The following is a 57,671-nucleotide window of genomic DNA, read 5'->3' on the forward strand; positions in this document are numbered from 1 at the left end:
TTGCTAATGCACTATATAGTACTGGAGCTGCATGACCTTTTGATAAAACAAATCTATCCCTATTTTCATCCTTTGGATTTTCAGGATTAATATTTAATTCATTAAAAAATAGTGTAGTAACTATGTCTGCCGCTGAAAGTGATCCACCTGGATGACCTGATGCTGATTCTGTTAACATTTCTACTATGTCTTTTCTAATTTGTTTAGAAATTTGGGTTAATTCATCTTTATTTTTTTTCATGATACACCTCTATTTATTTAATTGCTTTTGTACATAAATAACACACTTTCAACTGCGTTATCCCAACCTTTGCATAACTCTTTTCTATTTACTTCATCTATTTTAGGAAGGAATTCATCTTCCCCTCTATCTAAATTTATTATTTCATCTATAGACTCCCAAAAGCATGTTCCTAATCCACCTAAGTAAACTGCGCCCATAGCTGATAGTTCTTCAACTGAAGATCTTATAACCTTTATATCTAATAAATCGCATAAAAATTGCATTAAAAACTTATTAGTTGTAGCGCCACCATCAGCCTTTAGCTCTTTTATTTCAATCTGGCTTTCTTTGCTCATTTCTCTTACTACAGCATTAATTTGATAGGCTATACTTTCTAATGCTGCCCTCATTATATGTCTCTTATCTGAACTTCTTGATAATCCTACAATTGAAGCTTTTGCATTGTGACTCCAGTATGGGTATCCCAAACCTAAAAAGGCTGGTACTAGGTATACTCCTTCATTGCTATCTAAAGATTCTATCCCTTCTTGAAATTCATCAAAATTAGAAAACATATTTAAATTATCCTTAAGCCAATTTAAAGTATCTCCATTGCTATGAATTATTCCCTCTAAAGCATAGTTTGCTCCATCCTTTGTTTTCCATCCCAAAGCAGAAACCAATCCATTTTCAGATTTCATTAACTGACTTCCAGTATTCATAAGCACAGAACATCCTGTTCCAAAAGTTGCCTTAACCATTCCTTTTTCAAAGGCTCTTTGCCCAAATAATGCCCCTTGAGAATCCCCTATAACACCACATATAGGAATTTCTATATCAACTAATCCCTCAATATTTGTATACCCAAAAATATCATCACAATTTTTAAGTTTAGGCAACATTTCCTGGGTAATACCAAATATTTTAATAAGTTCTTTATCCCAAGATAAGTTATTTATATTTAACAACATTGTCCTACTTGCGTTAGTGTAATCTGACACATGAGCTTTTCCATAAGTAAGCTTCCATATTAACCAGCTTTCAATTGTTCCAAGTAATAGTTCTCCTTTTTCAGCCTTTTCTTTTGCACATTCAACATTATCAAGAATCCATTTAACTTTTGTTGCTGAAAAGTAAGGATCTAATACAAGTCCTGTTTTTTCCTTTATCTTCTCTTCTAACCCTAAATTCTTTATCTCCTCACAAATCTTAGTAGTTCTTCTACACTGCCATACTATAGCATTATGAACTGGTTCCCCAGTTACTTTGTCCCATACAACTACCGTTTCTCTTTGATTTGTAATAGATAGGGAAGATATCTCTTCACCCCTTAAACTGTTTTTCTCTATTAACTCCTTTAGTAAAGAAATTACATTTTCATATATCTCAATAGGATTGTGTTCAACATAATCTCTCTTAGGATATATTTGGTTGTGTTTTTTACTATTTTTATAAATAATTTTTCCTTCCTTATTTACTAAAAGAGCTTTAGAACCTGCTGTACTTTGATCTATTGCAATAATATACTTCTTCATAGCCTTGTACCTATCTAGTTTTTTCAATTAATTCTTTAGCCAACTTCACTAAGTTTTCTTTACTTAAGCCATAGTAATTAAATATTTCTTTACTTGTTCCTGTAATTGCTGCTTCGTCCTTAATACCAACAATTTTCATTGGAACTGGTGCATTTTGTACAACTACTTCTGATACAGCAGCTCCAAGTCCACCATAAATGCTATGTTCTTCCACAGTAATAATGTGCCCTGTTTCCTTAGCTGCTTTTATAATAGCTTCTTTATCAAGAGGCTTAATAGTATGCATATTTAACACTCTACATTTAATTCCTAATTCTTTAAGTTCATCTGATGCTTCAATTGCTGGTTTTACTGTTTCTCCTGTTGCAATAATTGTTATATCTTTTCCTTCTCTCATAACATTAGCTTTACCAATTTGAAAGTCAAAATCAGTTGATTCATAAACATCATCTACAGGATTTCTTCCTATTCTTATATAAGCTGGTTTATCATATTTAGCTAATTCTCTTACAAGTTTTTCTGTTTCAAACCTATCTGCTGGTAAAAATATATCCATATTAGGAATAGCTCTCATTACAGCAATATCTTGAAGTGAATGATGGGACATTCCTAATGCACCATAGCTTACTCCTCCACTTATTCCTATTAACTTTACATTAGTATTTGAATATGCAACATCTACCTTAACTTGTTCTATACTTCTCATTGTTAAGAAACAAGCAGGTGATGCTGCAAAGCACTTCTTTCCTGTAGTTGCAAGTCCTGCTGCTATTCCAACTAGGTTTTGTTCTGCTATTCCAACTTCAACAAATTGCTTAGGATATTCATTTGCAAAGTTTGTCATTGATGCAGAACCTCTAGAGTCACTTGTTAAAACATATATATCTTTATCATCCTTTGCTAGTTCCATTAATGTATCACAAATTACTTGACGATTAGCTATCTTATTCATTATTAATCCCTCCTATAAACTATTAAGTTCTTTCATTGCAATCTTATATTCTTCTTCAGTAGGTACTCCATGATGCCACTTTGCAACATTTTCCATGTATGATACACCTTTTCCCTTTACTGTATTAGCTATTATCATAGTAGGCTTGTCCTTTTGAATTGAATCTTTTGAAAATGCTTTTAATAATGCTTCTATATCATGACCATTTAAAACAATTACATTCCAACCAAAACTTCTCCATTTATCTTCAAGAGAATTTAAAGCCATAACATCTTCTGTACTTCCTGATATTTGAAGTCCATTTCTATCTATAATTGCAGTTAAGTTATCTAGCTTATAGTGAGCTGCTGCCATAGCTGCTTCCCATACAGAACCTTCTGCTAGTTCTCCATCTCCTAATAATGTAAACACTCTATAATCTTTTTCATCTCTTTTGGCACCAAGTGCCATTCCTACAGATGCTGAAAGTCCATGACCTAATGCCCCTGTATTAATTTCAACTCCTGCATTTTTGTTATTTGGATGTCCAATTAAAGTTGAACCAAACTTACTATAACTCTCCAATTTCTCTTTTGAAAAATATCCTTTATCAGCAAGAACACAATATAATAACTCTGCTGCATGACCTTTGCTCATTATAAATCTATCTCTATCTTCATTTTTAGGATCTTTTGGATTAACATTCATAACTGAATAATAAAGTGTAGTTACTATATCTGCACTAGAAAGTGAACCTCCTACATGTCCAGCTTTTGCGCTGTAAACTAAATTAACTACATCTTTTCTAATTTCTCTAGCTTTTTCATTTAACTCTAATACTAAATTATTCATTACTTTCCCTCCCATATTTTATCCTTTACCCTTATTATAAATATTTAGTACATATTTTTCAATAAATTTAGTAAATATTTTAGTATTTTTAAATAAATTTTTAGTTCAGGCAAACAAAAAAGAGCTGACTTTATTAAATCAGCTCTTAAAACCTTTTATATAACACTTTTTCTTTCAACAATATCAGTAGATATTTGTACTTTTAGTTTTCCTTCATCCTCTTCTTCTATCTTTTCTATTAGTCTATTAATAGAAACCTTGCCTAATCTTTCAACATCTACTCTTACAGTAGTCATTGGAGGATTTATCATATCACTAAATGGAATATCATCAAATCCAACTATGGACACATCTTCAGGAATTTTAATTCCTTTTTCATTCATAGCTTTTATTGCACCTAATGCAATAATATCATTAAATGCAAACAATGCTTTTGGAAGTTTTATATTTTCATTTGATAATATCTCTTTAAAATCTCTATAGGCTCCATCTGTAGTTGGTTCTACCTTATACATATTCTCTTCATGAACCTCTAGGTTATGCTCTTTCATTGACTGAAAGAATCCTTCTTTACGACACTTAAAGTTGCTAATATCTACAGTACTACCTATATAACCAATATCCTTAATACCTCTATCAATTATATATTTAGTAGCTAAATATGCTCCTCTATCGTTATTAATAAGAACAAAATCACAATCCTTAGCTTTAAAATAAGTATCTACAACTACCATTGGAATATTTAGATTTTCAAACTCACTAAAATCTTCTTCTTCCATCTCAGTTCCTAAAAGCAATATTCCATCTACTCTCTTTTGAGTAAATATTTTTTGTATATCTTCCTTAGTATCTTTTCCAGCTTCAACTTGAGTAATTAAAAGTTCATACCCACTATTTCTGCAAGTTCTTTCACAAGATTCAATTAACTTTGAAAAGAATGGAGTATCTGATAATATATATCCATGTTTTTTGAATTTTATCATTCTAATTATTTTATCTTCACTCTTTTTTTGAGTTTTGAAGTATCCTAATTCTTCTGCTATCTTCACTATTCTCTCCTTCGTTTCTTTCCCTACTCCTTTTCTGTTATTAAGGGCATTAGAAACTGTTCCAGGAGATACTTGTGCTAATTTTGCAATATCTTGCATTATTGTCTTCATCTTTTTCTCCTTACCTTCTTATGCTAATTTCTTTTTATTCACTATTATAAGTATATCCTATTTTTAAATAAAAACAAACATATTTACTAAATATTTATCACTTTCATGTATATTTTTAGAGAAATAAAGAGATTTAACAAATGTTAAATCTCCTTTTCTAATATTATTAATCCATCCTGTTCAAAATTATGCATGTGAATAGTTGTTTTTCCATCTACAACTTCATAGTTAGGTATACAAATATTCTTATCTTCTAAATCCATAATTTTAATGTTATAATCCGATAAGTCTAAATCAACTTTAACAGTTGTATTAACTGGAACATAGATAAATATTTTATCTTTTTCTAATGTACCAGCCATTCTAATATCTTTAACTTCGTTTAATATTTTATCCATAGGAACAAGCTCTCCTATATTATACATTTCAAAAATATACTTTATATAGCCATAATCCCAAGCTCCTGGATACTTAACTGCATCGTTCCAAGGATTAGGGGCATCAAAACCTTCACCTATTCCAAGTCCAAAATTTTTATTTATTTTATGCCAGCTATAAATACCATGAGCTCCATAAGTCACCCCTGCTGATGCACCAGAAAGTATGCTCATCCAAGCTGCTCTTCTAACATCGTATCTATAAAATCTTCCGTACATTCTTCTACTAAATCCCATTTGTTCATAACATGGTTCAGAATTTAGTAAAGGCTTTGCTGGATACTTTTTGTATAGAGTTTCTGCTAATAAATATGGCATAGCTAAGTTTTGCGCATTATGACCAGATTGGTACATATAAAAATCTATTTTATCAATAAACTCTTCTGGAATTTCATCTAACCTTCCTTTTATATGAAGTGTTTGCAACAAGTTTGGTACAAGCTCTCTTAATAAATTTGATGCCTTCATATAATACTTTTTAGTATCCTCTGTATCAAAATCAGTATCTCCACTAATTACATACATAGGTTCTAAATCTGAGAAAGTACCATGTACCACTTCTACATATTTATCAATAAAATCATATGGCATTATATTTGAACTATTCATATTGCTTGCCCATGTTCCAGGGACATAATTGCACCATAAAACTACTAATGCTAATTCAAACCCTTTATCTTTAGCCATTTTGCACATAGTTTTTGCACGTTCAAAATATTCCATATTAAAATCAGTAAATTCAAAAGTCTTTTTATCCTTTGTAGGAAGAGGATAGTAATTAAGATCTGTACCACTAGCATCCCACTGTGGCATAATATTTATTTGTAAAACGTTAAACCCTTGCATCTTTCTTAGGTTTAAATAATATTCCCACTCTTCAATTGTTATATTTGTAAATGCACTCCAACATGTATCTGCTAAATAAAAAAACTTCTTTCCATCCTTTATAAAGGTTCTTTGGTTGTCACTTACCTTTACAGCCATATTTTATTCACCTCTTAATTGCTCTTTTACTTTTTCTTCTATATTATCATAAAAATCAGGAGTTAAATATCCTAGATACTTACATGCTTCGTATATTTGAGGAAGTATATCTGCATGAATTCCCACACAATGATGGACATATGGACCACAAACCAACTTTTCTTCTAATCTCTTTAAGTTTTCCACTTCAATCCATACATAAGTTCCTTGATTAAATGGTCCTTCTATACCTTTAGCATGTCCCATTAATAATGAATATTCTCCATTATCACCATCAAATCTAATTATAGACATATCTCCACCAATAAGCTCTCCATGTAACGCTCCTGGATGAGAGTGATTAAATGCAAATGGTGCTCCAAAGCTTGGTTTTCCCTTCATTAATGAAACAGGCCATGGGCCACAATGTTGTAAAAGTTCTCCATTTGGATTTGTTGGATGAGGAACTGTCCAATCTGCAAAGAAAGGTTTAACTTTTCCCATAGTAGCTGCTTGAGCTATTACTGATGTAATAGCACCATGAATATCTGTTTCACAAGCTACAGGAATTCCCTCATCACTTAATAGTGAGTTTGCAACGCAAGGGAATATTCCTAATGCATCTTGCATTGAGTTCCAGCATTGAATTGCAACAGCTTTACATCCATACTTGTTAGCAAAGTTTTTCATAGCTATTTTTAAAGCAGCTGTTTTTCTTACTCCATCCTCACTTACATTAATTATCATTTTTTCTTTCATATAATTAACTACATCTTGTAATTCTTGTCCATTTTCTTCTACTAATCTGTTCATTTCTTTTTGAACATCCACCATAGTTACAGGATGAACCTTAATATTAAACTTTTCTAACAACTCTCCCTCATTAACCATCATTGTCCAGAATCCAGCTGGTCTAGTTGAAATTTGTAATACTGTTAAGTTTCTAATTTCCTTTACAATATTACTAGTTGCAATAAATCTATTAATTCCATCTTCAAATTGCTTATCTTCTACATCACACATTGTTAAATAAGAAAACTTAACTCTAAATCTTCTTAATATCTTTCCTGTTGCAAAAAGACCACATTGAGAATCTCTAAGTCTTGCTCCATTTTCTAAAGGGCTTTCATCCTTAGGTCCCCATAAAAGAACTGGAAGATTAAAGTTTTTAGCTACCTTCGCTACTAAATCTTCTGTTCCAAAGTTACAATGTGGAAAAAATAAAGCATCAACCTTTTCACTTGTTAGTTTATCAACTATAGGTTGAACATGACTTTCATCAAATAATAACCCCTCTTCATTTATATCTTTAATATCTACAATATCAATATTCATAGATTTTAATTTATCCAATATAATATCATTGTATTTTATAGCATCTTCTCTACTAAAAATATTTCTTCTTGTTCCTACAACACCTAATCTAATTTTACACTCCATAAATTACCTCTCCTCTATAATTAATAAGAGTTTTCAGCTAATGACAGCCTCAAACTCTTATTGTCTATTATTTTATATTTTGAACACTATTGTGCTAATGTTTCTTCTGATAAAACTTCTTCACTCTTTAAAGCTTGTTTATCTAACACTTTGAAGAATGGGAAGTATACTAACATACCTATAGCTATTAAGACAACTTGAAGAACCGCTACTTTCCACCCACCTGCAAGTACACCATTTACTAATATAGGCATACCAAAAGGAACTTGAACTCCATTCAATCTTGGCACTATATTAGCTGCAATTGCTAAGTAAGCTACTAAAGTTTGAATTAACGGAACAGTTATAAATGGTATTGCCATAATTGGGTTTAATATTAAAGGCAACCCAAATACTATAGGCTCATTAATTGTAAAACATCCAGGTCCAACAGTTAATTTTGCAATTGCCTTATGTTGCTTAGCTTTTGAAAATATAAGCATTACTAATATAAGAGATAAAGTACCACCAGCTCCTCCTATTCCTGCAAATAATCCATAGAAAGTTTTACCCATTATATTAGGTAAATCAGAATTTGCAACTCCTGCCATAACAGCTTCCATATTCATTGTATCCATTGGTAAGTATAAAGCACTTATAAAACTTCCTACAACTAAAGAACCATGTAGACCAAATACCCAAAGTATCATTTGAATTAATATAATAAATAATAATGACCATATTGATCCAGATAGATTTTGTAGTGGTGCTGCGATTATACCATATACAAAATCCGCAAAAGAACCATACTTAGTTAAAGAGAATCCAAAAGCAACAAATACAAATAAGAACCCTACTATAATCGCCGGAAACAGACCTGCAAAAGTATTTGACACTACAGGTGGTACACTCTCTGGCATTTTAATTATTATTTTCTTATCAAGGAATAAGCAATATAATCTACCTGCAATTAAAGCTACTATCATAGCTCCAAATAATCCCTTAGCACCAAGCCAACCAATATCTAAATAGCTACCAGTTTCAAAGTTAGCTAATGGAGTAATAATTAAGAAACAGAATGCTGATATACATCCAGCACCTATAGCTTTTTGCCCTAAGTTTTCAGCTAAACAGTAAGCTACAGTAAAAGATGCATATAAAGCAATAAGACTAGTTGTTAGTGTTGACGCCGCCATTAAATACGTTCTTATACCTGCATCAGTTAAAAATTGTTTCCATGCATCGATAGGTAATACAGCTAATAATAAAGCTATTGATCCAATCATTAATAAAGGCATCAACATCATTAACCCATTTGATATTGCAGAAAGGTAATTGTTAGTTTTCACCTTTTCAGCAAATAGCATAACCTTGTCCATAATTTGTTCTTTGTCTTTCATCTTAACCCCTCCAAATTTATAAATTAGTTCTTCTAATTTTTTAATTGATCAATTATTACAATACTAATTATAAATGGTATTTCTAAATTTGTAAACCTTTTTACAAATAAATATTTACTAAATTTAAACTAAATTTTATTAAATTTGTGCTATTTTCTTTTATTATCCCCTTTCAACTGAAAAAAAACTACATTTTAGTGCTAACACAACCATTTCTATCAACTTAATATTTAGTAAATACTGTATAAACTTCCCTTATCTGTATTTGTATAAAAAAAAGAGTGCTATTCCCTTATGTAATAACACTCTTTTTCTATAAAATATTTATTAATCTATATAATCTGAAAGCCACTCCATACACAAATCAAACCAACGTATTACATGATTATTAAAATGACTTTCCTTTCTAGCTGTTGTTCTATCACACAAAGCAAGTCCATGCTCACCCTTCTCAAAAATATGAAGTTCAAAAGGAACATTGTTTTCTCTTAAAGCTAGTGAATACTTAATTATTCCAGATACATCAACCAACACATCTTCAAATGTATGCCACATAAAAGTTGGTGGTACATCTTTACTTACTTTGTTTACTAAATTAAATTTAATCAAATCCTCTTCAGTTGGGTTATCAACCCCAAAAAATCTTTCATTTTGGCTATATCTTAAGTCAAATATTTTGCTACCAAAACCCTTCTCCCCTGGTTCTGCAGGATTTGCTTCCATTGCTGTGTAACATAAAATAGATGCACATAACTTTAAATCCTCTAGGGTAACATCCGCTTTATCTGCAAGTTCTTGATTTACCATATTTACACTTAAATTTGCAGCTAAATGCCCACCTGCAGAGAAACCACATACTATAACTTTTTCAGTATCTACTAGCCACTTGTCTGCATTTTCCTTTACTATCTTCATACATTTTGCAAGCTCTATTAAAGCATGTTCTGGTGTATTTTTATTTACATCTCCAGTAGTATACCAAAGTACAACACTATGCAATCCAACGCTATTAAATTTTAATGCTATTGGCTCTGCTTCTCTATCACTTGTAAATGCGTATCCTCCACCAGGACAAACAACCACTAATGGTCTTTTCTTACCAACATTATATTCTTGTGATTTATGAAGAATATATGTGTCTAAATAGGCAGTTTCATTAATTTTAATTCTCTCATTATTCATTTTATACTCCTCCTAGCATAACGTATATTAATATATTATCACTATTACAATCGCAAAGACAATATATATTTACTAAATATTTTCTAAATATAACTAAATTTTGTGCGAATTTATATATATATTTATTTACTTATTTTTTATTTTATGGTAATATTTAAAATGTAATCGATTATAAAGAATTCCTATATAGGAAACTAATTTATTTTAGAGTTTTAGGAGGGTAATTTATGAAAAAAAAATTATTTGTATGTATTTTTTCTATCCTTTTAGTTTTTTCATCCCTATCTCACGTTAGTGCTAAAGATAGTATTCAGGCATCCGGCACTTATAGTATGACAGTAGATGTATTTGATTGGGGTCCAAATGTTACTAAAATAATAGTATCTCTGGATACTCCTATTAATGAGATAGATAAATCAAAACTTAATATAAAAGAAAGTAAACAGGCAATGGATTCTACAACGATGACAGAGGGTGTATACGAATTTGATCGTAAAATTTCCGATGCATACTTAAGTGATGAAAAAGGAAATATGGTAGAGACTTCATCAAAATACTTTACTATAGAAATGGACCTACATCCTTCAAATGGCAGTATATTATACTATGATAAATCTACTGGACATAATATTTGGGCAGATCCATACGACTTTATTATAGATCTTAAAGAAGGTGAAGTATTAGAAAGTGGGAAAAATATTGTAGATAAACTTAATATTAATAAAACTGCAGTTAAAAAAATTTTTCCAAAAGCAAGCTTATTTAAAGAAAGTGCCTTTACTTATGGTGATGTAGAGCTAAAATATGGGGCTTATTCACCTCAAGACGATTCCAATAAAAATCCATTAATAATATGGTTACATGGAGCTGGAGAAGGAGGAACTGATACAACAGTAAATACATTAGGAAATAATGTTCCATCTTTAGCTGGGAATAAAATACAAAATTTCTTTAATGGTGCTTATATACTAGCGCCTCAAACTTCAACAATGTGGATGGATGATGGAACAGGAAACTATACAAAAGATGGGACAAGCATGTATACAGAACCATTAATGAAATTGATAGAAAACTATGTTAATAATAACCCAGATATAGATACTAACAGAATATACATCGGCGGATGTTCTAATGGCGGTTATATGACAATGGATATTATTTTTAATTATCCAACTTATTTTGCGGGTGCATTCCCAATTTGTGAAGCTTATAGTAATGAATGGATTACTGATGATATGTTAAACTCAATAAAGAACATTCCAATTTGGTTTACACATGCTGCTAACGACCCAATAGTAAATCCAGAAACAACTACACTTCCTACTTACGATAGACTAATTCAATTCGGAGCAAAAAACGTACACTTATCATACTTTGATGATGTTCACGATACAAGTGGTTTATATAAAGGGGAAGACGAATTACCATATCAGTATAACGGACATTTTACTTGGATATATGCATTAAATAACGAATGTATCGATAACAATGTATCAATATTTGAATGGCTTTCAAAACAAACTAAAGAAGTGCCCCAAGTAACTCCCAGCACCCCGGACTTAGAAACTCCTGGCGAATCTCAAGAAAATAATAATACAATTCCTAAAACAGGAGATAAAAGTAACTTAATCATTTTATTCTCATTAATAATTATATCTAGCCTATATATATACTCTTATTTAAATGAAAATTCAGATAGAAATAAAATTTAAACCAAATCTTTAATCAAGGTGTCGATATATTCGACACCTTTTACTATTTATAATTTGCACATAATGTATTTAAAATATATAACAAGGAATACATCCCTTCCCCATAGAAGGAATTCTCCCCACATAGAAGTATTAAATCAAAATACTTAGTAAATTCATTTTCCGTATTTTCTGTAATAAGAATAGTTTTACCCTTCATTTCAGATACCATTTTCAGATTTTCTTCAATTGTAAAATAATTTCCCTTGAATGAAATAAAAATAGCTAAATCATTGTTAGTTAAAGTTTTCGCTTCCTTTTCAACAGAACTTGTAGGAAAAACTTCAACATATTTTCCTTTCATCATCATTCTACATTGAAATTCTAATGTTATAGCTAGGTTATTTTCAAAACCAAAAATAATAACTCTTTTAGCATCCTTTATAAGCTTAATTGATTTCTCTATAATATCATTAGATAAATTATTCCTTGTAACCATTAGTCCATTTATTATCTTTTCATAATAACCTTCCTGACTAAAAGCCTCATATTTGTAAACTTCATTAGGCATTTCTAGAATTGCCTTTACATTTGTGAAATTCTTTAACCCAATTTCTCTAAAAAATCTTGTTGCTGTTGAAGGTGAACAAGCACATAATTCCGAAAACTTCTCTAAATTCATATCCTTTACTTTATCTATATTATTAATAAGTTTCTTTGCAATAATGATATTAGTATCATTATCTGAATGTTCCCTAATATATTGAAATAATACCATTAAAATATATTCCATAAAAAATAATCCTCCAATAAATTCTTTTGACATTATATCATCTAAACATCAAAAAAACAATTGAAGGACTATTGCAATATATCTTCTAATCTAAATCTGTTCCATTAGATGCGATTACTTTCTTATACCAGTTAAAGGACTTCTTTTCCTTTCTGCTGTAATCACCAGTACCATCATCATATTTATCAACATAAATAAAACCATAACGCTTTGCCATTTCTCCAGTTGATGCACTAACTAAATCTATACATCCCCATGGTGTATATCCCATTAAATCAACTCCATCAATGTTTATAGCATCATCCATAGCCTTTATATGTTTTCTTAAATAATCTATTCTATAATCATCGTTTATACTTCCATCTTCTTCAACCTTATCAAATGCACCAAGTCCATTTTCTACTATAAATAATGGAATTTGATACCTATCATATAGATAATTTAAAGCAACTCTCATTCCTGTTGGATCTATTGCCCATCCCCAATCAGACTCTTCTAAATAAGGATTCTTAAGACCACCCATTAAGTTACCAGATGATTTTTTAGTTCCATCCTCTGGGTTAGCTGATACAGTTAAGGACATATAATAACTAAAGGCTAAGTAGTCAACCTTTCCTTCCTTTAATATTTCCTTATCTCCATCTTCCATTTTTATATTTATACCTTCTCTTTCAAACTCTTTTAGCTTATAAGAAGGATAATATCCTCTACATTGAACATCTGTGTAGAAATAGTTACTACTTGATTTTTGCCAAGCTAATAAAACATCATCTGGATTACAGCTATATGGATAATTTAACATATATGCAAGCATACAGCCTATTTTAAATTCAGGATTAATTTTATGTCCAAGAATTACGGCTTTTGCACTTGCAACAAATTGATGGTGAGCAGCTTGCATAGTAGTTTGCTTATCTCTAGCAATAACACCACCTGCCATATAACTTCCAAGTTCTATACAGTTTATTTCATTAAATGTCATCCAATACTTAACCTTATCTTTATATCTATTAAAAATAGTTTCACAGTATCTTACATAACAATCTACAGTTCTTCTATCTGCCCATGAATTCCACTTCTTAGTTAATCCAAGTGGTGTTTCATAGTGAGATATTGTTACCACAGGTTCTATTCCATATTTTAATAATTCATCAAATACATCATCATAGAATTTTAGTCCCTCTTCATTTGGTGTTTCTTCATATCCAAGTGGGAATATTCTTGACCATGCTATTGATAATCTAAAACATTTAAATCCCATCTTTGCAAATAAAGCTATATCTTCTTTATAATTACTATAGAAATCTATTCCATCATGATTTGGATATAACTTATCATCAAGACAACAAAGTTCTGCACCTTCTGGAATATCTTTTATGTTAAACATAGGCACTCCGCCTGTTGTTCCATCTTGTAATTTATAAGTTACTAATCTAGGTAATGTATGTGTTCCATTTGTAATAACATCATCAGTAGATAATCCTTTACCACCTTTGTTCCATCCACCTTCAAATTGGTTTGCTGCTGTAGCTCCCCCCCATAAAAAGTCTTTTGAAAAAGCCATAATATCTCCTCCTTTTATTTTATATTTTTAGTCTATCACTAAAAGGTAGAAATTTTACCGTCAAAAAATGACGTGTACTTTTTATATTGGAGAATTACAGTATTCACATCTTCCTACACTACCCTTAACTATATTTCTAGCACCACAACACTTACAAATATTGAATTTATTCTATAACTATCTTTATACATATTCATTCTATCATGCCCTTTTTCAATATAATCACTTAATCTTTCTTCTATTGTATATATACTACATAACCAATAATGATATACTTAATATATACAGCTTTTTTAATAAGGGGGACTTTATGACACATGTATTTATTGTAAATCCATTTGCTGGTGGAGGAAAAAGTTTAAAAATACTAAATAAAATAAAAGAAGTATGCAATAAAGAAAATATAGACTACATTGTAAGGTTTACCAAAGCTCCTAATGATGCCACAAAAATAGCAAGAGAATATGAAAACTTAGGAGGTATAATCTATAGTGTTGGTGGAGATGGTACTATGAATGAAGTATTAAATGGTATTGTTGGCTCTAAGAATCTTTTTGGGATTCTTCCAGCTGGTAGTGGAAATGATTTTCATAGAGTACTTATGGCTATGGATGAGATTTCTCCAACTATTGATATAGGAAAAATTAATGATAGATATTTTATAAATATAGCTTGTATTGGAATTGATGCTGATGTTGCTAACAATGTAACCTTAATGAAAAAGACTAAAATTCCACCATCTCAAATTTATAACATTAGTATTCTTTATACTTTCTTTAAGTATAAATATAAGAATCTTGAGTTTAACTTAAATAACTCTCAAATAAAGGACAAGTTCACCTTGCTAGCCATATGTAATGGAAAATATTATGGTGGAGGTTACAAGATTGCCCCAAATGCAGAACTTAGTGATGGTCTTTTTGATATTTATTTTGCTAAAAAAATATCAAAATTAAGAATTCCTAGTCTTTTCTTAAAACTAATTAAAGGTAGCCATGAAAAATCACCAATTATACATAAAGGAAAAAGTGATTCATTAATAATAAAAACTAATGAAGATATTGTATGTAATGTTGATGGAGAACAATTAATAGATAGAAAATTTAATGTTCAAATTATACAAAATGCAATAACACTTTACAATAATAAGGAACTTACAGAACAATTTTTACAGGTAAATTAAAAATGTAGAATAGATACTTACTTTTCTCGTTCCGTCGCAGGCTCCAAGTCACAGAAAAATAAATATCTATTCCCTTTGTACTAAAGGTAAAAAAGATAGAGAAATTGCTTTGCAATTTCTCTATCTTTAAACCTTATTACCCTAATTAATATCCTAAAGTATCCTCATATTCTCTTAATATAGTAGCTTGATCCTTTAACCCTTCATCTGCTACTCCTTGACTTTGTAGCTCTTCCTTTACTTCACCATTTAATACTTGTTCATTTAACTTTTCATTTTTCTTCATATTATGTCCCTCCCATATTTATGATAACGTTTTCTCTTGCCCTCAACTTAATTTTATCATCATTTTAAAAACCTAGCAACAAGAGAATTTTTTTCTTAATTATTTATTAATAGGATTAACCAATGAAGAAAAAATTATTAATTATTATTACTTAACTAAATGAAAAAATACTAGCCACATCAGTTTGAGATAAAGGGATAATTAAATATAATTTGATAACTCTTAAGGTGTTATTTTTTCAAAAGTATTAGAATCAACCTTATATCTAGAGTAAAGTGTAGCATTATCCATAGGACCTATAATTTTATCATTACATATAACCCAATAGTTTGTTTTAGTGCCATCTCTAGGTGTTTGTTTTAAATAGATATTATATCCACTTATTTTATATGAATTAATATATTCAGAAATAACTACTTCTGAAGTTTCCTTTGTAATTACTTTATATTCTTTTGCAGAGGTATTAGTTAGTACATAATAAGAATTTAGTGTAATTGACTTGTCAAAGTTAGCTACTCTATTCAGAGTAACTGATATCATATATTTAACCGCTAAAAATCCTAATATAAAAATGAAGCTTATTATGAAAAATAAGTATTTTCTATTAAAGTGTTTCATATTTATCCTCCTATATATCTATCTCATTAAGATTTTTAGCAACATATATGTAAGATAAAATTCCTATGATAAATACAATAATTGGAAAAATAGTATTTAAAGTGCTTCTTGTTCCAAGCCTATCAGCATAACTTTTTCCAGATACTAAAAGAATAACTAATACAGTTAACAATGTGGACTTGCTCTTATATAATATAAATGTAGCTAAAAGCACAAAGCCTATAGCTGATATTATCCCCATAAAGCAAATAATTGGCCTGCTTATAATATAATTGTATCCTAAGCCTACATAAAAACTAAACACCTTATTACTTACTAAGAATAAAATTAGTTGCAATCCTAAGGTAAATATTATACTTAAAACAACAAAAGCTATAACAGTACAAACCTTAGCTAATAATATTCTTCCTCTAGCTTGAGGATATAAAAATAGAGTTTTTACTGTGCCATCATTAAATTCATCCCCTACTAAGTTACCCACTAGTATTGCACCATAAACAGAAAATATAACTACTGTTACCTGTACAATTTGTTCTATATGATAATAGATCACATTTTCCTGGGAAACATCCTTAAAACCAACTAATATAGCAGTAATTGTTGATGCAATAAATATAGCAATATTGGCTAAAACCACTCCAAAAATATCACTCTTCATTTTGTTCTTCTTAAATTCTATCTTCATTAAATTAAACATTTAAATCCCCCTTACCTTCCTTATGAAATATTCCTCTAGGGAGATTTGAACCATATTAAAGGATAATACCTCTACATCACTTTTTACCAAAGTACTTAATATCTTTTTTCTTTCCTCTAAAGCTTCATAAACTCTAATAGTCCCCTTATTTATAAGCTTCATATTTCTTATATTTAATTCTTTTTCCAAAATAGCTAAAGCCTTTGAAGAATCCTCAACTTCAATTTCAATATAAACTGAACACTTTTCCTTTATCTCTTCTAGTAATCCATCTTCAACTATTTCTCCATTCTTTAAAAACATTACCTTATTTACTAGTGTTTCAAGTTCATTAATAGCATGACTTGATATTATTATTGTAGTATTAAACTCTCTATTAAGTTTTAATAAAATCTCTCTTAGTTCAACTATTGCAATAGGATCTAGTCCGTTGGTTGGCTCATCTAAGATTAAAAGCTCTGGTTCTGTGATAAGTGCATAAGCAATAGCTAATCTTTGTTTTTCTCCAAAGGATAATTCTTTAATTTTCCTATCTTTCTTATTATGAAGACCTACCCTTCTTAATACATTTTCTAACTTTTCCTCATCATAAAACCCTAAGTATTCACAATGTACCTTAAAGTTTTCATAAAGAGTTAACTTTTTATAAAATACAGGCTCATCTATTAAAGCTCCAATATTTCTTAAATAATCATAACTATCTTTCTTAATCTCTTTTCCTAGCACTTGTATATTTCCACTTGTTGGCTTTAGCAAATTAACTATAAGCTTTAAAAGAGTGGTTTTACCTGCTCCATTTTCTCCAATTAAACCATAGATATCTCCTGCTTCTATATTAAAAGAAACACCCTTTAATACAGCTTTATTTTTAAATTCCTTTGTAACATTATTAAAAGAAACCCTATCCACAAAACTTCCTCCTTCCTATGGTTTAATTCTAAAATTAACTTTTAACTATTTTATCTCTTATTTCTTACATAGTTCTTAAGTTAAACAGTGAAGTTCTTAAGAGCAACCCTAAATACAGTTTCCTTCCCCTCTTCACTTTCCACTTCTATAGCCCCTTCCATATTTTCAACTAGCTTTTTACTTATAGCAAGACCTAGTCCACTTCCTGAAGCTTCTTTATTTCTTGATGACTCTCCTATATAGCTTCTTTCAAACACTTTCTTCTGCTCTTCCTTTGAAATACCTTTCCCCCTATCAATTACTTCTATAAATGTATTTTCTTCATCATTAATTATGTTGAAACCTAAATACTTACCACTTCCCCCATACTTGTATGCATTGTTGATAAGATTATTAATTACTCTCTCAATCCCTTCTTTATTTCCTAAAACATATGTTGGCTCCTCTGGCATATTAATATTAACCTGAAATTCTTCATTGGATAAAATATCATAATAAGATAATATAATTTCCCTGGAAATCTCTCTTAAATCAATTTTTTCAAGGTCTATTTTCTTATCTCCACTTTCAAGTTTTGCAAGAGTAAAAAATTTATTTACTAATTCTAATACCTCCTTAGAACGAGTATTTATCTTATTTAAAATCTCATTTCTTTCAACTTCTGAAATAGTAGAATCCTTAATTAAAATTTCTATATACCCCATAATTACTGTTAAAGGAGTCTTTAAATCATGAGATACATTAGAAAGCATATTATTTATAGTAGTTTCCTTATTTATTCTTAAGGTCTTTTCCCTCCTATTAAAGTTGATTAAATCATTTATACCAACTAGTAACTTTCTTAGTTCTAATTTATCAGTAGGAAGCAATAAAGTTTTACACATCTCTTCTTCATTGAACTTATTTAGCTCATCTGAAATAAACTTAATATCCTTTGTTATTCTTCTTAACCTATATTTATCATAAGTGATTATAAATAGAAGAATTATTATTACTACCCACAAAACTAAGTTCATTACTCTTTCCTCTCATACTTGTACCCTATTCCCCATAGAGTTTTTATATATTTAGGTTTTGATGGATCTCTCTCTACCTTTTCCCTTAATCTTCTTATATGGACATTTATTATATTGTCATCTCCCATAAAATCATCTTCCCATACTTGTCTATAAATCTGTTCCTTGGTAAAAACTATATTAGGATTAGTTAAGAAAAGCTTAAATATTTCAAACTCCTTATTTGTTAACTTTAAATCCTCATCCCCTCTTTTTACTGAATAATTATTTATATCTATTGTTAAATCATCTACTTTGATTACCTTATTTTGCTTTACTTCTTCATTAGAATACTCAGTAGCTCTTCTTATTGCAGCCTTAACCCTTGCAGATAACTCAACCATTGAAAAAGGCTTAGCTACATAATCATCAGCACCAAAACCTAGCCCTAAAGCCTTATCTATTTCTCCATCCTTTGCTGATAAAATAATTGCTGGCACATTACTCTTTTCTCTTATTCTTTTTATAAGCTCAATACCATCCATCTTTGGCATCATTATATCTAAGATAACTAAGGAATAATCCCTCTGCCTAAATTGAAATAGCCCCTCTTCACCATTAAAAGCAGTATCAACTATATATCCTTCCTTAGTTAAATAATTCTTTACCATTAAAGAAATCTCTTTTTCATCTTCAACTAACAAAATTCTCTTCACAAAATTCACCCCTTCTTTATATATTTTACCAAAAAATGTAGCAATTTCATATTTAAAGTCAAATTAGGGATATAACTAATTCAAAAAAGGTGGGGTATATTTATTTTGATTGTTCCGTCACATAGTCTATAGATGTTTATTTTTCGCGTTCCATCGCAAGCTCCAAGTCACAGAAATAAAACCGTTAGAATCTTTGACTTCCCAAAAATTCCATTTTTCTAAATTATATTTTTTAATTCTAAATTTTAAACTGTGACTATATAAATAATAAACAATTATGGTAAAATAGGTAAAAAGAGTAAAAAGTTTATTTGTTGAATACTTTTATTAATTTTTTATTAAAGGAGGTTATAATGAGAGAATTCGAATCAATGGAAGATTTCCAAACGGAATGTTTAGGAGTTAATGAAAATCAAAAAGGTGCAGTCGCACGGCTTCTAACTGCTGCAACAATTTATAGAGTAATATCTATGATTAATGATGTCAGATATATACTTACTGGTGTTGATGCTAAAGTATGGATCAGAGAAAATGTAGTTGTTCCATTTTATCAAGAAGCAAAAAATATGAAGCTTTATTCTGTAAGTGGTGGTATTAGTAATCCATACCAACCACATTCATATCAATATATACAATTTAATCAAACAAATTACTATTGGGTAGTTCAATAATGAACTTTAAAAAAATATGGGGGATTACAACATATTTCTTAGTACTATTAGCAATTATACAAACATTTTATTCAGCATTTTTAGGAAATACAATGTTTGTAGTTAAAGGTATAATTTATATATTATTTACTACATCATTATTAATTAATAATAAATTAACTAATAAAAATAAAATAGTTGAAATAATATTTTTGATATCTTGTATATTAATTATACTCTTCGATATTCCAAAATTATTTTAAGATAAAAAAGAACGTATAAAAATTAAAGCTATTATCTCGTGTTTATAACGAAATAATAGCTTTTTTTTATTTAATCCAACTTAATGCAAATACAATACTTAAAACTTCTTCAAGGTTTGATTGGTCAACAACATCTACTAAATAATTTTTTTCTGATTCTTGATTTTCTACATCAATTGTTGCTAATACTTGATTGTTTTTAGATATTTTAAAACTTATTCCATTCCAATCCCCAATTATTGAAATGTCATTTCCAGTAATCTCGTAAACTTCTCTTAGTTCTTTTATATCTTTTTTTATAGTAATCTTATCGTTGTTTAATGATATAACAATTTTAGGTGAATTAACCAATCCAAAGTTACTTCTACTTCTTTCTATATTCCCTACCTTTTCCTGCTGTGCATTGATGATAGAATAACACTCTCTTGTTGGTAATGCTTTTGATTTCTCAAAGCTAAGAATTTCTTTACCACTTTCGTCTTTTACCACTGAGTCTTTGAACCCTTTAAAATTAACTTTCATTGTTTAAAACCTCCTTTACTTTATTCTAATAATATCATATTATGGAATTAATAGGATGATGAAGAGTGTGAAAACTTTATAAATTACTTGAGAAAAAGACTGGTTTAAAAATAAATTTATCATATCCTAATAAACTCACTTATATATAGTCATTGAAATAAATAATTATAATAAGCTTTTCTAAAGATACTTTTAACATAGTTAAAGAGCCAATGATAATAAATCATTGGCTTTTTGTATTCATTAAAATTGCTTTTAGTGAAATATATTTTCATTATTCTAAATATGGTACCATCATTGCACAAACTTCCTCAAAACGTTTCTGAGTTGGTGTTCCTTTCACTGCCTCTTTAAATGGAAATAATTTATCAAATTCAGCAACTGCTTTCTCATCAACACCATATATACTATTTTCTATATATCTACCCTTTGCTTCTGATAAAGCATTTTCATATAATTCACATACCTGAAGTGCAGCTGCATACATATTATCCCCTGTTCGTATTCCTAAACTTTCAGCAGGAACAAATCCCATTTTTCCATAAAATTTTGGATCTCCACATAATAATATAGCTGAAAAACCTAATGTTTTTGCAATCTCTCTTGTATAATCTATCAGTTGTCTCCCTATCCCCTGTTTCTGATATTCAGGCAATACAGAAATAGGTCCAAGACTCAACACATCATATTCTTTACCATTATCTCCACTAATAACAGATTTTAGATAAACAACGTTACCAACTATTTTATTATCAACAACTGCTACAACATCAAGTTCCGGAATAAAAGAATCATCATCACGCATAATATGAATTAAATAATGTTCACTACAAGCAGGAGAATAGTAATTCCAAAATGCTTCTCTTGTAACATTTTCTGTTTCATAATAATCTTTTGATTCCTCTTGTCTTAATTCTATATTCATTATATACCTCCATATAAATTTAATACGAACTAATTATAACAGTTACATATTATATAGTCATTTCCTTTCTACCTTTTAGTTAATATGCACCCTAAAGAAATAATCAGACAAAGAGTTTTTAGAATTATATATGGATTCTAATAATGATATTTATATAAAATTAAATATTATATGACTGTAATATGAGTAATTTAAGTAACCTATGGAATTACATTATGATATAGTTGGATTTCCATATGATTTTACTTTGACAGCTTAACGCACCAATATGGTATAATAAGGAAATAGGATATTTATTAAAAAGGAGATGTTTATATGGAAATAGTAAGTCAGTTAGACAAAGATTCAATAATAAAATTTTTTAGTGATAATATTATAGAAACACAACTTTTTAAAAAGGGTAAAAGAACATATATAATATATTCAACTTGTATTATTATTTTGGCATATTTAGCAGTCGATTTTACATTTTTGCGTATTATTCTTATAATTATATATATTTTATTAAATTTATTTTTTAAAGATATTGCAAAATTAGTTTTTAGAAAGGATTTTAATAAAATTTACAGTAAATCAGAGTATAAATATATGTTTGACAAGAGAACTATTGCAGTGGAAGATGAAAAAATTACAATAAAAGATTCTATAGAGGAAAGAATTATTGAATATGAATCAATTAAGAATATTCATGTTCTTCATGAATATATATTTATAATATTAAAAAATAATAAATATATTATTATTCCAGTATGTGATATTGAATTAATAATTACTAAAAGTGAATTTGTTAAATTATTAGAAGAAAAGGTGGGAATAACGGCTTTATATACTTATCCAGATAAATTAGCATATAAATAGTATACCTTCTAAGTTTCTCAGCTTCTCTTATTCCCTATGCTACCCTTTTATTACGTCCTCCTTTGTATTACAATTATAATAGTATAAAACTACTAAGGAGGATTTTATGAAGAACAAAGTGAACTTTCACACACATACTTATAGATGTAAACATGCAGTTGGAAATGAAGAAGATTATGTAATTGAAGCTATAAATCAAAACCTTACCACCCTAGGTATGAGTGACCATGGACCATATCCTGATGATAGACTAGGTTTTAGAATGGAATATAAAGAACTTCCTGAATATATTTCTACAGTAGAAAACCTAAAAGAAAAATATAAAGACAAAATCAAATTATATTGTGGTCTAGAAATTGAATATGACCCAAATTCTTATGATTACTATACATACTTACTAAATGAATTACATCTAGATTACTTAGCTCTAGGACAACATGTATTTACTCATAAGGGGAATTTTTGTAACTCATTTGAATTAACTAGTACTGATGAATACATATCTTATGCTAATAGCATCGTTGAGGCATTTAGCACAGGATTCTTTAAATTTCTTTGCCATCCTGACTTAATATTTCTAAATGACTTTCCTTGGGATGATAATTGTGAAAAGGCTTGTGATATTATAGTTGAAGGTGCAAAGAAATATAACATGATCCTTGAGATTAACGGAAATGGTGTAAGACGTGGAATAAATGAATTCTGCGACGGGAAAAGATATCATTATCCTCATGAAAACTTTTGGAAAAAAGTTAGTAAAAATAATTTAAGAGTAATTATAAATTCTGACTGCCATAATCCTAAAGACTTATGGGATGAAAATATGGATAAAGCATACGAATTTGCAAATAAGTTAGATTTAAATATTGTGTATGATATATTCTAAGTTTATATAAATAAAAAGGAGCTACTTTTAATAGCTCCTTTTCATTTATTTGAACTTCCCACCCCTTACTTTATATTATAAAATAATACTCATATACATTAATTTCAAATATATGGTATAATATAGTAAATAATTGAATTAGGGGGAAATCAATTGGATATTATAAATAATATTGTAGAATACATAGATTATTACTTAATCATTTTATTTCTCTATGCTATTGGACTGGTGGTATCATACTTCAGATCAGCCACTCATTATATTAAAAAGCATAAAACAGATCCTATCTATAAAGTTAAACTTAATTCTAATTTAACTACTTATTTCACAGTATCATTAACAATTATCACCTTAATTATTCTTATTAAAACTTCTATAGCTACTATTCTTTTTTTAATAATCATTTTAGATGGTATAAACGAAATTATTGAATACTATGTTAATAAATATCTATATTTCTTTGATAATGGTCTATTTATGCATGGTAAGTTCATTGAGTATTCATCAATAACAAAAGTTAAAATATTAGATACCAAAAGAAAAACATTATTTAAATTACAAATAGAATTTAATGATACTACACTATCAGAAAACATTAATTACTTATATAAGGATGAAGTAGCTAATTATCTTTCAAGAAATTTACCTGAGGTATTTAATTGCTTAAATACATAATGAAAAGACTAGAAAATGTTTTGTATTCATTTTCTAGTCTTTTTTATTTGTAAATAACATTATTTAAGAATTTATATTTAATTATAATAGTACTTTAAATTCATATCCCTTTAATTTTATAGACTCCTTAAGTTCTATATTCTCTTCATTAAATACATCAAATGCTTTTCTATTTTTTAGTTCATCCATGAAAGGTATAACTATTTCCTCCTTTGAATTATTAATTATTACTGTTATATCTTCCTTTTTATATATCAAAACAGAACTATTTTTTTCTGTCATAATCCACTTATTTTCTAGTGCTTTAAGCTGTGGATTTACTTTTCTCATATTTATTAATTTCTTAGTAAAATCTAACATATCCCTGTCTTGCTTTTCTTTATCCCAAACCATGCATCTTCTATGAAACTCTTGCCCATTACCTTGATTACCCTCCATGCCTATTTCTGTACCATAATAAATACAAGGAGAGCCAGCTTGAGTAAACATAAATAATAATGCTAACCTTACCTTCTCTTTACTACCTTTAGCTAATGTAAGAATTCTAGGAGTATCATGGCTATCTAAAAGATTAAACATCACTTCATTTACCTGCTTTGGATAGCTTACATTTACTTTATTAATCATGTATTTAAACTCTTCTCCATTAGCACAATTATAGCAAAAGAAGTCTTTAATCCCATCTCCTAATGGATAGTTCATAACTCCATTAAATTGATCTCCCATAAGCCAAGGTAAAGAATCATGCCATATCTCTCCTACTATATAACTGTTAGGATTTACTGCTAATACTCTTTCCTTAAACTTTCTCCAAAACACATGATCAATTTCATTGCTTACATCTAATCTCCAACCATCAATATTCATTTCACCAGACCAGTACTCCCCAACCTTTAGTAAGTACTCAACAACCTCTGGATTTTCTGTATTTAATTTTGGCATTTTAGGTGTCCTTCCAAAGGTTTCATAATTTAGGTTTCTACCATCTAATTTTTCTAGTGGCCTATCTACTGCTGGGAACTTATTTATATGAAACCAATCCTTAAATTTAGATTTTTCACCATTTTTAATTACATCCTGCCATTGTGGTGAAAAATATCCCATATGGTTAAACACACCATCTAATAATATTTTCATATTTCTTTTATGCAACTCATCAACTAGCTCTTTGAAAGTTTCTTTATCTCCTAATGCTGGATCAATTTCAAAATAATCTATTGTTTCATATCTATGATTAGATGTTGCTTTAAAAATAGGACATAGATATAATCCTGTAATTCCCAAGTCCTCTAAATAATCTAGCTTCTCTATTATTCCTCTTAAGTCCCCTCCCATGAAGTTTTTACCTGTTGGCTCTGTTCCCCAAGGCTTCACTCCTTCAGGATTTATAGATGGATCTCCATTATTAAACCTATCAGGAAATATTTGATACCAAATCATATCTTTTGCCCATTCTGGTGCTTTAGGAACATCTATATTATTCAAATAAGGGAAACAAAAGAAATCAGAGACTTTGCTTAATATATAGATATCATCATTTTTTCCTAATTCATATATCTTCTTTTCAGTAAAAAGGATTTTTTCCTCTTTCCCTTCTAATATAAATGCATATCTTGACCTCTTTTTTTTTGGCTTATATTCTCCTATCCAATAATCAAAATACTCTGTTTCAACCTCTTTTTTCATAGGAAGAGTTTCAGCTTTCCATCCTGTACCTCCAGCACCCAAGTTACCACCATCTGCTCCCCCAACTTCCCATATATAAGGATCTCCAATTCTTAAATAAGCTTTTTTCACTTCTCCTTTTTTTGTCCTAATCCTTAAATGTAAGGTTTCACTATCATATCCATAAGAATAATTACTCTTTGGAAGATGAAAAATTCCTTCTCTTGTTATTCTGCCACACATTTTATCCTCTCCTTTTCTATCTAACAAATGATTTATCTTCCCACTTTCTTGATTTCCATCTTAATGCCACTAAAACTCCTCTTATGATTTCATCTAATGCAAATCCTATCCATACTCCAATTAACCCAAGTCCTAGCCCTATACCTAAAACATAAGAAATTCCAACAGCAAAAGTCCACATTGAAAATATGGCTATATATACAGGAAACTTCACGTCTCCAGTTGCTCTTAAACCATTAATACCTATAAGATTAGTTGTTCTTCCAAACTCAAGAAATATATTTACAAATAAAACCTGACTTCCCAGGACTAATATCTCTTCATTAGTTGTAAATATTGCTAATATATACTTTCCAACTATAGCAAGTAAAATGCTCATACTAATTGTTACAATTAAAGATCTAGTAACACAGTATTTAAATAAGTTAAATGCTTTATCTTTTTCACCTTCACCAATAAGCCTTCCTATTAAAATACTTCCACCTTGGGCAACCCCTTGTGCAAAAAGATAGGCTAAAAAAGCAATATTTCCAACATAAGTTTTTGTAGCCATACTGGCTATACCTATGGTATTTATTATGCTTGTTATAACTAATTGACTTAAGTTATATGAAAGTTGTTCTCCTAATGTTGGAAGTCCTATTGAAACTATATTTTTCAAATGATTAACAGGAAATATTTTAAATAAATCCAATTTAAACTTATTCATAACCACCTTATAAACTCTATATCCTAAAAAAATACAAGCTACAACCTTACTTAATGTAGTTGATATAGCTGCACCTGCAATCCCTAGCTGTGGAAATCCAAAATTACCAAATATCAATATATAATTACCTATTACATTTACTACATTCATTAATATAGTTATCTTCATACAGGTTTTTGTAAGTCCATATGCTCTTAATATTGCTGTAAATGTCATCATTATTGCTGCAACAAAACTTGCTCCACCAACAATACCCATATAAGTATTACCCATAGAAATTAATTCACTTGGAGTGTTTAATAATTTAAACATAAACTCCCCACCAAGAATTATTACTATACTTAAAACGATACCAAGAACTCCATTTACTCCTATTGACAAGCCACAAATTTCAACTATATTTTTTTCATCCTTATTAGAGCCAAAATATTGAGTTAATAAAATGGTTGTCCCAGATGTAATTACTACAAACATAAGGTTTACCATCCATATTATTTGGTTAGATACTCCAACTATTGCTACTGCCTCATCTGAATATTTACCAAGCATAAATATATCAATACTCCCTAATAAATACATAAGTATAAGCTCTATCATTATTGGCCAAGTTATTGAAAGAAGCTTGCTTTTTATCTCTTTCATATAAATACCTCTCAAATTATTAAATTCACTTGAATTATAGCACCATACAACTTTATAACTTTTATATTTTTTAGATTTTTTGTATAATTTTTATATAATATATTAGGAGTGATGATATGGATAAGTTTATTGGAGATGATGATTTCTTTTATACTGACTTCTTTATTTTGATAAAGACAAATAACTTTCCTCAAATTTTAGAGAGATTAAAAAAGAAACATGAATATGAAAATTCAATAGATAAGGATATCTTAGAAAAAAAACATGACCTTATTATTTGGAATGCTTTTTTATCAAAAGAAGTAATTAAAGATAGGATAATTAAAACAACTCTTCACGATATTTATAATAAATTTTATTTGGAAATACTAAAATGTACTTCACTAAAAGATTTGCAGGAGCTAGAAATAGATTTATTTAAACAATATATTACTAGAATTATATCTAATATGGAGGTTACAAATAGCTTAACTGTTAATCGTTCCTTAAGATATATACACATGCACATAGAAAACTATTTTTCACTAAACAAAATGGCTAAGGAACTTAATATTTCCTCTTCATATATTAGTACATTATTCAAAAAAACTATGGGTATATCCATTAATGAATATGTACATGAAGTTAAGATAAATAGAGCTAAAATTCTCTTAAAAACCACCTCTAAAACTATGATTGAAATAGCTCAACAGCTTGGATATTCAGATTCAAGTCATTTTTCTAAGAAATTTAAAGAAAAGGCAGGGCTATCACCTATATCCTATAGAAATAATAATGGTTTTTAAGTTTCTATTGGTATTTCCCCTACACATATTACAAATAGTAAAATATTTTCTTAAGTTTTCCTTATTTTGTTAAAAATATTGATAAAATAAGATATAATATTTCATGACATTATATATATGGAGGATAAATTATGAGCTTTAACTCTTATGAATTTTTAATTTTCTTTTTACCAGTATCCTTAATTGGATATTATGGTTTACATAAGTTAAATAATAAGAAATCTCTTGTATTTTGGTTATGTCTAGCTTCCCTTTTCTTTTATGGAGCTAATAACCCAAAGGTTATTCTTATATTTTTCTTATCTATAATAACTAATTATATATTTACCAAAGTAATTTTATCTAAAAATAATACAAGCCTCACCAAAAGCTTTTTAATTTTAGGAATTACTTTAAACATATTATTTTTATGTTTCTTTAAATACTTTAACTTTAAAAATATTGTATTCCCACTTGGGATAAGCTTTATTACATTCCAACAAATATCATTGCTTTATGATAGCTATAAAGGAAATGTTAATGATTTTTCATTTTTAAATTATCTATTTTACATAACATTTTTCCCTAAGGTTATTTCAGGTCCTTTAGTTAACTATAATTCATTAACTGAAGAGCTAGATAAAAGCAGTAAAAGTGAAGTAAATTATGCTAGTATTTCTAAAGGAATATTCCTATTTTCCATTGGATTATTTAAAAAGGTAATTATTGCAGATACAATTGCACTAATAGTTACTAATGGATTTGATCTAAGTTCAAATTTAAATTTTCTTGAGGGGTGGATTACAGCATTAAGCTATACTCTTCAAATATATTTTGACTTTAGTGGATATAGTGATATGGCAATAGGAATAGCTGCACTGTTCAATATAAATTTACCAATGAACTTTAATACTCCTTACAAATCTAGGTCTATAAAGGAATTTTGGCAACGTTGGCATATGACTTTAGGTACTTTCTTTACTAGATATCTTTATATTCCTTTAGGAGGAAACAGAAAAGGACAAGCACGAACATACTTAAACTTATTTATTATCTTCTTTATAAGTGGAATATGGCATGGTACAGGCTGGGGATTTATTATATGGGGTATCTTACATGGAATTGCACGTGTAATTAATCAAATATTTATAGATAAAAAAATAAATGTAAATAAATATTTATCTATATTTATTACATTTAACTTTGTAAATATTGCTTGGGTATTTTTTAGAGCAACTGATTTAAAGTCTGCATTTAAAGTTTTAAAAGCAATGTTTGACTTCTCATTTATCCCAGAAATACTTCCTTTATTTATGGATAACTTTAAGGTTATAACTACAATATTAATAATTGCAGTTCTTCTAGTTACCTTAAGTAAGATAAATAAACTTAATAAGATTAACAATAAATTGATAATAAAAATATCCCTTTCCATATTAATTATATTATTTGGAGCAGATTTCTTTATAAATGGAAACTTTAATTTCTTAAAAGATGCTCTAGCAAACTTAGACTTTGGTTCTGATTTTGTTATGGCTCTAAAAGTAGCAATTATAGGTTTTATACTTATATGTGTAGACTTTAAAAATATTATTTCAACTGAAGACTTTAATCCTACTTTTGTAAATTTAGTACTAACTTCATTACTTACTTTCATTTCAACATTAAACTTTGATAAAGTTAGTGACTTTATTTATAAGAGCTTTTAGGAGGTGCAAAATGAATAAGCATAAAAAATGGTGTATAGGTTTTTTAGGTATAATGCTAGTAAGCTTATTTACAATGGGATTTACAATATACTCTATAGACCCTTATCAAATATATAACTTTAACAATCCATCAAAAGAATTTATGGAATCCAGATCTTTATATATTCAAAGATATCTAGCTGCTGGATTTGCAAAGAACTTGGATTATGAAACTATTTTAGTTGGAAGCTCTATGAGTGAAAACATGACTGTTAACAAAATGGATGAAGCTTTTGGAACAAAATCAGCTAAGCTTTCTATCTCTGGAGGAACCCCTTATGAGATAAAAAATGTGTTAAAAAAAGCAATCTCTACTGGAAAAGTAAAAAATGCAATAGTTTGTGTTGATGGTTATATGTATAAGAACGAAATAGATTTTCATAGGACTCCATACCCTGAATACTTATATGATAACAATCCTTTTAATGACTTAAGATATCTTTTAAATCTTGTTATTTTTAAGGATGCAGTACAGTTATATACTAATAATAAATCAACTCCTGAAGGGTTTGATATAAATAATCTTTATTTAGATAATCCTAATACAATCTATTCTTATGACAGAGTTTTAGATGGTTATGAGGTTCTAATTTATTCTGATATAAGAGATAATACTTTAGAAAATGATTTTAAGAGAATGTTAAGCTTCCCTGAGGACAATGAAAACTATATCCTTATGCAAAAAAACTTTGAAGCTAACCTTCTTTCAATAATAAAGGATAATCCTGATGTAAACTTTAAATTATACTACCCACCAAATTCAATCCTATATTGGAACAGAACAGTTGGTGGTGATCAGCACCTAAGATTATTAAGATTTAAGCAATATATGTATGAAACCCTTAGAGAATACCCTAATGTTGAAATATATGATTTCCAAGATGTAAAGCAAATAACTTTTAACCTTGAATATTACAAAGATAGTTCTCACTACTCAAAGGAAGTATGTGACAAACTAATTGAAAGAATGGCAACAAAGACTGATTTGCTTACAGATGATAACTATCTTCAAAAGATTGAAAATCTATCAAATCAATTGCAAAATGCTACATTAAAAGAAATAAGAGAATACTCTAAAAGGTAACTAAAGGTAAAAAAGAGAAATCCCATAGCGATTTCTCTTTTTAATCTTCTAAATAAAATTCACTAATAACTTCTTATTGTTTATTTAAGAAAAATATTAACCTGCCGACTCTAAGCATATGGTATAATTTTACTATAGCTGTGTGGGAGGTGTTTATAATGAAACTTATCTTTGCCTTACTTTTTATTCTACTAATTTTAATTCTTACTTACTATATTTATAAAAACTCATCAATTTATTATGCTAAAACAAATAAAGAATCACTTATATGTAAAGTAAGATGCTCCTCAAGGACTTCAATATTTTTCTTAGTATTTTCAGCAATAATAATCTTACTTCTAATAAATGAAATGATGAATTTCAGCACATTTAATTTTTATTATTTATTTGCTTTTATGTATTTACCACAATACATCCTATTTTTGCTATCTGATACCACTATATATATTTTTAAGGATAGAATTATCTCAAGTAATACCACTATAAAACTTAGTGATATATCTAAGATAGAAATTAAACCTACAAAAAGACCTAATAAGTTTTCCTTACTTATTACTAAAGGAAAATCAACCTATGTAGAAACTATTTATAGTAACGGAAGAGAAAAACTTATTGAAAGCTTAAAGCCTTTATTAAATGAAAATATAGAATTTATATATTAAGAGGCTGTCCTAAGACAGCCTCTTAACTTTCTCTATAACTTCATGATTTGTTATATTTAAAAATCTAATGAATTAACGAACTTTTCTTTTCTAATAAAATATTTTTCATATATATCTGGTCTTTTTATAACCTCATTTATTTCTTCTGCTAAAGCAAATAATCCATGTATTTTTTCTTTTCCTTCCTTTGAACACAAGACTATTCCAGATGCAATTTCATTTACTGGTAATGTAATAGCCGAACATCTACATATATTAGCTGATTTTACTAATGCTTTTCCTCCATTTTTAGTTATTTCTTTTGCCCCATTACCCAAAAAGCTCTTTTGAATTGTTTCATCATATCCATATAAATCTATAGGCCCCTCAAAATTAATGATAATATCACCAATATCATTACTAAAAATATTATTAATATCTTTAATGGAACTTTCCCTATTATATATATCCTGAAATCTATATTCCACTATAGTTAATTTATGATAGCTCTTTATTTTATTTAAAATATTAATAACTTTATTATAAATATCTTCCCCCTCTATTGTTTTACATGTATTCTTCTTAGATATAACAACCCTCACTTCTTTTAAAGAATATTCCTCTAGCGACATCAACTCATTAACTACACATTTAAGAGTAGGAAGATCTTTTGAAATCAATCCTATTCCTGGCTTAAAAGCAATGTTATCTGTTGAAACTCCTTTTTTACTTATTTCTAACCCTGCACCTTTTCCTAAGAATGAAAATAAGTTTAAACTTAGTGCTGGTGCTAAAACAGATCCTCCTCCATCTGTTCCTATGCCAAAATCATTTATCCCTTTAAAAACATTTATTGCAGTTCCTGAAGAAGATCCTGTCATTGCTCTATAAGTTAATGGATTTATTAACTCTGTATCTATACTTCTTCCTAAATGAGACATCCTATCTATAGTTGTCCATAAAAACTTTTTATTACTTCTAATGTTATCTATTAAGCTTCTAGGAATATCCCCTGTGTTTTTAACTCCAAAAGTTAAATATTCTTCATCTTTCTCTTTAACTTCTTCTAAAATATTAGGATTAATTTCCATTACAGATTTATTTAAATTATCTTTAGCTAAAACGATAGCTTTATCAATCTTTCTCATAAGGCCTCCTATAAAATAATCTCAGTAAAAATTTACTGAGATTATCTATTCTATATTATTTTACTCAAAAAACTAGTTCCATTTTCAGGTGAAGCAACATTAAAATATTCTGCAACAGTAGCACCTACATCAGAAAGAGTTTCTCTTTCTCCTATATTTACACCTGTTTTTATATTCTTCCCTGTTATCATTAATGGGACCATCTCTCTAGTATGTTTTGAATGTCCTATTGTAGGATCATTCCCATGATCAGCCATAACTATAAGAATATCTTCTTCTTTTAAAGTATTAATAAGTTCTCCTATAAGACTATCTGCAATCTTTAGTTTTTCTGCATATCTATCTACATTTTCACTATGTCCAGCTAGATCTGTTTCTTGCACATTACAACAAATAAACCCATTATTTATCTCTTTAGCTATTTCAATAGTTCTTTCTAGAACAGATTTAGTATCTACCATTGAAATACTTCTTCCTCTTTCATTGATAACTACATCTGCAACTTTTCCAAGTAAATATACAGGTATATTATTTTCAGATAAAATAGTAGTTACTTGTGTTTCAGGATCTACACCATATCCCAAATGAATACACTCATATCCATCATCATACACACCTGACTTTGGCGCATTCACTCCAATAAATCCACCATCTTTTTCTTCAATAGCATTTAATATATTATCTAAAGTAATTCCTTTGCCTCCAAAAGTAATAACTCTTGGAACTTTTACAACTTCTCTAACTAATTTTCCTATTTTTAAAACTTCTTTAAAAGGTATTATATCCAATGCTGATGTAATATTTATAGCCTGTCCTAAATCGCACTCTATATTATCTGCCACAGTTAAGGCTTCTTCTACAATTAATAATTTCTCACTAAATCCTTCTGAGTATCTTACCTTGTATCCTGCTTTCACCAATACTTTATATATTTCATCAATCTTAACCTTTAAAGGTTCAGTAAATGGCTTTTTAGGTCTTGTACCCATTATTTCCTGATGTCCAAAGAATGTATCAGCACCAAAATGAGTTAACTTCCCTTTTCCCCATGTTGCAGTATTACTGAACTTCATACCATTCACTTCTTTGGATAATACATTCATTAATCCTATTTTTTCTAGATTGTTGAGTATTAAATCTTTTCTCTGTTCTAAAATATGTAAACATGTATTAGAACCAATGTCTGTAGGTCTACACTTGCTTACATCATCCATTTCACCAATTCCAAATCCATCTAACACAACAACTATAAACTTTTTCATACTATCACTTCCAAAACTATTTAATTTCCATACCTAGTGAATTGTACAATCCAACTACCTCAGGTTTATTAGTTGAAATTCCTTTCACGACCGCTACATTGCTTCTAGTAACAAATATTTGACTTCTAAAAGCCATAATAACTGTATCTCCAACTTTTGAATTTTCACTTAGTTCAAAATGATAATCTATACTTTCATCTGTTGGTGGAATCACCTTAACCTTCTTAGAATCCTCTAATGACTTTCCTACTAAAGCTTTTTCTACATGTGATCTTCTATAGTGTCCTCCACCATAACAATAAGACTTTTCTTGTAAATTATGCGATACTTCCGATACATAAATTAAAGCTGGGATTTCTGCTGTATTATTATATTTATGGAAAGGAGTTGTACCAGTTAACCCATGCCCTGGCTCTCCATGAGTACCTCCATTTTCACTTATTAGCTTAACGCTTTCTGTGCATGTAGCTGAAGGCATATTTAATTGATCAATTTTCAAATCAAATTTTTCTTCAAGTATTTCTTTTGCTTTTTTAATAGTTTTTATATTATTTGTTGCCTCAATTTTATTTTCTGATTCTTTATATAAAAAACATGGAAAAGATGCTATTCCAGCTATCCTTACATTTTTTAAACTAATTAGTTCACTAACCTTCTCCTCTAACTCACTCAAGAAAAAACCACCATACTGTCCTGAATAAAGGCTATCATTTTCATCTAATACTCTTAGCATTATCTTCTGAGTTATGCCTAGCTCCTTACAAACTAGGTCTATTTGTTTTGCTTTCTCTATAGAATAAACTGTTATATAATCTGGTTTACTTGAAACTATCTTTTTTAATAATGAAGTTGGAATTTGAACAAGATGTCCAACATGACCTATCTTTATTCCATTATTTATCATAACTTCTGCTTCTCTAAAATCTACTACAACTGCACCTTCATAACCCAATTTCATAAGTTCCTTACATACTAAAGGATTTCTACCAATTTGTTTAGACATGAAATATAATTTAACATTATACTTATCAGCTTCTTCTTTAATTCTTCTTGCATTCTCAATAGTTCTATCTAAATCAATTACATAAGTATCAGGCTCAATTACACCTTTTTTATGGAGTTCAAAGGCTACATTTATTAATTCTTTATTTTTTTCGACTGTCTTTTCTAGAAACACCTTACTCCCTCCTTTTATGCTTCATTCATTGCTTCTTTAATTGCACTATTTAATATTCTAATTATAGTATCTGCTCCACTTCTCATCGGATTAATTCTTATCATTCTCTTTTCTAATGTTGGATCAGCAGCTCTAAATGTTCCTGAAACTCTATACATCATTGGAGCAAACTCATACTTAGATTCAGATCCTACTGGATGAGATGCAGCACCATATTTAGGTGTTATTTCAAGAACCTTTTCTGCTATATTTTCTTTTAGTTCAACAATTAATACTTTTGATTGAGCATTAACTAAAAATGCATCCTTTATTTCAGGTATTTCACCTGCTTTCAATCTTTCAACTAATTCCTCATTAACTTGTGACTGTATTGCTAATGACACAGGTGCATACACTAAACCTCTTAAAGCTTCCATTGCTTCAAATCCTTGAACTTGACTTCCACCAGAATAATTTAATGAATATACTTTATCAATAAGTTCTTTCTTTCCGATAAGTACACCAACACCTTCTGGTCCTAATATTTTGAAACATGAAAAACTTCCAAGATCTGCTCCACATTGATTTCCTATCTTCTTAATCTTTAATGCAGCATAATTATCATCAGTTATAATTCTTATATTTGGATTTTCATTTTTTATAGTATGAATTACCTCTTGTAATTCATAACAATCCTCTATCTGCTGCCTTGTATTTTGCACTAATGCCCCCTTTATGTCAGGATTCTCATTTATAACTCTTTTTATATCATTAATGTTATTAAAGTTAGCTTTTACAACCTTAAGACCCATAGTTTCTATTGTTACTTTTGACGTAGGATATATTGGTGCTTCATGTACTAAAATCTTTTCTCCAGACTTCATAAAACTTATAAGGCCCCATCTTATTGCACCTGTCCCTGCACCTCTTACCAAAATTGATGCCTCTGCATCAAATACGTCTGCAAATACTTTTTCAACCTTTTGTGTATAAGTTGGCTTATTTAAGCCTTTTACTACACCTAAATCTCCTAGGGCAAGAACTTCTCTTCCATCAAAATATTTTGTTACTGTATCTATAATTTTAAATTGTAATTCCATAGCTTCTTGTAATGAAATTGAGTTTAACGGAAATGTCTTCATACCTCTTCCCCCTACTATAATTGATAAATTCTTTTTATATTATTAACTAACATATTTTCAATATGTTTATCTTTGATTTCTGATTTAAGTAACATTGGTACAAATGTATCTATCAAATATGAATAACCTATTCCACCATTTTCTTTAAAATGAGATTTTCTAGTTATATCAACAGACATAACTATTTGATTTGAATAACCTGATAAACATAATTCTCTTAACCATTTAACTCTATTTTCATCTGGTTGATAATTATTTTTACCAATAGTATCAAATGCTATATTTACACCTTTATCTAAAAGAGATTTCATATATTCTAAATCCCCACTTAAGTCAATATGACTTAAAATCACTTTATTTAAATCAACATTATATTTCTTAAATACATCAACTTGTTCATGTCCTAACTTTCCCAATGTTGTATGAGTTACTATTGGACATCCTGTTTCAATATGAGCCCTACATCCTGCATTTAGAACCTTATGCTCCATATCTTCAATTCTATTTAAACTTGTTCCTATCTCACCAATAACTGAAGCCTTAATCCCTGTATCTTCTATCCCATATAATATTTCATTAATCATAATTTTAGATAATTCTACTTCATCTAGATTGTAAACCTCTTGTGGCAAAAATGGTTCTTTATAATATCCCGTTGCACTTAATATCTTAATCCCACTTTCTTTACTTACTTCATTTACATATTGTACATCTCTACCCATACCTCTATTAGTCATGTCAATTATTGTTGATACTCCTTTAGAAACTAAATTTCTAAACTCTTCAATCGTTTGCTCCTTATTATCTAAATGACAATCTTTATCTTTTTTTATTCCTGACAAATCTATAGTAGTATGTTCATGAGCATAAATTATTTCTTTATTTATATTCATAAATATCCATCCTAACTAATAATAATTTATTGATACTTATGGGTGAAATCCAATCATAGATTAGATTCCACCCAATTACTTTATCAAAATATCAAAACATAATCTTTTACTTTATAATTGTTAAATTTAAGCTGGTATTTGATATAATCCTATTAAATATAAGATATTAATTAATATACCTACTCCAATTGCTCCAACTGGTCCAACAGCCATATCTACTATTGGCTTCTTTGAAGTCTTATTTAAAACATATAAGCCTACTACCATAAATAATCCAAATCCTGGAGCCATAGCTTGAGCAGCCATCATTCCTCCAACAAGTAATGCTACTTCTAACACCTTACTCATTGCTGTTCTTATATTATCACCACATTTTCTTACACCTGGGAACTTGTCCATTAGCTTAGCTAATACATCTAATAATAAAATCTCAATAGCCATTACTGCTGCTCCAGCTATAAATGCAATTAAAGGATTAGATATTAATAATCCAACAACAAATACAAACGTCATACCTGCTGGTGCATATACACCTGTTGAAATAGCTGTTGTAGCTACTAGTGGAATAAACCCTATACCTCTAGCAAATGCTGTCATAGCAGCTTCAACATTTTTACCTTCAGCTAAAAGATTTAAACTTATAGGATCTCCTGCTAACAAACAAAGACTTGTAGCTGCTGAAATTAATCCTCCCATTATTGCTAATATAGGTAAATTCTTTTTTATTCTCTTTACTCTTTCTGCAAATATTGCTGTTAAATCTACTTTGGTTGCGTTTTCATCTGGCTTTTCTTTCATTGCAAAAGCTATCATAATAATCATACCTGCAAGTAATGCCATACCTTCTTGATCTAGCTTAATTGTGTTTTCTCCAATTTTAAATGTTCCATACATAACTGTAATTTGTCTAACTAATAATGCTATAATTCCTGTAATTAATCCTTTTTTATATCCAAATTGATATGCTACAACTAGTGCTGGAAAAACCGCAAAAGCCACTGTAATCGGAGTTCCAACCATTTTTAATGGTTCTAAGAAATTTACTGGTAATTTAGCAAATAAATCTACAACAAATTGAAGTCCATAAACGATACCTATTCCATATATAGCCCCAACAACTCCTGATAATACAATTCCCTTCTTTCCACTAGGACAGAAAGTTCCAATGATATCTGTACCAAGTAATATACTATGCACTAAAATAATTGATGCTGCTATTGATACAGGAATACCAAAACCTATAACAAGTCCAAAACTAATTGCAAAAGAAGTTGCTGCTAAGGCTTTTCTATTCATTCTACCTTCTAAAAATTCTGGAACAATTGCTCTAAAACCATCGTTAAAAACTGCTATTCCTTGGTTAACTAAAATTGCTGATAATGCACCTAGAAGTGCTATTACTAAATATTGCATTAATATCTCTCCTTATCTAATTAGTTCTTAAATATTTCTATAAAGCTCTATCTTCATTTAATAACATTAACTATTTTTTTAATAATTTAAATATAACTCCTAAAGAACTTATTGCTCCAACCACTAGCATTCCTATATTACCAGCACTATCTCCAGTTTTTACAGGTTGGCTACTTTCAATCTTATCATTATCATTTTCTGACTCATTTTTATCAGTTTCATCTTTATCAGACGGATTTGTAGCAGAATTCTTTTCTATAACAAATTTAATTTCTTTTACAGTTTCCTTACCATATCTACCTTGAGCTTTAATCAATAATGTATGCTCTCCAACTTCTGATATCTCTTCATTTTTATATTCTTTTCCATCAAGTAATACTTCTAACAAAGTATCATTTTCTCCAACTGCTATTTCTGCTTTTACTGATTTAGAATAAACTTTTCCATTCTCAACTCCAGTAATATTTATTTCTGGCATTATAGATTCATATACGATATTACATAACTCTCTACTAAATTTAAAAGTACTAGGATAACTACCTGACTCATTCACTCCATTATTTTGTTTGTTAGTTAACGAAATAATCTGTAAGTCATTTTCTTTATCAAATATTACTTGTGTACCTGAAAATCCTGTATGGCCAAATACATTATCGTTAGCATATTTACCCATGTAGCCGCTATTTTCTCCACCTCTATTTATTTCCCAACCATATCCATGACCAAATTTACTTTGGATTGATGTAAACTCATCTACTGTTGCTTGATCATATAATGTTACTCCATTGTATGTTCCACCATTTAAGATAAGTTGCCCTAATTTAGATAAGTCACTAGCTGTAGAAAAAACTCCTGCATGACCAGCTACACCTTTATTTGCATACCATGCATTACCATCATTAACTTCACCAATTAATGTATAATCTCTCCATCCTTTGAAGTCTTCTGCTTCTTCTTCACATACATATCCAAAATTATCATCGTCAACCATTTTATATTCGTATGGATTTCCCCATGAAGTTGCTGCTATTCTATCCTTTAATGAAGCATTTTTATTTAAAGGTACATACATTGTGTCATCCATTCCTAAAGGCTTATATATTTCATTTTCTACATATTCATCTAGCTTTTCACCTGTTACTGCTTCAACAATAAAACCTAAAGTCATAAAACTAAAATCACTATATTTTCTATCTGTTCCAGTTTCGTATTCAAGTGGTAAGTCACATATAAATTTTAATTCTTCTTCTGGAGTAGATGCATAATAAAAAGTTGGTTTCCATGGTGTTAATCCAGATGTATGAGTAAGTAAATCTTTTATTTTCACATTCTCTTTACCATTTTTCCCAAACTCAGGAATGTGCTTTATAACCTTATCATTGACATCTAACTTTCCCTCATATGATAGTTTCATTATTGCTTGTGTTGTAGCCATTACCTTTGTTACTGATGCTAAATCATATATAGTTTCTACAGATGTCTTTCTTGGCTTTTCTAATTCTTTTCCCATATCATATTTTTGAGAATCTCCAAAAGCCTTTTCATATACTATCTTCCCATCTTTAGCAACTAAAACTACTCCCCCTGGGAAAGTTCCATTTTTAATATTCTCATTTACTAAATCGTCAATTTTACTTAAATCATTCTTATCAATATTAACTATACTAGCATTATCTTTTTGCATATAATTGATACTATAAGTACTATTTACCTCCTTTGCATTTGCAATTACAGGACTAGCTATCGATATTGATTGACCAAATAAAACTGCTCCTACCAATATTTTTACAACAAGCTTTCTTTTCATAACTATACATCCCCTTTTATAATTTAATACTAACTTATAGTAAGTATTTTAAAATTATTGGAACTACTTCCTCAGCATGTTGAGCTGTAAAACCGTACGCTTTTTTACCTGCTTCAACTTCTGCCTTTATTTCCTCCTCACTTTTAATATGTCCAGGCATTGATATTGTTGCACATTCTCCCATTCCTAGTAGCGCTATTGCCATAGCTAATGCACCACCTCCACCAGTGTTGCATGCACCAAGATATATATCAGCCATACCTGTTTTTATTGCCATAGCTGCCTCTATATCACTCTTGATTTCAATCGTTACTCTATCTCCTGCTACCTTTGCTGTTATATCAGCCACTTTTTGCTTGTCTATTTGTCCACCAATAACTATTCTTTTCATGAAATTCTCCTCCTAAATCTTATTTATTTAATAGAGTGCAAATATGCATCTCAATAAAATCTCTTTCTTGTCTTGGTAACTCTCCTAATATTTCCTCTAAATAATTTGTAACCTCCACAGCCCTTTTATAATTAATATCAGACTTTACTTGTTCAAATATAAATTCATCTATATTTTCAACTAATTTGTTTTGCTCTATTCTAGTTAATGCTGAAGATAAATGAGTTATAAACATTGCTCCATTTTCTTCCTTTAATTCAATTCCTAGTTTTTCTTTAAAAAATGCTATTACCTTAAGTATTTGGTTATAAGTTTTTTCTGTAATTTGACCTGCATCCCTAAGAATGTTTAATCTTATTGTTAAATCCATCTTTCCACCTCAATGTACAAAATTTTGTATATTAACTTAAAATCAAGCCTAATAATTAGGCATGATTAAACCTTCTAATACTTCTCTTTGATATCTTAAAACTTCTTTTCTATCTAAATTTTTAGAGAATAACTTTGGTAATATTGCGTTCTTCTTTGATGTAATAATTACTGCTTCTGTATCTGATATTCCCAAATTCTCTCTTCCAAGCTTTAATACCTTTACTTCATCGCCATCAATATCATCTTTATTCCATATTGCCGCATCTACTTCTTTGTTCTTTATGGCATTTTTAAGAGAACTGTAAGACATATCAACATACTCTACATTAAAATCATTAAAATATGATAACGTTAGTGATGATTGGTCTATTGAAGACCTATCTATACCAACCTTCATATTATTTCTTATAACACCATCATTATCATTTCTTACAACAAGAACATGCTCATTTACGTAAGAATAATCGCCAAATGCTGCCACTATTTCTATAGGTTCATTATTTTTTAAATAATAATCTGCTGTTAATCTTGAAGTAACTGCAAAATCATATCTTCCATCTAACAAGGCTTTTAATCTATGATTTGCCCCCCTCATAAAGGCTAAATTTACTGATAGGTGTCTATCGTTTAATGTATTGAATATCCCTGTAGCTAAACCTTCATATCTTTTTGAGTATGGTAATGGCATAACTCCAACTAATGAATTTATCCCTGCTACTTCTAATAATTTCAGATAATCTATATAAGTAATAAATGTACCTAAATGTCCTCTAGATTCTAACTTTATTGCACCATAATCCTGTAATAACTTAAGAGAACTTTGAACTGTACCTCTTGCAGTTTCATACTTTTCAGATAAAAATGCAACTGTTGGAATTCTATCATCTACATCCAGTTGAATAAATTCATTTGAAAGGTTTGCTGACATGATACCAATCTTCTGCATCAATTTACTTTTAATCTCCATATTTCTCCCTTTCAATATACATTATTTTGTATATTCATAATATAGCATATCGTGTTTTCGTTTTCAACACTTTTTTAATAATTTTTCAAATTTTATTTTTATTACTACTTAGTACCATTTTGTATTTAAAATATTAAAAAGGGAAATTGTTATACAATCTCCCTTTTAATCTTCAATTTTATAAACAACATTTATCCCTAAAATTACAAGTTTATTTCTTATCCTATTTAAATATGCTTCACATTTTGGTGTAATTCCATTTTTGAAATTAATTAATATTTCTATTCTCTTTCCTTCTGCATTGGGATAATTCTTATATAACTCTCCATTATCAATAAACTCTAAGTATGAATTAATTTTATCCTGTAAAATAGTTAAATGTTGATATTCATCTCTCCATGATGAATCATCATTTATTGTTAAAATGACATTTCCAAATTTATTATCTATACCTATACTATCAATTTTATCTTTATCACTTACAGCCATCTTACCCTTCCTTTATTCTAGTAATATATTAATAATATATTTAAAGAGCCCTAAGATGTGTATGATAATGAACTATGAAAATTTATCCTGATTCATTGCTAATCTCTAAATTTTCTAATTACTATTCTTAAAATTCCAAATACAACTATTGAAACTATTGCAGTAGTTAAGTATATTTGTATACCACTTATTTCTTTAACCATATTACTTAAAACATCATACCCTTGACCTTTTAAGAATCCTGACATCTTTATTGAAGCAACAGTACCTATTGCCATAGGGAATGTCATTCCAGCAAATCCTGGGTGAAAGTCAAAAGAGAAAAACTTTGGTAGCTTTACAATTATAAATAATAATGTACAGAAAACTAAAGCATATAATGCATATACTACAAACTTATTAGGCTCCTTTATAAAGTTCAAATAACTTACTAAACAAAGACTTGATGGTGCCAATAGTATTGCTTGAGTATGATGTACTGCGTCTTTAATATCAGTTGTTGCCAATCTATATAACATAAAAGGCATTATAATAATTAAAACTGCTATACCATAATAAACAACTATCTTTCCTATTGTTGGCTCATTCATTACACCACCAACTACAGTTGAAACCATTATTCCATTATAAGTAACAAACCAACTTGGAAGAAAAGTATCTATATTTACTCCCTTAATTACGTTTCTATATGTAAATATAATTATATGAATTGAATGTAATATTAACCCAACAAACCACATTGCTTTACCAATTGTAGGGCTAAAGTCAAATACATAACTTCCTAAGATCATAGTAATCATTGTAAATCCTGCATATAAACTTGCTGGAACTGTATTGGAATATTCATTTTTAAATACATTAAAATTAGTTACAATCTTTATTATATAAGCTATTAAAATTATTGCTGATAAAATCATTGTTATATGTCTAATCCATGTATACCCCAGTGTTAAATATACATTTGATAGTGTTGCTGCACCAACCATTGTTGGAAGTAATGGTACTGGTATGTTCTTAAACTTATCTATAAAACTATTGTTTTTCATTTGTTTCTCCCCTTAATTATCATATGTAAATTCAAAGTTATCTTTCATATTAAAGAAATCAGAATAATCTATCTTAAATAATGACTTTTTAATCTTTGATACATCTATATTATTCTTAATTAATTGAGTAAGTATTCCTGAATATGATAAATCACCTTGAATAATTGCTCCATATATCTTTCCGTCCTTATGGATTATCTTTTTATAGTTCCCCTCATCATCATTTTCAATTACAACTGTATAACTATCATCTTCAGGTTCATTTATTCCTAATGACATAGTTGGAATTCCTAAAAAGTTCATAGTTGATTTACTTGCAAAAAAGTCAGTCATTTCTGCCTTTACACCTGTCATATTACTTGCTGCAATTATCCCTTCCTTTGCTGCAGTTGGCCAAATTGAATTTCTTCCTGTTACATCTCCTGCACCATAAATATCTTCCACATTTGTTCTCCCAAGTTCATCTATAACTAATCCAAATCTATCTACTTCTACTCCACTTCCCTCTAAAAAAGCTACATTTGAACGAACACCTGCAGCAACTATTAACAAATCACAAGGAATAGTCTCTCCACTAGTTAATATTATTTCTATTATTTCTCCATTCTCGTTAACTATTAATTCTTTAATTCCTTTTTCATAATATTGATTTACACCATGCTTTTTAAATCCTTCTTCATAGGCTAATGCTGCTTTTTTATCAAGCTGTATAGATAACATATGACCTTTCATTTCTACTAAAGAAATATTCTTTCCAGTATGTATTAGCCCTGAGATAACATCTATTCCAACAAGACCTGCTCCCATTACAACTATGTTATTACATACCTTTGACATTTCCATAATCTTTTCACAATCATCAAAATTACGGAAACCAATAGCATTTTTAGCCTCTCTTAAGTGTGGTATTGGAGGGAAGAATGTGTTAGCACCAGTTGCTATAAGTAACTTATCAAAAGAAACCTTTCTTCCATCTTCTAATACAACTTCTTTTTCTCTAACATTTAAAGAAGCTGCTCCAATTCCTTTAATCCACTCTATTTTATTTTCTTCTATGAAATTATCTTCAACAAACTCTAACTTTTTAACATCTCTAATGCCTTCCATATAGTGATGAAGTATACATCTTGAATAAATCTTATCATCCTTAGATATTAAAGTGATTTGAGCATTGCTGTCTAAAGCTCTAAGTTGTCCTACCCCATTAATTCCTGCTGCTGAAGCACCTAATACAACATATTTCATAAGATTATACCTCCCCTAATGTAATAGCACCCATTGGACATTTTTCTACGCACATTGGCTTACTTCCATCTTTTTCACTACAACTTGTACACATATCACATTTCATAATTTCTTTATGCTTTAATCTGTCGCTCTTTAAAACTCCATAAGGACATGCCATAATGCACATATAACAGCTTGCACAACGCTCTTTATCATATTCTACAAATCCATTTTTTTTATTTTTAGACATTGCACCAGTCATACAAGTATAGACACATTCAGGCTTGTCACAGTGACGACAGAATATTGGAGCTGCCTTTGTTTCACTATCAATAGTTACTCTATTTCTTGAATCTGGACTTTCATGACTTACAACACAAGCAGTAACACATGTTAAACATCCTATACACTTACTTCTATCTATTACTATTCTCTTCATTTGTCTTATTCCTCCTAAAGTCTAGAAATGTTTACTGGTGTAGTCTTATATGAAGGTTCTTTTGAATATGGATCATAAAGAGATGGAGTTAAATTATTACACTCTATATAATGCATTGGAGCATATAATTCACCATATCCTACATCTTCTGTAGGCTTAGCCATAAATTCAGAAGATTGTCCATTAATAGATGAAACCCTAATCATATCATTTTCTTTAATTCCCATTTCCTCTGCCAGTTCCATATTTATATAAATATAAGCTTTTTCAGAAGATACATCCTCTATAAATCTTACTTCTCTTGTTCTAGTTTGAGTATGCCATTGTCCTACTGTTCCTCTTCCTGTGTTTAGAACATAAGGATATTCCTCTGTAGTTTGTAGTGGATTCTCACGAACATCTTCAAACATAAACTTTGCTTTCTTTGATGGAGTGTAGAATAGGTTATCTTCATATAAACGTCTTTCATCTTCCTTTAATACTTCTCCCTCTTTAAATGGCCATTGAATTCCTTTTGAATCAACTAGTCCATCATAATCCACTCCAGTCATATCGCAAGGCATATTTCTAGAACATTCCTTCATTAAGTTAAATACATCTCTTGGCGTCTTCCACTTATCTAGTAAACTTCCCATACCAAGGGCTTTACCTATTCCATATATAACTTCAAAATCTGTTCTTTCATCCTCTCCCTTAGTAAGAGCTGGTCTCATTGCAGAAATTCTTCTTTCTGTATTTATATAGCTTCCTTCCTTCTTTATTCCAGGAACTACTGGAAGATATACATCACATTCCTTTGCACTATCTGTATCATCATAAATATCTTGTACTACAAATAACTCTAACTTATCTATAGCTTCTTGGAAGGTCTTATTGTTAGTCCAAGAATGACGTGGATTTGTACAAATTACCCATAAAGCCTTTATTTTTCCTGAATTTATTTCTTCAACTATTACGTTATAAGGCTTAGTTGGTTTTGTTGCTAAAACTTCATCTTCAACACCTAAAACTTCTGCTATTCTCTTACGTCTTACTGGATTATCAAAGTCTCCACCACCAAATAATCCTGCTGTATTGCTGTATGCACGGGACCCCATAGCATTACATTGTCCAGTTAATGAGTTAGCTCCAGTTCCTGGTCTACCTATATTTCCTGTCATTAATGCAATATTTATTATAGCTTGTGCAGTTCTTACAGCTTCATATCCTTGGTTAACTCCCATTGTCCACCAAATAGATACTCTTTCACCTTTATTAATCAGTTCTACTAATTCTAAAATTCTTTCAGCTTCTATTCCAGTAGCTTCTACAGCCTTTTCTATAGTATACTTTTTAACAAATTCCTTAAATTCTTCAAATCCTTCAGTGTACTTTTCTATATATTCATGATTTAGGTAGTCTTTTTCTATTAGAATATTAGCTACTGTATATAATAAAATTAAGTCTGACTTACCTTTTATTCCATACCAATAGTTTGCATGCTTTGCAGTTTCTGATTTTCTTGGATCTATTACTATTAACTTCTTATTCTTATTAGATCTTATTCTATCCCATAAGATAGGATGAGCTACCACTGGATTTGACCCAATTAATATAACTGTATCAGATAATTCTACATCCTTTAGTGTATATGGAGGAGCGTCAAATCCAAAGCTTTGTTTATGAGCTACAACTGAAGTTGCCATACAAAGTCTTGTATTACCATCAACATTTGCCTTTAAAAAGTTTCTCATTACATGTCCATATATTGCAAACTCTTCAAGGGTTAATTGCCCTGTACTAATACCTGCAACTGATTCTTGCCCATATTTTTCTTGAATTGATAAGAACTTATCAGCTACATATTTATATCCTTCTTCCCATGAAACCCTCTTAAATGTTCCATCATCCTGCTTTATCTTTGGTAAACTAGATGTTTTAACAACTGTTTGTTGTTTATCTAACGAAAGTCCTTTAATACATGAGAATCCATTATTAACTGGATATCCCTTTGTTGGAATAACTTTTACTATCTTTTCATCTTCCACATAAAAATCTAAATTACAGTCTAATGCACAATAGTTACAAGTAGATTGAACCTTTTTCATACTTTCCCTCTTTTCTCTTTTGCTTAGGTAAAATTCATTTTAATTGTTAAAATCTTCTCATTTACGATATTTTTTTAACAATTGTATGCATAGAAATGCCTTCTTTTTTCATCTATCATTAATATAATTAATTTTTTTATATATTACTGTGATATTTATCACAGTTTCACACTTTTTTGTCTATATAGATTTAATTTATATAAAAAAAGAAGCTACCTTTAATAGCTTCTTTTTACTTTAATAGTATTCTATAAATATTTTCTGCTGATGGCATTTCAATCTCATCTTCAAATCTTGCTACAGATGCACACATTCCTTGAAAGAACTTCCAAAACATTATAGATAGGTGTTTTGGATTTCCTTCTACAAAAGTATTATCTCTTTGCCCTTCTTCAATTATCTTAGCTAATACCATACAAGGAGTTGAATAATATGAATTAATTCTAGAATTCTCTCCTCTAGCCATTTCAATCATAAGCATGAAAGCAAATTCTTCCTTTAATCCATAATTCTTGTTTATCCCATCCATTGTCCCTTCAACTAATATCTTAAATTTAACTTTTGCTGGTACTCCAGCATTTAATATTCCTATAGTACTTTCGTTACTAGTTGTTGTTGCTCTCTTTATAATATCGTCAATAATTAAACTAATATCACTATAATATTTTTTTATTTCTTTTAAAGTATATCCACACTCTTCACTTATACTTTCTAAAGTTACATTTAAAAGTCCTTTTTTTACAAATAACCTTAATGCCTTATCCAATATGAACTCTTCTTTTTTATCAGCTTTTCTTATATCATTCAACAAATATCCCACACTTCCCACTTTTTATAAGTTAAATACTTATCCCCATATTTTTTAACTTTGTTACATCACAATTTCTTTTGATTGTTTTCCTCTTTTTTGAAGCTATATTGGGAGCCATCTGTTATAGCTTCAAAGAAACTTTCATCTACATCATCAATTTGTCTAATTTCATCAAGAACCCAGGTATCCCAGCTTCTTACAAACTTCCAGTATTCCTCGAAACTTTCTCTTCTCCTGCTTCCTTTGATATATCTTCCGTTCCTATCATCAATGTAATAATCAGCCATAGCTCCTTTTACATAAAACCATATTAAATCTTCACTTTCATCTTCCAAATCAATAACTCCAATTGGAAGTGTACTAATTAACTTTATGCCCTTAAGTACGTTAATCTCATGCCTTACTTTCATCCATTCAATTTTACTTCTGTGAAGTTCATATAAATCTTTACTAATATAATTTTCTGCTATATCTATATCTCTTTTAGTCCAGGCTTCTTGAATCTTATAAAAGGATTCTTCCACCCTATTTTTCAATTCACTATAATTCCAATCTTTATCTATTCTTTCTAATTCTCTTATTAGTTTCTTACTAACTCTATTCTTTTTATAGATTCTTACCTTATATGCAATAATTCCTCCACTTGAAGCTAAGGCAAATATAGAAATTGTTACAATAGAAGAAATTGGACTACTACTGTTTCCACTACCACTACTTGAAGAACTGTGACTTCCGCCACCGCCTCCCCCTCCTGAACTTCCTCCTCCGCCTCCTCCACCAGCTCTAGCTGACGAAACTATTGGAGTTGAAATTAAAAATACAAGCGCAATTATAATTACAAATATTCCTCTCTTTATTCTCACTATAATCCCCCCTATATGAATTATATCATAATAATCAACAAAAAAACTTTGCCATTGGCAAAGTTTTCCTCATAAATATTTCTATTCATTTATTAGTTGTATCTCTTCTCCAATTCTTACATGACCACCCTTAAGAACTCTTGCAAATACACCATTCTTTGGCATTATACAATCTCCTACCATCTTAAAGATATTGCACTTAACATGACATTGTTTACCCTTTTGAGTTATTTCTAAAAGTGAATCTCCTATGGTAATCTTATCACCAACTTGGATTTTTTCTAAATCCAGCCCTTCAGTAACAAAATTTTCACCAAAGTCTCCATACTTAACCTTACCACCTCTAGCTATAAAATCTTCTATCTTTTCCTTCTCTAACAAAGAAACTTGTCTGTGCCATTTTCCACCGTGAGCATCATTTTCTAAACCAAATTCTTCAATTAAATTAATCTCTTCTATTTGAGTCTTACCTACACCTTTTTTCTCACTTATACATATTGCAACTATATTAGCCATTTTATTATCCTCCTATTTGAAACATGAATCTATCATCTTCTGTTTTTCTATCTTCTATAAATCTATGTCCTTGGGGCTTATTATATATTGTTTCTTTTATTCTTTCTTTAATCTCTTCCCTTGTAGTATCTTCTCTTAAAATGTTTTTAAGATCTAATCCACTCTTAAAATGTAAGCATTGCTTAAGTACACCATCTGGGGTAATTCTTATTCTATTGCAGCTTTCACAAAAATGATTTGATAAAGCAGATATAAATCCAACTCTTCCTTCTGCCCCCTCAATTCTATAATAAAAAGCTGGTCCATTATCCTTATCACTTTTTGCTTCTTTTATATTGAAGTTTTCCTTTAATATTTTCTCTAAATCTTTACCACTTACTCCAGTGTATTTAGTACCTTCCCCTATAGGCATTAATTCTATAAATCTTATATCTAGCTTATGGTGGATACTTAACTTACATAAGTCTAAAAACTCATTATCGTTTATTCCTTTAACAATTACTGCATTTATCTTTACCTTAATTCCTTTATTTACAGCTTTTTTTATGGATTCTACTACACTAATTAAGTTGCCACCTCTAGTAATTTTCTTAAATACATCTTCATTTAAAGAGTCCAAACTTATATTTATTTCATTTAATCCAGCATTAATTAATTCATCAAGGTACTTAGGCAATAGAACTCCATTAGTTGTTAATGCAATTTTTCCTATTTCTTTCTCTTTTGCCTTTGAAACTAACTCTACTATATTCTTTCGAAGAAGAGGCTCTCCACCTGTAAATCTAATTTTCTTTAATCCAATATCTCCAAATATATCAATTAAGTACTTTATTTCATCATCTGTTAATCCGTTATCATTTTTAAAGCAAACATCTCCATCAGGCATACAATATATACATCTTAAGTTGCATGCCTCTGTTAGAGAAATTCTTAAATAATCTATCTCTCTATTAAACTTATCTTTCAAGTAAAATTCACCTCTTATTTAAAAATGGAACTCTCCGCTTTTACCACCTGTCTTTGATACAAGATGTATATTTTCAATAACCATTCTCTTATCTACTGCTTTACACATATCATATATAGTTAGTGCAGCAACTGAAACTGCTGTAAGTGCTTCCATTTCAACTCCTGTTTTCCCAGTTGTCTTAACACTGCCATATATTATAACTCTGCCGTTTTCTTCATCTAATTCAAAGTCTATATTAGCTCCATTTATCATTAAAGGATGACACATAGGTATTAAATTGCTAGTTTGTTTACTTGCCATAATACCAGCAACTCTTGAAACACCAAGAACATCACCTTTTTTTATATTTCCTGTTTTTATAAGATTCATTATTTCTTTACTAACCTTTATGCTTCCTTTAGCTACAGCAACTCTCTTAGTTTCACTCTTTTCTGAAACATCCACCATTACTGCATTTCCTTTTTCATCAAAATGGTTTAAACCTGACATATATTTTCCTCCTACTTACCAAATGAACAATGTGGGAATGTACAAACTTTGCAGTCTAAACATAACCCACCTTGACCATATAAAGCAATATCTCTTTTTGTTAATTTTTCATCTATTAAAATTCTAGGTAAAACTAAATCAAATACTGTTCTTTTTGAATACATTACACATCCTGGAAGCCCCATTATAGGAGTATCTCCAAGGTAAGCAAGTAAAAACATTGCCCCTGGTAATACTGGAGAACCATAAGTTACTACTTCTCCTCCACAATCCTTTATAGCTGATGGCGTAACATCATCTGGATCAACAGACATGCCTCCACTGCACACCACTATATCAGCACCTTTATCAATCCACATTTTTATTGCTTCTGTAATTTTTTCTTTATCATCAGGAAGTATTACTTGCCCTAGTATCTCTGAACCATAATATTCAAACTTACTCTTAATAACTGGTCCAAAGGCATCCTTAATTCTGCCATAGAACACTTCATTTCCTGTAGTAACTATACCAACTTTTTTCTTTTTAAACTTTTCAACACTTATAAATGGCTTTTCTATTAATTTTTTTGCTTCATTAAGTTTTTCTTCTTCAACCATTAATGGAATAACTCTTGTTCCACCAAGCTTTTCACCTTTTTTAACTGGTGTATTATTATGTATTGTTGCCATCATAATATCATCTATCATGTTAAGCTCTAAAAGAGCATCTTTATCAATTTTTAATACCCCATCATAAGAAGCAAAGAAATCTATTTTACCTTCTTTTATTTCACCAAATTCTAATCCATCTCCACAGGAGATATCCTTAAGAATTATAGCTGCATCATTTTCATGAACTAATCCTTCTGTCTCTTCCCAAACATATATATTATCCTTCCCTAGAGAAAGTAAAACATCTATATCCTCTTCCTTTATTACATGACCTTTTTTAAAAGCTCTTCCTTTAAATTCACCTGGAACAATTTTAGTAATATCATGTAAAAGTACTCTACCTACTGCATCAACAGTTTTTATTTTCTTCATATCAAAAACTCACCTACTTATTTTCTTTTAGTAACCTGTTGTATATAAATATTAATGTTGTGCTTATAATTATCACTACCACAGCAAAAAAATTTGCATTTGAGGAATCCCCTCTTTCTACAGCATAATAAATTGCCATAGGTATATTTTGTGTTTTCCCTGGTATATTACCAGCTATCATCATTGTTGCACCAAATTCACCAAAGCATCTTGCATAGCTTAAAACCATTCCACTTAAAATTCCTTTAGAAGCTAATGGAAGTGTTACCTTATAAAATGTTTGAAATTTAGTTGCTCCTAAATCAGCTGCTACCTCTTTATAAGTATCATCTATGGATAATAAAGCACCTTTTGCACTTCCATACATTATTGGCAGGGAGGTAATAACTGCTGCTATTACTGCTCCATACCATGTAAATATAAATGTAAAATCAAAATACTCATATAAAAAGGATCCAATAAAACTTCTCTTTCCTATTATCATCAATAAAATATATCCTATTAATGATGGAGGCATAAATAAAGGAAGCATAATTGCACTTTCAAAAAAATTCTTTAGTTTCCCTTCTCTTTTTAATAGCAAATTAGCTAACAATATTCCTAAAATGCTTACTATTATAGTTGAAACTATTGAAGTTTTTAGTGAAATTATTATTGGTCCTTCATACATAAAGTTTATTTCCTCTCAAAATTATATTTTTCAAATATATCTATATTTTCGTTTATAAAATCTTTAAAGTTTTGTACATCTTTATTTTCTACATTGATATTAGCAAATGTATATATAGTTGGGTCGTGAAGACTTCCATCTATTTTTTCTACTAGCTTTGCATCACCTAAGTTATTTATTTCATTAGCATAAACTATAGCATAATCAACGTCTCCACTTTTCACATAGTTTAATACTAGTTTTGCATCTTTACAAAAGACAATATTACTTTGAATCTTATCCCATACACCACTATTTTTTAGGGCTTCCCTTGAATAATCTCCTATAGGTACTCCTTCTGCACCTAATGCAATTTTTCCAGTTATAGATGGTAAATCTTTTATTGAAGTTATATCTTCCTTACTTCCACTGCTCTTTACAAGCATTAAACCATTTGTTAAGAATTCTTTAACTTCATCCTCTTTAACACTTCCAATAGATATAAGTTCATCTGTTTCATCTTTACTAGCAGATAAAAACAAATCTACCTTTCCACCCTCTTGTATTTGTTTTCTTAAGCTTCTCGAACTACCGTAATTTGTATTTATCTTTATGTTAGAATTTTCAGCTTCATATTTTTTTATTATCTCATTCATTGGATCTTCTAAAGAAGCTGCCGCACTAATTGTGATTTCCTTAGCTTCTTTATTGTCACTTCCACATCCTACAAATGTGAAAAGCAGCCCTAATGAAAGAAATATACTTAAAACTTTTTTCATTCCTTATCAATCCTTTAACTTACTATTTTCTAGCACATTCCTTAGCTGTTTCATTTAAAATGTCAATTCCATGTTTTATATCTTCAAGAACAAAATCTAATGCTTCTTTGCATGCCTTTGGACTTCCTGGTAAATTCACTATAAGTGTTTTCTTTCTTATACCAGATGCAGCTCTTGAAAGCATTGCCCTCTTAGTTATGTTTAAACTAAACATTCTTATAGCTTCTGAAATTCCTGGTGTTTCTCTTTCAACTATTTCTTTAGTAGCCTCTGGAGTTATATCTCTTGGAGAAAATCCTGTTCCCCCTGTACTTAATACTAAATTAACTCCTAATTCATCAGCTAAATACCTAAACTCTTCCTTTAAAAGTTCTTTTTCATCTGGTAACACAACGTATCTTTTAACTTGAAACCCTGATTTTTCAACTATTTCTCTAATTACTGCTCCACTTTTATCCTCTCTTTCACCTTTTGAGCCTTTATCACTGCTTGTTACTATTGCTACTGTATACATAAACACACTTCCTTTATAAGTATCTTTCTTTTTCAACTATGTCTGCTAATTTCTCGTAATCATTTATATCAACCCACTCTACTCCTTCAATTAATGGATCAAAATCACTTGCTACAGCTATAATTTTATCCCTTGGAGTAATTATTTTTCTTCCTTTTTCTTCCCTTGCCACTTCAATTTTTCTTAAATTACTCTTTTTATAACCTTCTACAATTATAAAATCAGTTTCACTTATATTATCAATAATACTATCTAGTGCTAATTCTTCTTCCACTTCTTTTATCATGGCAAATCTATTTTTTGAAGAAATACATACTTGTTCTGCTCCAGCTTTTCTATGTCTCCAAGTATCTTTTCCCTCTTTGTCCATATCAAATCCATGAACATCATGTTTAATTGTTGAAAGGGAGTATCCTCTTTTTCTTAGTTCCTTTATAAGACCTTCAATTAAGGTTGTTTTTCCTACATTTGAACAGCTTGCTACTATATTAATTATTGTACTTCCCTTTTTACTATCCTTTAGTATCTCCCTATATTCCTCAGGAGTATTTACATTTGTCATTGCACGCTCATCATTCATTAAAATGTAGGTTACATCTAAGCTTTTCATTAAACTCTTTAGCTTATAATTTTTATTGTCTATGTTCTCTTTTATCTTATCTAAAGCTGACTTTCTATACACTCCACATAAAGGCTGCTCTTTTCCATCTACTACAGGTATAAGTGCATCTCCTTTGAAATCAATATTTATTAATGAATTGATTACATACTCACTTATAAATGGCATATCTGCAGCAATAATTAATGCTTTATCATTTTTTATAGATTTTAAAGTAGAATATATTCCTCCAATTGGTCCAATATCTTTAACTTCATCCTCTACTAACCTGCATGTATCTAAAAACTCTTGGTACAAGGATAGATTATTACAAGAGATAATAATATCATCTATTAAATTTAATCTTTTAATTATCTTTTCTATAAACCTTTCATTATCCAATGATAAAAAGGCTTTTGTATTATAATTCATTCTAGAATTTTTACCACCACTTAAAATCACAGCACTTGTTTTTACTTTCATCTCTTTTTCATCCCTTAGTTTTATTATTTAATAATCCAAACTCTTTCCCCAATTTCTAAAACTTTGTTTTCTTCAACTTCTAATAAAGCATTACTTTTAATCATTGTGTTTATTTGTCCTGGACTTTGATAAATGTTATTTATATAAACCTTATTTTCAAGTTCTTCACTAACTCTTACTCTTAAGAATCTTCTCTTAGGAGACTTTTTCTTAAACTCATCTTGAAGAATTCCTTCTACTTTCCTTATATCAATATCCTTGCAGTTTAACATCTTTGCAATTACTCTTCTAGCTGTTAGCTCAAATGTAGTTGCTGCTGCTACTGGAGTACCGGAAAGACCTATATATATAACTCCATTCTTTACTGCACTAAACATAGGAGAACCTGGCTTCATAGAAATCTTCCAGAATAATCTTCTATACCCTATGGACTCTACTGCCCTTAAAACTAAATCTTTTTCTCCAACAGAAACTCCTCCAGTAGAAATAATTATTTGGCATTCCTTTTCTGCCTTTTCTACTACACTTACTATTCCTTCAATAGAATCCTTAGCAATATGAAAAATCCTCGGTTCTGCTCCAAGTTCTAACAATCTTGTATAAAGAAAGGCTTTATTGCTATTAAATATCTTTCCTTCTTTAAGATCTTCACCTGGTTCTTGTAGTTCATCACCTGTTGTAATTATTCCAACTATAGGCTTCTTATAAACTTTAACCTTATTGATACCCAAAGAGGCAATGGCAGTTATTATTGATGAAGTTAAGAACTTATCTTTATTTATTATCTTAATTCCTCTTTTGAAATCTTCACCTTGATAAATGAAATTGTCATAAGCTTTATGTGATACAAAAATTCTTACTTCATTTTCTTTTAAAGCCTCTGTATCTTCTTGCTTTACTATGCAGTCTGCTCCCTCTGGAATTTTAGCTCCTGTCATTATCCTAATAGCTTCGCCATGTCCAACCTTCTTAAGAGATACCTCTCCTGCAAATACTTTATCTATTACCTTTAAAACTCTTGGAGTTCCCTTTGATGCACCTTCTAAGCTTTTAGCCATAACAGCATATCCATCAAGAGGCGATTTATTAAAAGGAGGACTATCTATAGGTGATAGAATCTCCTCTGCTAAAACCCTTCCAAGGCTATTAAAAATATTTACTTCTTCTATATCATTTACCTTTGTTTCTTTTAATAAAAGCTCTTGAGCCTCTTCTAAGGTAATCATACTCTCACTCCTAATTTTTTAATTTCTTAGTATCTAAAAAAAAGCTTATTACTTAATGCATTTTTGGGCATAAGTAATAAGCTTTAAATATTTCTATTTAAAATCAAAAACTTATTTCCTTCCCAAAAACGTGGAGATAATACCCTTTCGAATATTACCCTGCGAATTAACAATGTAATTCAGGCATAATTCCTTAGAATTTCTTCCTTAGGAGTGTTATGCTCTGGAAATCTTATATTCTTTATATTCTTATTAATACTCTCTATATAAATATTCCACTTAATAAAATGATTTAGTCACTTTATTTATGTTATTATTTTAACACTATTAGATATTATTTGACAATAGATTAGATATTTTTATAATATTTTTTAATTATATAAATTTTACATTCAAAAAATAAAAGAGTGATTATTAATAATCACCCTTTCTTCTAGTTATCTGAATGGAATCTTACCATATCTACCATAACTAATAACCCAACTAAAAATACAGTATAATCTTCATCTAATACCTTTAAAATATATCTATCTCTTCCAAATGTCCACTCTTTATCTATTTCCCCAATTTTAAATCCATCTTTTTCAACTGTATAATTTCTACCTAGAATTGCAGAATCACAGCTCATTACAAATCTACCAAGCACCCCTGATATATTATATTTAGGCACCATAAATTCCTTTTCTATTGCGGCTATTTCCATACCATTTGAATCATATACCTTATATTTATGTGCTCCAATTCTTAGCTGTTGTCTAAAATACATCAATTTTCTTGATTTATCTGGTGTATAGATATTTATATTCTTCCCTATATCAAATTTATCAGCCTCTACTAAAAATGCTTCATTTCTATTTTCATCATAAACATCGAATTTAGCCCCAAAAGCTAATAGTCTTTCCTTAATAAAGTAGTTTTTTGACATAATAATCTCCCCTTATACAATATTTTTTATCTGTATATATAGTATATAATACTATATAATATAAGTCAATATAACTCTTTATTTTTAAGTTTATTTTAAGAGTAGATATTTATTCCCTTGGTACTTAAGGTAAAAAAAGAAATAGTTATTGCAAA

General features: G+C 29.4%; 58 protein-coding genes, 2 pseudogenes and 1 riboswitch. Of the genes and pseudogenes, 11 read left to right on the top strand and 49 right to left on the bottom strand.

Features of this window, described 5'->3' with window-relative positions:
* From I4V16_RS15395 to I4V16_RS15435, 9 genes and pseudogenes are all read right to left on the bottom strand, one after another.
* Positions 1-241, bottom strand: a pseudogene (locus tag I4V16_RS15395) (transketolase); the annotation flags it as partial.
* 17 nt (positions 242-258) lie between these two features.
* Positions 259-1,758, bottom strand: coding sequence for a glycerol kinase GlpK (gene glpK, locus I4V16_RS15400; protein WP_195966926.1), 1,500 nt, complete (start codon positions 1,756-1,758; stop codon positions 259-261).
* A gap of 10 nt (positions 1,759-1,768) precedes the next feature.
* Positions 1,769-2,710 carry a transketolase family protein gene (locus tag I4V16_RS15405; RefSeq protein WP_195966927.1) on the bottom strand — a complete coding sequence of 314 codons (942 nt, stop codon included), beginning with the start codon at positions 2,708-2,710 and terminating at the stop codon, positions 1,769-1,771.
* Between the two features lie 12 nt (positions 2,711-2,722).
* Positions 2,723-3,541, bottom strand: a complete 819-nt coding sequence (locus I4V16_RS15410) for a transketolase (RefSeq protein WP_027099743.1) — start codon at positions 3,539-3,541, stop codon at positions 2,723-2,725.
* A 155-nt stretch (positions 3,542-3,696) separates the two neighbouring features.
* The gene (locus I4V16_RS15415) at positions 3,697-4,701 is read right to left on the bottom strand and encodes a LacI family DNA-binding transcriptional regulator (protein WP_099327737.1); all 1,005 of its coding nucleotides are present in this window, start codon (positions 4,699-4,701) and stop codon (positions 3,697-3,699) included.
* A gap of 143 nt (positions 4,702-4,844) precedes the next feature.
* Positions 4,845-6,122: a DUF4038 domain-containing protein gene (locus I4V16_RS15420; RefSeq protein WP_055253657.1), complete on the bottom strand. Its 1,278-nt coding sequence runs from the start codon at positions 6,120-6,122 to the stop codon at positions 4,845-4,847.
* Between the two features lie 3 nt (positions 6,123-6,125).
* A complete protein-coding gene (locus I4V16_RS15425) occupies positions 6,126-7,541 on the bottom strand; it encodes an L-fucose/L-arabinose isomerase family protein (RefSeq protein ID WP_195966928.1) in 1,416 nt (471 codons plus the stop codon).
* Between the two features lie 86 nt (positions 7,542-7,627).
* A complete protein-coding gene (locus I4V16_RS15430) occupies positions 7,628-8,920 on the bottom strand; it encodes a PTS transporter subunit EIIC (protein ID WP_111937157.1) in 1,293 nt (430 codons plus the stop codon).
* A gap of 327 nt (positions 8,921-9,247) precedes the next feature.
* Entirely contained in the window at positions 9,248-10,102 is an 855-nt protein-coding gene (locus I4V16_RS15435) for an alpha/beta hydrolase (protein WP_111937156.1), read from the bottom strand.
* A gap of 227 nt (positions 10,103-10,329) precedes the next feature.
* On the opposite strand from I4V16_RS15435, the gene I4V16_RS15440 reads away from it, so the two are divergent.
* Positions 10,330-11,814: a prolyl oligopeptidase family serine peptidase gene (locus I4V16_RS15440; RefSeq protein WP_111937155.1), complete on the top strand. Its 1,485-nt coding sequence runs from the start codon at positions 10,330-10,332 to the stop codon at positions 11,812-11,814.
* A 43-nt stretch (positions 11,815-11,857) separates the two neighbouring features.
* Here the strand turns inward: I4V16_RS15440 and I4V16_RS15445 are convergent, their stop codons facing one another.
* Both I4V16_RS15445 and I4V16_RS15450 read right to left on the bottom strand, forming a co-directional pair.
* A complete protein-coding gene (locus I4V16_RS15445; RefSeq protein ID WP_195617444.1) occupies positions 11,858-12,586 on the bottom strand; it encodes a MurR/RpiR family transcriptional regulator in 729 nt (242 codons plus the stop codon).
* An 85-nt stretch (positions 12,587-12,671) separates the two neighbouring features.
* On the bottom strand, positions 12,672-14,150 hold the full coding sequence (locus I4V16_RS15450) for a family 1 glycosylhydrolase (RefSeq protein WP_049179736.1): 1,479 nt from the start codon (positions 14,148-14,150) through the stop codon (positions 12,672-12,674).
* Positions 14,151-14,460: 310 nt separating this feature from the next.
* Here I4V16_RS15450 and I4V16_RS15455 point away from each other — a divergent pair, with 310 nt between their 5' ends.
* Positions 14,461-15,333, top strand: coding sequence for a diacylglycerol kinase family protein (locus tag I4V16_RS15455; protein WP_049179734.1), 873 nt, complete (start codon positions 14,461-14,463; stop codon positions 15,331-15,333).
* 145 nt (positions 15,334-15,478) lie between these two features.
* On the opposite strand, the gene I4V16_RS15460 is transcribed toward I4V16_RS15455, so the two are convergent.
* The 6 genes from I4V16_RS15460 to I4V16_RS15485 all read right to left on the bottom strand — a co-directional run bounded on the left by I4V16_RS15460 (position 15,479) and on the right by I4V16_RS15485 (position 19,554).
* The gene (locus I4V16_RS15460; protein WP_153246654.1) at positions 15,479-15,619 is read right to left on the bottom strand and encodes a hypothetical protein; all 141 of its coding nucleotides are present in this window, start codon (positions 15,617-15,619) and stop codon (positions 15,479-15,481) included.
* Positions 15,620-15,841: 222 nt separating this feature from the next.
* On the bottom strand, positions 15,842-16,237 hold the full coding sequence (locus I4V16_RS15465; RefSeq protein WP_099314314.1) for a hypothetical protein: 396 nt from the start codon (positions 16,235-16,237) through the stop codon (positions 15,842-15,844).
* A 10-nt stretch (positions 16,238-16,247) separates the two neighbouring features.
* Positions 16,248-16,934 carry an ABC transporter permease gene (locus I4V16_RS15470; RefSeq protein WP_099314315.1) on the bottom strand — a complete coding sequence of 229 codons (687 nt, stop codon included), beginning with the start codon at positions 16,932-16,934 and terminating at the stop codon, positions 16,248-16,250.
* Positions 16,935-17,843 carry an ABC transporter ATP-binding protein gene (locus I4V16_RS15475; RefSeq protein ID WP_099314316.1) on the bottom strand — a complete coding sequence of 303 codons (909 nt, stop codon included), beginning with the start codon at positions 17,841-17,843 and terminating at the stop codon, positions 16,935-16,937.
* Between the two features lie 80 nt (positions 17,844-17,923).
* Positions 17,924-18,859, bottom strand: a complete 936-nt coding sequence (locus tag I4V16_RS15480; RefSeq protein ID WP_111937153.1) for a HAMP domain-containing sensor histidine kinase — start codon at positions 18,857-18,859, stop codon at positions 17,924-17,926.
* Positions 18,859-19,554, bottom strand: a complete 696-nt coding sequence (locus I4V16_RS15485) for a response regulator transcription factor (protein WP_049179726.1) — start codon at positions 19,552-19,554, stop codon at positions 18,859-18,861. Before I4V16_RS15485 ends, I4V16_RS15480 begins: the two co-directional genes overlap by 1 nt.
* Before the next feature lie 353 nt (positions 19,555-19,907).
* Between I4V16_RS15485 and I4V16_RS15490 the strand changes: the two genes are divergently transcribed.
* Complete coding sequence (locus I4V16_RS15490) at positions 19,908-20,225, top strand: hypothetical protein (RefSeq protein WP_111937152.1); 318 nt, start codon at positions 19,908-19,910, stop codon at positions 20,223-20,225.
* Positions 20,225-20,467 (top strand): hypothetical protein, encoded by a 243-nt coding sequence (locus I4V16_RS15495; RefSeq protein WP_111937151.1) that lies wholly within the window; start codon positions 20,225-20,227, stop codon positions 20,465-20,467. Before I4V16_RS15490 ends, I4V16_RS15495 begins: the two co-directional genes overlap by 1 nt.
* Positions 20,468-20,533: 66 nt before the next feature.
* On the opposite strand, the gene I4V16_RS15500 is transcribed toward I4V16_RS15495, so the two are convergent.
* The gene (locus I4V16_RS15500) at positions 20,534-20,989 is read right to left on the bottom strand and encodes a hypothetical protein (protein WP_099314319.1); all 456 of its coding nucleotides are present in this window, start codon (positions 20,987-20,989) and stop codon (positions 20,534-20,536) included.
* A gap of 274 nt (positions 20,990-21,263) precedes the next feature.
* Positions 21,264-21,914 (bottom strand): N-acetyltransferase, encoded by a 651-nt coding sequence (locus tag I4V16_RS15505; RefSeq protein WP_111937150.1) that lies wholly within the window; start codon positions 21,912-21,914, stop codon positions 21,264-21,266.
* 315 nt (positions 21,915-22,229) lie between these two features.
* Between I4V16_RS15505 and I4V16_RS15510 the strand changes: the two genes are divergently transcribed.
* The 3 genes from I4V16_RS15510 to I4V16_RS15520 all read left to right on the top strand — a co-directional run bounded on the left by I4V16_RS15510 (position 22,230) and on the right by I4V16_RS15520 (position 24,333).
* Positions 22,230-22,772 carry a YcxB family protein gene (locus tag I4V16_RS15510; protein ID WP_111937149.1) on the top strand — a complete coding sequence of 181 codons (543 nt, stop codon included), beginning with the start codon at positions 22,230-22,232 and terminating at the stop codon, positions 22,770-22,772.
* A gap of 106 nt (positions 22,773-22,878) precedes the next feature.
* Positions 22,879-23,658: a histidinol-phosphatase gene (locus tag I4V16_RS15515; protein WP_111937148.1), complete on the top strand. Its 780-nt coding sequence runs from the start codon at positions 22,879-22,881 to the stop codon at positions 23,656-23,658.
* A 153-nt stretch (positions 23,659-23,811) separates the two neighbouring features.
* Entirely contained in the window at positions 23,812-24,333 is a 522-nt protein-coding gene (locus I4V16_RS15520; RefSeq protein WP_111937147.1) for a hypothetical protein, read from the top strand.
* A gap of 81 nt (positions 24,334-24,414) precedes the next feature.
* Here the strand turns inward: I4V16_RS15520 and I4V16_RS15525 are convergent, their stop codons facing one another.
* On the bottom strand, positions 24,415-26,268 hold the full coding sequence (locus I4V16_RS15525; protein ID WP_242979702.1) for a glycoside hydrolase family 13 protein: 1,854 nt from the start codon (positions 26,266-26,268) through the stop codon (positions 24,415-24,417).
* Positions 26,258-27,592 (bottom strand): MATE family efflux transporter, encoded by a 1,335-nt coding sequence (locus tag I4V16_RS15530; RefSeq protein WP_049179708.1) that lies wholly within the window; start codon positions 27,590-27,592, stop codon positions 26,258-26,260. The genes I4V16_RS15525 and I4V16_RS15530 overlap by 11 nt, the downstream gene beginning before the upstream one ends.
* 116 nt (positions 27,593-27,708) lie before the next feature.
* On the opposite strand from I4V16_RS15530, the gene I4V16_RS15535 reads away from it, so the two are divergent.
* From I4V16_RS15535 to I4V16_RS15550, 4 genes are all read left to right on the top strand, one after another.
* On the top strand, positions 27,709-28,377 hold the full coding sequence (locus I4V16_RS15535; RefSeq protein ID WP_049179706.1) for an AraC family transcriptional regulator: 669 nt from the start codon (positions 27,709-27,711) through the stop codon (positions 28,375-28,377).
* A gap of 131 nt (positions 28,378-28,508) precedes the next feature.
* Positions 28,509-30,065: an MBOAT family O-acyltransferase gene (locus I4V16_RS15540; RefSeq protein WP_049179704.1), complete on the top strand. Its 1,557-nt coding sequence runs from the start codon at positions 28,509-28,511 to the stop codon at positions 30,063-30,065.
* A gap of 10 nt (positions 30,066-30,075) precedes the next feature.
* Positions 30,076-31,188, top strand: a complete 1,113-nt coding sequence (locus I4V16_RS15545; protein WP_111937146.1) for a hypothetical protein — start codon at positions 30,076-30,078, stop codon at positions 31,186-31,188.
* A gap of 158 nt (positions 31,189-31,346) precedes the next feature.
* Entirely contained in the window at positions 31,347-31,850 is a 504-nt protein-coding gene (locus I4V16_RS15550) for a hypothetical protein (RefSeq protein ID WP_027099718.1), read from the top strand.
* Between the two features lie 56 nt (positions 31,851-31,906).
* On the opposite strand, the gene I4V16_RS15555 is transcribed toward I4V16_RS15550, so the two are convergent.
* The 28 genes and pseudogenes from I4V16_RS15555 to I4V16_RS15685 form a co-directional block, all read right to left on the bottom strand.
* Positions 31,907-32,977 (bottom strand): amidase family protein, encoded by a 1,071-nt coding sequence (locus tag I4V16_RS15555; RefSeq protein ID WP_099329654.1) that lies wholly within the window; start codon positions 32,975-32,977, stop codon positions 31,907-31,909.
* 50 nt (positions 32,978-33,027) lie between these two features.
* Positions 33,028-34,239, bottom strand: coding sequence for a phosphopentomutase (locus I4V16_RS15560; RefSeq protein WP_111937144.1), 1,212 nt, complete (start codon positions 34,237-34,239; stop codon positions 33,028-33,030).
* A gap of 16 nt (positions 34,240-34,255) precedes the next feature.
* Positions 34,256-35,416, bottom strand: a complete 1,161-nt coding sequence (locus I4V16_RS15565) for a YhfX family PLP-dependent enzyme (RefSeq protein WP_049179696.1) — start codon at positions 35,414-35,416, stop codon at positions 34,256-34,258.
* A 14-nt stretch (positions 35,417-35,430) separates the two neighbouring features.
* On the bottom strand, positions 35,431-36,537 hold the full coding sequence (locus tag I4V16_RS15570) for an aminotransferase class V-fold PLP-dependent enzyme (protein WP_027099714.1): 1,107 nt from the start codon (positions 36,535-36,537) through the stop codon (positions 35,431-35,433).
* 14 nt (positions 36,538-36,551) lie between these two features.
* Entirely contained in the window at positions 36,552-37,430 is an 879-nt protein-coding gene (locus I4V16_RS15575) for a TatD family hydrolase (RefSeq protein ID WP_034867056.1), read from the bottom strand.
* A gap of 126 nt (positions 37,431-37,556) precedes the next feature.
* Complete coding sequence (locus tag I4V16_RS15580; protein ID WP_027099712.1) at positions 37,557-38,843, bottom strand: YhfT family protein; 1,287 nt, start codon at positions 38,841-38,843, stop codon at positions 37,557-37,559.
* A gap of 70 nt (positions 38,844-38,913) precedes the next feature.
* Complete coding sequence (locus tag I4V16_RS15585) at positions 38,914-40,650, bottom strand: serine hydrolase (RefSeq protein WP_099314326.1); 1,737 nt, start codon at positions 40,648-40,650, stop codon at positions 38,914-38,916.
* 34 nt (positions 40,651-40,684) lie between these two features.
* Positions 40,685-41,041 carry a DUF2620 domain-containing protein gene (locus I4V16_RS15590; protein ID WP_195966929.1) on the bottom strand — a complete coding sequence of 119 codons (357 nt, stop codon included), beginning with the start codon at positions 41,039-41,041 and terminating at the stop codon, positions 40,685-40,687.
* Positions 41,042-41,060: 19 nt separating this feature from the next.
* Complete coding sequence (locus I4V16_RS15595) at positions 41,061-41,411, bottom strand: PRD domain-containing protein (RefSeq protein ID WP_027099710.1); 351 nt, start codon at positions 41,409-41,411, stop codon at positions 41,061-41,063.
* A 48-nt stretch (positions 41,412-41,459) separates the two neighbouring features.
* A complete protein-coding gene (gene yhfZ / locus I4V16_RS15600; protein ID WP_027099709.1) occupies positions 41,460-42,380 on the bottom strand; it encodes a GntR family transcriptional regulator YhfZ in 921 nt (306 codons plus the stop codon).
* Positions 42,381-42,545: 165 nt separating this feature from the next.
* Complete coding sequence (locus I4V16_RS15605) at positions 42,546-42,869, bottom strand: DUF6572 domain-containing protein (RefSeq protein WP_053089757.1); 324 nt, start codon at positions 42,867-42,869, stop codon at positions 42,546-42,548.
* 98 nt (positions 42,870-42,967) lie between these two features.
* Positions 42,968-43,915 (bottom strand): TDT family transporter, encoded by a 948-nt coding sequence (locus tag I4V16_RS15610; RefSeq protein ID WP_049179691.1) that lies wholly within the window; start codon positions 43,913-43,915, stop codon positions 42,968-42,970.
* 12 nt (positions 43,916-43,927) lie between these two features.
* Entirely contained in the window at positions 43,928-45,160 is a 1,233-nt protein-coding gene (locus I4V16_RS15615; RefSeq protein WP_099314328.1) for an FAD-dependent oxidoreductase, read from the bottom strand.
* Positions 45,161-45,164: 4 nt separating this feature from the next.
* Positions 45,165-45,581, bottom strand: a complete 417-nt coding sequence (locus I4V16_RS15620; protein WP_099314329.1) for a 4Fe-4S dicluster domain-containing protein — start codon at positions 45,579-45,581, stop codon at positions 45,165-45,167.
* A gap of 14 nt (positions 45,582-45,595) precedes the next feature.
* Positions 45,596-47,668, bottom strand: a complete 2,073-nt coding sequence (locus I4V16_RS15625) for a molybdopterin oxidoreductase family protein (protein WP_099314330.1) — start codon at positions 47,666-47,668, stop codon at positions 45,596-45,598.
* 232 nt (positions 47,669-47,900) lie between these two features.
* Positions 47,901-48,476 (bottom strand): TetR family transcriptional regulator, encoded by a 576-nt coding sequence (locus I4V16_RS15630; RefSeq protein WP_180270517.1) that lies wholly within the window; start codon positions 48,474-48,476, stop codon positions 47,901-47,903.
* Positions 48,477-48,544: 68 nt separating this feature from the next.
* Positions 48,545-49,342: a Tim44-like domain-containing protein gene (locus tag I4V16_RS17665; protein ID WP_161954362.1), complete on the bottom strand. Its 798-nt coding sequence runs from the start codon at positions 49,340-49,342 to the stop codon at positions 48,545-48,547.
* Between the two features lie 81 nt (positions 49,343-49,423).
* Positions 49,424-49,858, bottom strand: a complete 435-nt coding sequence (locus I4V16_RS15640; protein WP_049179681.1) for an MOSC domain-containing protein — start codon at positions 49,856-49,858, stop codon at positions 49,424-49,426.
* Positions 49,859-49,862: 4 nt separating this feature from the next.
* On the bottom strand, positions 49,863-50,825 hold the full coding sequence (gene moaA / locus I4V16_RS15645; protein ID WP_049179679.1) for a GTP 3',8-cyclase MoaA: 963 nt from the start codon (positions 50,823-50,825) through the stop codon (positions 49,863-49,865).
* 18 nt (positions 50,826-50,843) lie between these two features.
* The gene (gene moaC / locus I4V16_RS15650; RefSeq protein WP_049179678.1) at positions 50,844-51,317 is read right to left on the bottom strand and encodes a cyclic pyranopterin monophosphate synthase MoaC; all 474 of its coding nucleotides are present in this window, start codon (positions 51,315-51,317) and stop codon (positions 50,844-50,846) included.
* Between the two features lie 11 nt (positions 51,318-51,328).
* Entirely contained in the window at positions 51,329-52,342 is a 1,014-nt protein-coding gene (locus I4V16_RS15655) for a molybdopterin-binding protein (protein WP_049179676.1), read from the bottom strand.
* A 13-nt stretch (positions 52,343-52,355) separates the two neighbouring features.
* The gene (gene modB / locus I4V16_RS15660) at positions 52,356-53,012 is read right to left on the bottom strand and encodes a molybdate ABC transporter permease subunit (RefSeq protein ID WP_049179674.1); all 657 of its coding nucleotides are present in this window, start codon (positions 53,010-53,012) and stop codon (positions 52,356-52,358) included.
* Between the two features lie 5 nt (positions 53,013-53,017).
* On the bottom strand, positions 53,018-53,770 hold the full coding sequence (gene modA / locus I4V16_RS15665) for a molybdate ABC transporter substrate-binding protein (protein WP_049179673.1): 753 nt from the start codon (positions 53,768-53,770) through the stop codon (positions 53,018-53,020).
* Positions 53,771-53,792: 22 nt separating this feature from the next.
* Positions 53,793-54,284, bottom strand: coding sequence for a MogA/MoaB family molybdenum cofactor biosynthesis protein (locus I4V16_RS15670; protein ID WP_049179671.1), 492 nt, complete (start codon positions 54,282-54,284; stop codon positions 53,793-53,795).
* Positions 54,285-54,297: 13 nt separating this feature from the next.
* Positions 54,298-54,777 (bottom strand): molybdopterin-guanine dinucleotide biosynthesis protein B, encoded by a 480-nt coding sequence (gene mobB, locus I4V16_RS17525; protein WP_242974255.1) that lies wholly within the window; start codon positions 54,775-54,777, stop codon positions 54,298-54,300.
* A 117-nt stretch (positions 54,778-54,894) separates the two neighbouring features.
* Positions 54,895-55,365 (bottom strand): annotated as a pseudogene (locus I4V16_RS17530) (molybdenum cofactor guanylyltransferase); the annotation flags it as partial.
* A 23-nt stretch (positions 55,366-55,388) separates the two neighbouring features.
* On the bottom strand, positions 55,389-56,591 hold the full coding sequence (locus I4V16_RS15680) for a molybdopterin molybdotransferase MoeA (protein WP_049179668.1): 1,203 nt from the start codon (positions 56,589-56,591) through the stop codon (positions 55,389-55,391).
* A 99-nt stretch (positions 56,592-56,690) separates the two neighbouring features.
* Positions 56,691-56,832, bottom strand: a riboswitch (molybdenum cofactor riboswitch).
* A 192-nt stretch (positions 56,833-57,024) separates the two neighbouring features.
* Positions 57,025-57,516, bottom strand: a complete 492-nt coding sequence (locus I4V16_RS15685; protein ID WP_049179666.1) for a hypothetical protein — start codon at positions 57,514-57,516, stop codon at positions 57,025-57,027.
* Positions 57,517-57,671 lie beyond the last annotated feature (155 nt).

This window comes from Clostridium sp. 1001283B150210_160208_E6, assembly GCF_015669365.1.
In the GTDB taxonomy this organism is placed as follows: Bacteria; Bacillota; Clostridia; order Clostridiales; family Clostridiaceae; genus Clostridium; species Clostridium paraputrificum.

Bases quoted from the DNA above. Each gene is read 5' to 3' on its own strand.
- I4V16_RS15495 (WP_111937151.1), top strand. From the start codon at position 20,225: ATGAACTTTAAAAAAATATGGGGGATTACAACATATTTCTTAGTACTA.
- I4V16_RS15405 (WP_195966927.1), bottom strand. From the start codon at position 2,710: ATGAATAAGATAGCTAATCGTCAAGTAATTTGTGATACATTAATGGAA.
- I4V16_RS15505 (WP_111937150.1), bottom strand. From the start codon at position 21,914: ATGAATATAGAATTAAGACAAGAGGAATCAAAAGATTATTATGAAACA.
- I4V16_RS15490 (WP_111937152.1), top strand. From the start codon at position 19,908: ATGAGAGAATTCGAATCAATGGAAGATTTCCAAACGGAATGTTTAGGA.
- I4V16_RS15535 (WP_049179706.1), top strand. From the start codon at position 27,709: ATGGATAAGTTTATTGGAGATGATGATTTCTTTTATACTGACTTCTTT.
- I4V16_RS15590 (WP_195966929.1), bottom strand. From the start codon at position 41,041: ATGAAAAGAATAGTTATTGGTGGACAAATAGACAAGCAAAAAGTGGCT.
- I4V16_RS15420 (WP_055253657.1), bottom strand. From the start codon at position 6,122: ATGGCTGTAAAGGTAAGTGACAACCAAAGAACCTTTATAAAGGATGGA.
- I4V16_RS15625 (WP_099314330.1), bottom strand. From the start codon at position 47,668: ATGAAAAAGGTTCAATCTACTTGTAACTATTGTGCATTAGACTGTAAT.
- I4V16_RS15585 (WP_099314326.1), bottom strand. From the start codon at position 40,650: ATGAAAAGAAAGCTTGTTGTAAAAATATTGGTAGGAGCAGTTTTATTT.
- modB (WP_049179674.1), bottom strand. From the start codon at position 53,012: ATGTATGAAGGACCAATAATAATTTCACTAAAAACTTCAATAGTTTCA.
- I4V16_RS15620 (WP_099314329.1), bottom strand. From the start codon at position 45,581: ATGAAGAGAATAGTAATAGATAGAAGTAAGTGTATAGGATGTTTAACA.
- I4V16_RS15605 (WP_053089757.1), bottom strand. From the start codon at position 42,869: ATGGCTGTAAGTGATAAAGATAAAATTGATAGTATAGGTATAGATAAT.
- I4V16_RS15595 (WP_027099710.1), bottom strand. From the start codon at position 41,411: ATGGATTTAACAATAAGATTAAACATTCTTAGGGATGCAGGTCAAATT.
- I4V16_RS15540 (WP_049179704.1), top strand. From the start codon at position 28,509: ATGAGCTTTAACTCTTATGAATTTTTAATTTTCTTTTTACCAGTATCC.
- I4V16_RS15515 (WP_111937148.1), top strand. From the start codon at position 22,879: ATGAAGAACAAAGTGAACTTTCACACACATACTTATAGATGTAAACAT.
- I4V16_RS15580 (WP_027099712.1), bottom strand. From the start codon at position 38,843: ATGCAATATTTAGTAATAGCACTTCTAGGTGCATTATCAGCAATTTTA.
- I4V16_RS15555 (WP_099329654.1), bottom strand. From the start codon at position 32,977: ATGAGAAAGATTGATAAAGCTATCGTTTTAGCTAAAGATAATTTAAAT.
- I4V16_RS15440 (WP_111937155.1), top strand. From the start codon at position 10,330: ATGAAAAAAAAATTATTTGTATGTATTTTTTCTATCCTTTTAGTTTTT.
- I4V16_RS15460 (WP_153246654.1), bottom strand. From the start codon at position 15,619: ATGAAGAAAAATGAAAAGTTAAATGAACAAGTATTAAATGGTGAAGTA.
- I4V16_RS15545 (WP_111937146.1), top strand. From the start codon at position 30,076: ATGAATAAGCATAAAAAATGGTGTATAGGTTTTTTAGGTATAATGCTA.
- I4V16_RS15655 (WP_049179676.1), bottom strand. From the start codon at position 52,342: ATGAAGAAAATAAAAACTGTTGATGCAGTAGGTAGAGTACTTTTACAT.
- I4V16_RS15570 (WP_027099714.1), bottom strand. From the start codon at position 36,537: ATGAAGACATTTCCGTTAAACTCAATTTCATTACAAGAAGCTATGGAA.
- I4V16_RS15445 (WP_195617444.1), bottom strand. From the start codon at position 12,586: ATGGAATATATTTTAATGGTATTATTTCAATATATTAGGGAACATTCA.
- I4V16_RS15455 (WP_049179734.1), top strand. From the start codon at position 14,461: ATGACACATGTATTTATTGTAAATCCATTTGCTGGTGGAGGAAAAAGT.
- I4V16_RS15560 (WP_111937144.1), bottom strand. From the start codon at position 34,239: ATGAAAAAGTTTATAGTTGTTGTGTTAGATGGATTTGGAATTGGTGAA.
- I4V16_RS15685 (WP_049179666.1), bottom strand. From the start codon at position 57,516: ATGTCAAAAAACTACTTTATTAAGGAAAGACTATTAGCTTTTGGGGCT.
- I4V16_RS15670 (WP_049179671.1), bottom strand. From the start codon at position 54,284: ATGTATACAGTAGCAATAGTAACAAGCAGTGATAAAGGCTCAAAAGGT.
- I4V16_RS15510 (WP_111937149.1), top strand. From the start codon at position 22,230: ATGGAAATAGTAAGTCAGTTAGACAAAGATTCAATAATAAAATTTTTT.
- I4V16_RS15615 (WP_099314328.1), bottom strand. From the start codon at position 45,160: ATGAAATATGTTGTATTAGGTGCTTCAGCAGCAGGAATTAATGGGGTA.
- yhfZ (WP_027099709.1), bottom strand. From the start codon at position 42,380: ATGGAGATTAAAAGTAAATTGATGCAGAAGATTGGTATCATGTCAGCA.
- I4V16_RS15415 (WP_099327737.1), bottom strand. From the start codon at position 4,701: ATGAAGACAATAATGCAAGATATTGCAAAATTAGCACAAGTATCTCCT.
- I4V16_RS15500 (WP_099314319.1), bottom strand. From the start codon at position 20,989: ATGAAAGTTAATTTTAAAGGGTTCAAAGACTCAGTGGTAAAAGACGAA.
- I4V16_RS15640 (WP_049179681.1), bottom strand. From the start codon at position 49,858: ATGGCTAATATAGTTGCAATATGTATAAGTGAGAAAAAAGGTGTAGGT.
- I4V16_RS15530 (WP_049179708.1), bottom strand. From the start codon at position 27,592: ATGAAAGAGATAAAAAGCAAGCTTCTTTCAATAACTTGGCCAATAATG.
- moaC (WP_049179678.1), bottom strand. From the start codon at position 51,317: ATGTCAGGTTTAAACCATTTTGATGAAAAAGGAAATGCAGTAATGGTG.
- I4V16_RS15410 (WP_027099743.1), bottom strand. From the start codon at position 3,541: ATGAATAATTTAGTATTAGAGTTAAATGAAAAAGCTAGAGAAATTAGA.
- I4V16_RS15575 (WP_034867056.1), bottom strand. From the start codon at position 37,430: ATGAATATAAATAAAGAAATAATTTATGCTCATGAACATACTACTATA.
- I4V16_RS15480 (WP_111937153.1), bottom strand. From the start codon at position 18,859: ATGAACTTAGTTTTGTGGGTAGTAATAATAATTCTTCTATTTATAATC.
- I4V16_RS15680 (WP_049179668.1), bottom strand. From the start codon at position 56,591: ATGATTACCTTAGAAGAGGCTCAAGAGCTTTTATTAAAAGAAACAAAG.
- I4V16_RS15425 (WP_195966928.1), bottom strand. From the start codon at position 7,541: ATGGAGTGTAAAATTAGATTAGGTGTTGTAGGAACAAGAAGAAATATT.
- I4V16_RS15465 (WP_099314314.1), bottom strand. From the start codon at position 16,237: ATGAAACACTTTAATAGAAAATACTTATTTTTCATAATAAGCTTCATT.
- I4V16_RS15435 (WP_111937156.1), bottom strand. From the start codon at position 10,102: ATGAATAATGAGAGAATTAAAATTAATGAAACTGCCTATTTAGACACA.
- I4V16_RS15470 (WP_099314315.1), bottom strand. From the start codon at position 16,934: ATGTTTAATTTAATGAAGATAGAATTTAAGAAGAACAAAATGAAGAGT.
- I4V16_RS15450 (WP_049179736.1), bottom strand. From the start codon at position 14,150: ATGGCTTTTTCAAAAGACTTTTTATGGGGGGGAGCTACAGCAGCAAAC.
- modA (WP_049179673.1), bottom strand. From the start codon at position 53,770: ATGAAAAAAGTTTTAAGTATATTTCTTTCATTAGGGCTGCTTTTCACA.
- I4V16_RS15550 (WP_027099718.1), top strand. From the start codon at position 31,347: ATGAAACTTATCTTTGCCTTACTTTTTATTCTACTAATTTTAATTCTT.
- I4V16_RS15610 (WP_049179691.1), bottom strand. From the start codon at position 43,915: ATGAAAAACAATAGTTTTATAGATAAGTTTAAGAACATACCAGTACCA.
- I4V16_RS15430 (WP_111937157.1), bottom strand. From the start codon at position 8,920: ATGAAAGACAAAGAACAAATTATGGACAAGGTTATGCTATTTGCTGAA.
- glpK (WP_195966926.1), bottom strand. From the start codon at position 1,758: ATGAAGAAGTATATTATTGCAATAGATCAAAGTACAGCAGGTTCTAAA.